Origin of the sequence: Cellulomonas sp. WB94 (assembly GCF_003115775.1) — a bacterium.
In the GTDB taxonomy this organism is placed as follows: domain Bacteria; phylum Actinomycetota; class Actinomycetes; order Actinomycetales; family Cellulomonadaceae; genus Cellulomonas_A.
In genome coordinates, this window is sequence record NZ_QEES01000004.1 from 1 (window position 1) to 57,671 (window position 57,671).

The following is a 57,671-nucleotide window of genomic DNA, read 5'->3' on the forward strand; positions in this document are numbered from 1 at the left end:
CAGCTCGCCGCCCGACGCGCCCTTGCCGAGCGGCCGGGCGGGCGCTCCTGCGTGCGGGACGAGGAGCATCTCGACCCGGTCGAGGCCGTGCGGTCCGGGTGCGTCCGCAGGCGCGACCTCGACCTTGAGCTGCGCGCCTGCCATGGCAAGCCCCGTCAGCTCGGCGGAGACGGTGGCGCCCAGCGCCTCTGCCGCCTCGGCGCGAGCCAGGGAGACACGTGCTCCCGCATCGTCGATCCGCGCCGTCAGCGCATCGCGCTCGTCGGCGAGCGCAGCCAGTCGCTCGTCGCCGCCGTCGAGCTCGAGCAGTCGCCGCCCGGACGCGTCGGCCCACGCCAGGACCTCGGCGACATCGGCGCCGTAGCTGCGCGTGAGCGAGGTCAGCTCGGCTCGCCGCCGTTGTGCCGTCTCGAGTCGCACAGGGTCGGCGGCAAGGTCCTGCAGGTAGCCGGAGAGCTCGATCGCGGCATCGGCCAGGAGGTATCCCGCCTCGGCCACACGCGTCGCGAGCGCCGCCAGCGAGGCATCGTGCGCACCGGCCTGCTCGAGCATCCGGCGAGCCTGCTCGACGGCGGAGCCCGCAGCCAGGGCTTCCGGGACGTCGGAGCCGTCGTCACCGACGAGGGCAGCGTGCGCGCCGCTCGCCGCCGTGCGCAGGTCCTCGGCGTACGAGAGCCGTTCGATCTCCGCGGCCAGGGTGATGTCCTCGCCCGGTTGAGGGTCGACCCGCTCGACCTCGGCGATGCCGAGGCGCAACAGCTCGGCCTCGCGAGCCCGGTCCTGTGCGCGGTCGGTGAGGGTGGCGAGCTCGGCCATGACGGCCTGCCGCCGGGTCCAGACGTCCCGGTACTCGGCCAGGACCAGACCGTGCGCGCTGCCCGCGAAGGCGTCGAGCGCCTCGCGCTGTCGTGAGGGCGACCGCAGCCGGGCCTGGTCGGCCTGGCCATGGACCGTCACGAGGTCGTCGGCGAGCTCGGCCAGCACGCCCTGGGGCACGGACCGGCCGCCCAGGTGTGCGCGTGAGCGCCCGGGGCCGTCCGCCGTAGCCACACCGACGGTCCGCACGATGACCAGGCCGCCGTCGTCGTCGAGCTGTGCACCGGCTTCAGAGGCCCGCGCCAGCACCGGGGAGCCTGCGGGAACCAGGACCCGGCCCTCGACGGCCGCGGCAGCGGCGCCGGTCCGAACCGTGGTGGGGTCGGCCTTCCCACCGAGCAGGAGGTTGAGGCCGGTGAGCACCATGGTCTTGCCCGCGCCCGTCTCGCCCGTCAGCACGGTGAGACCGGGGCCGAGCGTGACGTGCGCACGACCGATCACGCCCAGGTTCTCGATGCGGATCTCTTCGAGCACCTCAGACCTCCCGCACGACGGCACGCCCGTTGGACCGTCCGGACGATGCGCCGCGACCACGCCAGCCGTCCACCGGCAGCTGGAACTTGAGCACCAGGCGATCGGCGAACGGTGCCCGGGTGAGCCGCGCAAGGCGCACCGGCACGTCGCTGCGCCGAACCTCGACGCGCGACCCGATCGGCACGTCCACCCTGCGACGTCCGTCGCAGATGAGCACGCCGTTCGCAGGTGACCGCGCCACGACCTCGAGAGCCAGGACGCTCGACGGCCCGACCACCAGCGGTCGCGCGAACAGGGCATGGGCGGCGACCGGCACGAGGATCATCCCGTCGACATCCGGCCAGACGACGGGTCCACCCGCCGAGAACGCGTGAGCGGTCGAGCCGGTGGACGTGGCCACGACGATGCCGTCGCACCCGAACGTCGACAGCGGCCGGCCGTCCACCTCGAGCGCGACCTCCACCATGCGCGCCGCGTCGCCCTTCTCGAGCGTGACCTCGTTGAGCGCCCAGCCGACCACGGGGGTGTCGGCACCGGGCAGCAGGACCCGGACGTCAAGAGTCCCGCGCTCCTCGACCTCGTAGTCACCGTCCGCGAGGCGCTGCACGGCCTCGCCGATGTCTTCGCGCTCGCTCTCCGCGAGGAATCCGACGTGGCCCAGGTTCACGCCGAGCAGCGGCACGCCGAGACCTCGTGTCAGCTCGGCGGCTCGCAGGATCGTGCCGTCGCCCCCGAGCACGATGGCCAGCTCGAGCTCTCCGACGTTCTCGGCTCGACTGTCGTCCGTGGCGAGGACGGGCGTGAACCCGGCACCGTCGAGCGCCTTGACCGCTTCTGCCGTCGCCGCGACCGCCTCTTCGCGACCGCTGTGGGTCACCACGAGCACACGTCGACTCATGACGAGCCTCCTTCCGTGCTCAGGACGACAGTGTCGATGCGGGACCGCAGCATCTCCTCGGAGTCGGTCGTGACCCCGCGACGCAACCACAGGAAGTACTCGATGTTGCCGCTCGGCCCCGGCAACGGGCTCGCGACGACGCCCGCCACGACCAGTCCGAGACCGATCGCTGCGCGGGCGACGGTCAGGACCGCCTCGGCCCGCAGTCGCGCGTCTCGCACCACCCCGCCCGACCCGAGGCGCGCGCGACCCACCTCGAACTGGGGCTTCACCATGACGACGAGATCCGCCTCGGGAGCCGCGACCGCGACGAGCGCCGGCAGGACGAGCGACAGCGAGATGAACGACAGGTCGGCGACGATGAGCCCCGGGGCGGGGTCCACGTCACCCGCTTGCAGGTAGCGCACGTTGACGCCCTCGCGCACGTCCACGCGCGGGTCAGCCCGGAGCGCCGCGACGAGCTGCCCGTGCCCGACGTCGACCGCGACGACCCGTGCCGCGCCCCGCCGGAGCAGAACGTCAGTGAATCCCCCGGTGCTCGCCCCGGCGTCGAGACACACCCGGCCGATGACGACCGGACCGTCGACCCCCCACGCGTCCAGCGCGCCGGCCAGCTTGTGCCCCGCGCGTGACGCGTAGCCGGGGTCGTCGTCGGTCGTCACGGTGACGCTCTGCTCCGCCGCGAGCGGGGTCGCGCTGCGCTGGGCCGGGGTTCCGTCGACGGCGACCCGCCCCGCGGCGATGAGCTCGCCGGCATGCCGTCGCGAGCGTGCGAGTCCGCGCCGAACGAGCTCGATGTCGAGTCGTGTCGTCACGTGGTCTCAGCCCTCAGTGTCCGCGAGCCGGTCCTGGAGGGCCGCATGCACCGCATCGAAGACGGCCACGTGCTGCGCCAGCGGGGCGCCGTCGAGCGTCGCGAGCCGCGTCAGCGCCTCGTCGACAGCGTCGTCGCCGGTGGCGGAGCGGTCGTGGAGGGGAGTCACTGCGGTCGCGTTGCCGTCCCGCGCGTTCTCGTCCGAACCGTTCACCGGCGTCCTTCCTGCGTCTGGATGTCCACGTGGGAGCCGCCGCGAACACGTCGGTCAACCACGGGCCAGTCTCGAGCGCGCGTCTGCCGCGCGGCTCACGCTCACGCTACCCGGCGGCGCCGACGAAACCGTCGCTGTCCACACCGAGCTCGGGTACGGAGTCGGCGTCGAGGGTCTCGCCCGCGTCGACGGCGGACCAGGCCGCGGCGCACGCCGCCCGGATCACGTCGACACGAGCCTCGACACCGGTGCCATGTGATCGCGACAGCTCGAGGCGCCCGCCGACGACCCGTGCACCCGCGTCACGGCACGTCCACCAGCCCTCGGCAGCGCGGACAGGCTCCGGATGCGCGACGAGCAGCGACCGAAGGTCGGCGCCGATGAAGTGCGGACGCTCGGCCGGGATGGCGAGCACGTCATCGCGAGCCGTGCTCACCCCTGTCAGGACGTGCAGACCCGGATACTCGCCCGCGCGCGCGCCGGCCAGGTCGGTGTCGAGCCGATCACCGATCACGAGCGGAGTACTCCCGCCGACGCGCTCGATCGCCATCCGGTACATGGCAGGCGACGGCTTCCCCGCGCTGTCGGGCACGACGCCCGTCGCCGACTGCACGGCCAGGACCAGCGAACCGTTGCCAGGCGCGAAACCCCGCGCCGTCGGCAGGCTCCGGTCGAGGTTGCTGGCGACGTGCCAGGCGCCACGCTCGATCGCGTAGGCGGCCTCCGCCAGCTGAGCCCAACCGACCTCGGGCGCGAAACCCTGCACGACGGCTTCCGGCTCGTCGTCAGCGGAATCCACGACTGTGAGCCCCACCGCACGCACCGCTGTCCGAAGTCCCGCTCCCCCGACGACGAGCACCTTCGCGCCGCGCGCGAGTCGCGTCGTGAGCACCTGTGCCGCGGCCTGGGCCGCCGTCATGACCTCCGACGGCTCGGCGGGGATCCCGAGCTCCGTCAGCTGACCGGCGACCGACTCGGGCTCGCGCGAAGCGTTGTTCGTGACGAACACGAGCCGCATGCCGCGGGCCCGCGCCTGCGCCAAGCCGTCCGCTGCCCCGTCGATCGGCTTGTGACCGAGATACGTCACCCCGTCGAGGTCGACGAGGGCGACGTCATACCGGTCGGCCAGGGGGATGTCGCTGCCGAGCAGCCCCGCTGTCACGCCTCGTCCTCCCAAGGGCTCTCCGTCGCTGCGGAGCCATCGACGGGCGTGCCGTTCCCGTCGCCGACGGCGGCCTCGCCCAGGTCCTGCGGCTCGTCGGCCGGGACCGCGCGCTCCTGCTCGGCGACGTTGTCCCCGTCCGCCTCGACGTCGTCGGCGTCGTCCCGGACCTGGTCAGCCTGCTGGCCGGACTCGTCCTCGAGATCGAAGGCGACAATGTCGTCCTCGTCGTCCGCGACGTCCCCCGCCGCCTGCGCAAGCTGGTCCGGCGAGAACGCCGCGAGCTCGGCGGCAGCGGCGTCGGGACGCCCGGCAGCCTCGAGGGCCGTGGCGCGAGCCTGGGCGACACGAGCCGCAACGGCACCGGTCGCGGCCCGGACAGCGGGCGAGGCGAGGACAGCCACAGCTGCCTCAGGCTCACCGAGGTCGAGACGGGCCCCGCTGACGACCATGGCCAGCTCGATCTGGACGTCCGCCGGCAGCTCGGCTGCCTCCGGGCTGTCCGCCAGAGCGAGAGCGCGCTCGGGCCTGCCCAGCCCACGCTCGCAGTCGGCCATGACGGCCAGGTGCTCGGATGACCCGTTGAGCCGGCGAACTGTCCGCAGCTCCCGCAAGGCCTCGGCGAAGCGTCCCGTGCGGTACGCGGCGAGACCGGCGGCCTCGCGCACCACGTCGACCCGCCCGGCCCTCTGGACAGCGGCCTGGGCATGCTCGTACGCGAGCTCAGGCTCGGTGTCGAGCAACCGGCCCGCCATCACGAGGTGCAGCCCGACGTTCTCGGCGTTCTCCTTGCTCAGGGTGCGCAACCTCGCGCGAACGTCACGGTCCAGGTCCGAGAACAGCACGTCCTCAGGGATCTCAGGAGCGGGAACTCGATCCGGCTGCGGCGGACGGCTCGCCCGGACGTCGTCGCGCGCTGGGCGATCCTCTCGCGTCTGACGCTCGTCACGCGCAGGAGGTTCGTCACGCGATCCACCGAACGATGCGGCACGCTCGGGGCGCTCACCGGACCTCGCCGGGGGCCGCTCGCTGCTGCGTGGCGCGTACGTGCGCTCGCCGCGGTCGCCTTCCGGGCGTCGAGCTGGTCCGGTTCCGCGATCTGCACGGTCGCCGCTCGCGGGACGGTACGGACGGTCCCCCGACGGCCGACGGTCGCTGGCCGGCGGCCGGCGGTCGTTCGTCGCCGGACGCCCGGAGCGATCCGGACGGTCGTTGTCCGAGCGACGGTCCGTGGTCGCGGGCCGATCGCTCGTCACGGGTCGCTCCGGCCGGTCACCGAACGGACGACGCTCACCAGTCGCCGGACGGAACCGCCGGTCACCCGAGGCGGGGCGCTCGCTGCGGTCACCGAAGGAACGACGCTCACCACTGTCTGGACGACCCGAACGCTCCGGCCGGTCACCGAACGGACGACGCTCACCAGTCGCCGGACGGAACGGCCGGTCACCCGAGGCGGGACGCTCGCTGCGGTCACCGAAGGAACGACGCTCACCACTGTCCGGACGGGCCGGTCGATCCGGCCGGTCACCGAACGGACGACGCTCACCAGTCGCCGGACGGAACGGACGGTCACCGGAGGCGGGACGGAACGGACGGTCACCGGAGGCGGGACGGAACGGACGGTCACCGGAGGCGGGACGGAACGGACGGTCACCGGAGGCGGGACGGAACGGACGGTCACCCGACGCCGGGCGCTCGCCGCGGTCCCCAAAGGAACGACGCTCACCAGCGTCCGGACGACCCGAACGATCCGGCCGGTCACCGAACGGACGACGCTCACCAGTCGCAGGACGGAACGGACGGTCACCCGACGCGGGACGGAACGGACGGTCACCCGACGCCGGGCGCTCGCCGCGGTCCCCAAAGGAACGACGCTCACCAGCGTCCGGACGACCCGAACGATCCGGCCGGTCACCGAACGGGCGACGCTCACCAGTCGCAGGACGGAACGGACGGTCACCCGACGCGGGACGGAACGGACGGTCACCCGACGCCGGGCGCTCGCCGCGGTCCCCGAAGGAACGACGCTCACCACTGTCCGGACGACCCGAACGATCGCCGAAGGTCCGACGCTCGCCACTACCGGCGCGATCGGGTCGATCTCCGAACGACCGGGCGCCATTGGCCGGCCGATCTGACCGGCCCTGGTAGCCGGAAGGAGCAGCCGCTCCACGCGACTGCGAGGCGGGGCGCCGGTTGGCGTCGCCACCGGAACGGCCTGCCGAGCGGTCATCCCAGCGCGAGCTCGACTGCGGCGCGTCGCCGGAACGAGCCGACGAGCGGGGCGCGCCCGATCCGGAAGCGCGAGAATCCTGCGACGGCCGCTCGGTTCGTGGCGCGAACGTGCGCTCGCCTGTCTGGCCCGCAGCGGCGGAGCGACCCGGAGCCGCATCGCGCGACGGCCGAGAGCTGGACCCGGCAACACGGCGCGGACGCACCCCGCCACTGCTCGCACCTGCGCGGTCTCGTCCCACTGGTCCGCGACCCGTACCGAACCGTCCTGCGCCACTGTTGGCCGGGCGCGATCCTTGGCCGTCACTGTTCATCTGAAGAGATCCCCTCATCGTTCTGCAACCTCTATGGTCTCATCCCTGCGCCGCGGTGTGCGCCGGGCTCCACCCAGACCTGACTCGTGCCACGTTCGGTCCTCGAGGGTGGGCGCGGGTCGCTGACCTGCTGTTTCGTTGTGCGCTCGGGTGCGATGTGGTCACTAAGAACCTCGTCGTGCAAGCCTTCGGGGGTGGTCTCGCGGTTCGTGCGCAAGGTCCGCACCGCTTCGGGAGCGGTCGCGGTCCAGATCGTCACGCGCCGGGGCCGGCAGGTCGAACAGGTCGAGCACGTCGGGTCAGCGCATAGCGATGCCGAGCTCGCGTTGCTGCTGGCCGTAGCGCGTGAGCGGCTGTCCCCAGGCCAAGACGCCCTGGACCTCGGGGACCTGTTGGTGGTCCCGGCGCGGATGGACGACGTCGCGGACTGGACCGCCGAACCGGAACTGCTCCTGCAGCCGGCGACGCCGGCGGCCGGTGGGCGTCCTGCGGCCGTCGCCGCAGGTGGGCGGGTCGTGGGGACCTCCGCGGACCTGTTGTGGAAGGTCCTGACCAGCGAATACACCCGGCTGGGGTTCGACGTCCTGGGCGATGACGGGTTCCGGGCGATGGTCCTGGCACGGATCGTGGAGCCGACCTCCAAGGCCGAGGTCGTCCGCGTCCTGGACGAACTCGACGCACCGGCGGTCAGCCTGCGCACGTTGTTCCGGTCGCTGGCCCGGTGCCAGGCCCAGGACTACCGCGACACGTTGGCCAGGGCCGCGTGGGCGCACTCGGTCCGCACCACCGGGACATCGGTCCTGATCTTGTACGACGTGACGACGCTGCACTTCGAGCGGCCGGACGAGGACGAGCTGCGCAGGGTCGGGATGAGCAAGGAGCACCGCGTGGACCCCCAGGTTCAGGTCGGGCTGCTGGTCGACCCGGGCGGGTTCCCGCTCGAGGTGCACCTGTTCGAGGGCAGCAAGGCCGAGACGACCACTCTGATCCCCGTACTGACCGCGTTCGGCAAGCGGCACGACGTCACGGACCTGGTCGTCGTCGCCGACGCCGGGATGCTCTCGGCGGGCAACCTGAACGCCCTGGAGGACGCCGGGTTCTGCTTCATCGTCGGCTCGCGGATCACCCGGGCCCCCTACGACCTGGCCGATCACTTCGAACGGCACGGCAACTACTTCACCGACGGGCAGGTCCTGGAATCGACCCGGGACATGGGCACCGGCAAGGCGGCCCGGGCCCGGCGGGTGGTCTACCAGTGGAAGTTCGCCCGCGAGCAGCACGACAACAAGGCCATCAACGCGATGATCGACCGGGCCGAGAAGATCGCCGACGGCCGCGCCCCGTTGAAGAAGGCCCGGTTCCTCAAGATCACCGGAGCCACCAAGGAACTCGACCAGGCCACCATCGACCGGGCCCGCCAGTTGGCGGGCCTCAAGGGCTACGTCACCAACCTGCCGACCGCCACGATGGACGGCGCGGCGGTCATCGCGGCCTACCACGACCTATGGCACGTCGAGCAGTCGTTCCGCATGACCAAGTCCGACCTACGAGCCCGGCCCGTGTTCCACCACCAACGCGACGCCATCGAAGCCCACCTGACGGTGGTGTTCGCCGCCCTGGCCGTCGCCCGCCATCTGCAAGACCTCACCGGCATGAGCATCAAGAAGATCGTCCAGGCCCTGCGCACCGCACGCTCAGCAACCATCGAGATCAACGGCCAACGCCTCACCCTCGACCCCGACCTCACCGAGACCGCCCGCGCCATCCTCAACCGACTCGAAACCGGTCACTAAGGCAAGTGGCACGAGTCGGGCCAGAACCGGCCCTCGCGGCGTGGCCTCCCCGCATGGATCCACCTGCGGCTGTGCCGAGCCGACGCGGCCGCCCAAACGGTCCTGCCGCACAGACATCTCACCTCGGCAATACCAGGGCCAAGAATCAACACCGCATCGCAATTGGCGCCCCGGATGGGGCGCGATTGACCCAGCGGGGTTGGACAAACAGAAAGAGCCACCCCTTGCGGGGTGGCTCTTTCTGAATGATGTCCGGCGGCGACCTACTCTCCCACACCCTGGCGAGTGCAGTACCATCGGCGCTGAGGGGCTTAGCTTCCGGGTTCGGAATGGGACCGGGCGTTTCCCCCTCGCTATGACCGCCGTAACTCTATGGAGATATGAAATCGGGTGTTCCCGTTCGTATCTCGGGAACCGCACAGTGGACGCGTAGCACACAAGTTGGTGTGATGAAGTTGTCGGCTTATTAGTACCGGTCAGCTTCGTGGGTCTTGAGTCCCCACTTCCACATCCGGCCTATCAACCCAGTGGTCTAGCTGGGAGCCTCTCGGGACAAGTCCCATGGAAACCTCATCTTGAAGCAGGCTTCCCGCTTAGATGCTTTCAGCGGTTATCCCTTCCGAACGTAGCCAACCAGCCGTGCTCCTGGCGGAACAACTGGCACACCAGAGGTTCGTCCGTCCCGGTCCTCTCGTACTAGGGACAGCCCTTCTCAAGTTTCCTGCGCGCGCAGCGGATAGGGACCGAACTGTCTCACGACGTTCTAAACCCAGCTCGCGTACCGCTTTAATGGGCGAACAGCCCAACCCTTGGGACCTACTCCAGCCCCAGGATGCGACGAGCCGACATCGAGGTGCCAAACCATGCCGTCGATATGGACTCTTGGGCAAGATCAGCCTGTTATCCCCGGGGTACCTTTTATCCGTTGAGCGACGGCGCTTCCACAAGCCACCGCCGGATCACTAGTTCCGACTTTCGTCCCTGCTCGACCTGTCAGTCTCACAGTCAAGCTCCCTTGTGCACTTGCACTCGACACCTGATTGCCAACCAGGCTGAGGGAACCTTTGAGCGCCTCCGTTACATTTTAGGAGGCAACCGCCCCAGTTAAACTACCCATCAGGCACTGTCCCTGATCCGGATTACGGACCGAGGTTAGATATCCAGAGCGACCAGAGTGGTATTTCAACGTTGACTCCACCGACACTGGCGTGCCGGCTTCACAGTCTCCCACCTATCCTACACAAGCCGCACCGAACACCAATACCAAACTATAGTAAAGGTCCCGGGGTCTTTCCGTCCTGCTGCGCGTAACGAGCATCTTTACTCGTAGTGCAATTTCGCCGAGTTCACGGTTGAGACAGCGGAGAAGTCGTTACGCCATTCGTGCAGGTCGGAACTTACCCGACAAGGAATTTCGCTACCTTAGGATGGTTATAGTTACCACCGCCGTTTACTGGGGCTTAAATTCTGAGCTTCGCCTTGCGGCTGACCCGTCCTCTTAACCTTCCAGCACCGGGCAGGCGTCAGTCCGTATACATCGTCTTGCGACTTCGCACGGACCTGTGTTTTTAGTAAACAGTCGCTTCTCCCTGGTCTCTGCGACCCTCAATGCTTCCCCCAGCTAGTGGGTTCACACGTCGGGCCCCCCTTCTCCCGAAGTTACGGGGGCATTTTGCCGAGTTCCTTAACCATGATTCTCTCGATCGCCTTGGTATTCTCTACCTGATCACCTGAGTCGGTTTAGGGTACGGGCGGCTTGAACCTCGCGCCGAGGCTTTTCTAGGCAGCATAGGATCACCCAATCATCCCGCGTTCGCGGTCACCATCAGCTCTCAGGCTTCACGAGAGGCGGATTTGCCTACCTCTCACCCTACAACCTTGGACGTGGACTACCATCGCCACGCTGGGCTACCTTCCTGCGTCACCCCTGTTAATACGCTTACCTACTGCCGGTTCGGGTCGCGCGCTCCCCCGTCCGGTGTCCCCGAAGGGACGATGGACGGCTTCGGGCGCTTAGCATCACCGGGTTCGGTATGGGCGGTTCTTCGCCGGTACGGGAATATCAACCCGTTGTCCATCGACTACGCCTGTCGGCCTCGCCTTAGGTCCCGACTTACCCAGGGCGGATTAGCCTGGCCCTGGAACCCTTGATCATTCGGCGGACGGGTTTCTCACCCGTCTTTCGCTACTCATGCCTGCATTCTCACTCGTGTGGCGTCCACCGCTGGGTCACCCCGCGACTTCACTCGCCACACGACGCTCCCCTACCCATCCACACGCCTGAACCCCGAAGGGCTGAGCTATTGTGTGAATGCCACAGCTTCGGCGGTATACTTGAGCCCCGCTACATTGTCGGCGCGGAATCACTTGACCAGTGAGCTATTACGCACTCTTTCAAGGGTGGCTGCTTCTAAGCCAACCTCCTGGTTGTCTGTGCAACTCCACATCCTTTCCCACTTAGCATACGCTTAGGGGCCTTAGCTGGTGGTCTGGGCTGTTTCCCTCTCGACTACGGAGCTTATCCCCCGCAGTCTCACTGCCACGCTCTCACTTACCGGCATTCGGAGTTTGGCTAACGTCAGTAACCTGGTGAGGCCCATCGGCTATCCAGTAGCTCTACCTCCGGTAAGAAACACGTGACGCTGCACCTAAATGCATTTCGGGGAGAACCAGCTATCACGGAGTTTGATTGGCCTTTCACCCCTAACCACAGGTCATCCCCTCGGTTTTCAACCCAAGTGGGTTCGGTCCTCCACGCGGTCTTACCCGCGCTTCAACCTGCCCATGGCTAGATCACTCCGCTTCGGGTCTAGAGCACGCGACTGAATCGCCCTATTCGGACTCGCTTTCGCTACGGCTTCCCCACACGGGTTAACCTCGCCACGTACCACTAACTCGCAGGCTCATTCTTCAAAAGGCACGCTGTCACCCCTGCTAGGGAGGCTCCAACGGATTGTAGGCACACGGTTTCAGGTACTATTTCACTCCCCTCCCGGGGTACTTTTCACCTTTCCCTCACGGTACTTGTCCGCTATCGGTCACTAGGTAGTATTTAGGCTTACACAGTGGTCTGTGCGGATTCACTCCGGGTTTCTCGGGCCCGGAGCTACTTGGGATCCCCTTCGGGAGGCCACGCCATTTCGTCTACGGGGGTTCCACCCTCTGTGCCGGGCCTTTCAATGCCCTTCGACTATAACGCGGCTTTCTGACTCCCTGATCGGACGGCAGTCCGAACGGAAAGGTCCCACAACCCCGCACACGCAACGCCTGCCGGCTTTGACACGTGTACGGTTTGGCCTGATCCGCTTTCGCTCGCCACTACTCACGGAATATCTCTTCCTGCCGGTACTGAGATGTTTCACTTCCCGGCGTTCCCTCCACGCACCCTATATATTCAGGTGCGGGTCACTGGACATGACTCCAGCGGGGTTTCCCCATTCGGAAATCCTCGGATCACGGTTCGTTTGCCAACTCCCCGAGGCTTATCGCAGGCTACTACGTCCTTCATCGGCTCCTAGTGCCAAGGCATCCACCCTGTGCCCTTATAAACTTGATCACAAAAACTATAAAGATGCTCGCGTCCACTGTGCAGTTCTCAAGCTACGAACGATCCCCGTCCTCCCCGGCGCCTACCCCCGCACTCACCCGCGCATCAGCGCAGACCAGCTCAAGGGGCGGTTCATCCGGACCCGACAGGCCCGTGTGCAGCCACCCTCACCCCCGACAACCACCGACCACAGGTCGACGACCACCGAGACGATCTCCGGGTGACCCGAGCGAACCGGCCTCAGCCTGTTCCCTCAGGACCCAACAGCGTGCCCAGCCGACCACCCCTCCAGCCCCACCCGTTCCACCCCCGGGTAAACCCGAGGAGTACTAAGCCAGGACCAGCAGATGAGCCGGCCATAGTCGATGTTCCACCCGTGAGCTCCACCCCAGTCACAGACGGACCGGGCATGGGCCTGGACATCGCCACCGGCCACGAAGGACCGACGCGCCTGCCAGATGCTCCTTAGAAAGGAGGTGATCCAGCCGCACCTTCCGGTACGGCTACCTTGTTACGACTTAGTCCCAATCGCCAGTCCCACCTTCGACGGCTCCCTCCCGTAAGGGTTGGGCCACCGGCTTCGGGTGTTACCGACTTTCGTGACTTGACGGGCGGTGTGTACAAGGCCCGGGAACGTATTCACCGCAGCGTTGCTGATCTGCGATTACTAGCGACTCCGACTTCATGGGGTCGAGTTGCAGACCCCAATCCGAACTGAGACCGGCTTTTTGGGATTCGCTCCACCTCGCGGTATCGCAGCCCTTTGTACCGGCCATTGTAGCATGCGTGAAGCCCAAGACATAAGGGGCATGATGATTTGACGTCATCCCCACCTTCCTCCGAGTTGACCCCGGCAGTCTCCTATGAGTCCCCGGCATGACCCGCTGGCAACATAGGACGAGGGTTGCGCTCGTTGCGGGACTTAACCCAACATCTCACGACACGAGCTGACGACAACCATGCACCACCTGTACACCGACCTTGCGGGGAGCACATCTCTGCACTTTTCCGGTGTATGTCAAGCCTTGGTAAGGTTCTTCGCGTTGCATCGAATTAATCCGCATGCTCCGCCGCTTGTGCGGGCCCCCGTCAATTTCTTTGAGTTTTAGCCTTGCGGCCGTACTCCCCAGGCGGGGCACTTAATGCGTTTGCTGCGGCACGGAACTCGTGGAATGAGCCCCACACCTAGTGCCCAACGTTTACGGCATGGACTACCAGGGTATCTAATCCTGTTCGCTCCCCATGCTTTCGCTCCTCAGCGTCAGTTGCGGCCCAGTGACCTGCCTTCGCCATCGGTGTTCCTCCTGATATCTGCGCATTCCACCGCTACACCAGGAATTCCAGTCACCCCTACCGCACTCTAGTCTGCCCGTACCCACTGCAAGCCCGAGGTTGAGCCTCAGGTTTTCACAGCAGACGCGACAAACCGCCTACGAGCTCTTTACGCCCAATAATTCCGGACAACGCTTGCGCCCTACGTATTACCGCGGCTGCTGGCACGTAGTTAGCCGGCGCTTCTTCTGCAGGTACCGTCACTTTCGCTTCTTCCCTGCTGAAAGAGGTTTACAACCCGAAGGCCTTCATCCCTCACGCGGCGTCGCTGCATCAGGCTTGCGCCCATTGTGCAATATTCCCCACTGCTGCCTCCCGTAGGAGTCTGGGCCGTATCTCAGTCCCAGTGTGGCCGGTCGCCCTCTCAGGCCGGCTACCCGTCGTCGCCTTGGTAGGCCATTACCCCACCAACAAGCTGATAGGCCGCGAGTCCATCCCTGACCGATAAATCTTTCCAGACACACAGATGCCCGTGCGTCTCATATCCGGTATTAGCCGTCGTTTCCCACGGTTATTCCAGAGTCGGGGGCAGGTTACTCACGTGTTACTCACCCGTTCGCCACTGATCAGACAGAGCAAGCCCCGTCGTCACCGTTCGACTTGCATGTGTTAAGCACGCCGCCAGCGTTCGTCCTGAGCCAGAATCAAACTCTCCGTAGATGTCTACATGGCACCCCACCACCAAAGCGGCAGAGCAACCGACACACGAAACGACCCCACCCCCAAAGGGCAGGACCAGTTAATTCGGCTGTAGAGGAACCCTCCCACGGAGGCAGGAGAGATCCCTCAGTCAACCAAGACCCACCACCACGCAACCCCCACCCCGAACGGGACAAGAACCACACGACGATGAACCATCTTGGCATCGACTACTTGGCACACTGTTGAGTTCTCAAGGAACAGACGCGCATCCCGCAAGGCCCTTCGACCCGCCCGGAGGCAACCGTTCAATACTACCCGAGACTTTCACTGCTCGGTTCCGCTCATCGCGGCCGGCCAGTGGACTCTCTCCCGACACGACGTATCAGGCGCCAGAAGCGCCTGGTGTCCTTGCTGGGGTTGGACGCCTTCGGGGACCAGCCACCGCCCGGACCATCACTGGTCCTTCTCGGTGTCCGTTCCTCCCTGCCGGGCGACAACGTGAACACTACGCAGCGCCGGGCCGGACCGTCAAATCGCGCCGGTCCCCGGGCCCGGCAGACGTCCGGTGCAGTCCTGTGGCCTGCGACGACGCTCCTGGTTCCGATGTGGGGACGGCGTCAGGCCCGTGCGTCGGCGACAGCGAGGGTTCGCTTGCCGCGCCGCAGGACGGCCCACCGACCGTGGAGGAGGTCCTCCTGAGCCAGAACCGCGTCCTCGTCGACCACCTTGACGTTGTTGATCGATGCGCCCCCCTCAGCGATCGCACGCCGTGCGGCCGCCTTGCTCGCGACGACACCGCTCGCAGCGAGCACGTCCACCACGAGGTCGCCCGCACGAGCCGGCGCCGATGGCAGCTCCGCGACCGCGGCGCCGAGCGTGGACTCGTCGAGCATGCGGAGGTCGCCCCGTCCGAACAGGGCCTGGCTCGCGGCCACCACCTTGTCGGCCGCCTCGGCGCCGTGGACCAGCGCGGTCACGTCGTAGGCGAGCGTGCGTTGAGCCTCGCGAGCCGCAGGACGCTCGGCAGTCGTCTGAGCGAGGTCATCGAGCTCGTCGCGCGTGCGGAACGTGAACACCTTGAGATGTCCCAGGACGGCGTCGTCCTCCGCGTTGAGCCAGAACTGGTAGAAGGCGTACGGGCTCGTCAGCTCCGGGTCGAGCCACACGGTGCCTGTCTCCGTCTTGCCGAACTTCGTGCCGTCGGCCTTCGTGATGAGCGGGGTCGCGAGCGCGTGCACGCCGACCCCCTCGACCTTCCGGACGAGCTCCACGCCCGACAGCAGGTTGCCCCACTGGTCGTTGCCGCCCGTCTGCAGGCTCACCCCGTACCGACGGTGCAGCTCGAGGAAGTCCATGCCCTGCAGGATCTGGTAGCTGAACTCCGTGAAGCTGATGCCCTGGTCGCTGTTCAGACGCCGCGCGACGGTGTCCTTCGCGAGCATCGTGCCCAGGCGGTAGTGCTTGCCGACGCCGCGCAGGAAGTCGATCGCCGAGAGCGACGCCGTCCAGTCCAGGTTGTTGACCATCGTGGCCCCCGCGGGGCCGTCGAAGTCGAGCAACGGCTCGATCTGCCGCCGGATCCGGTCCACCCACCCCGCGACGACCTCGGGGTCGTTGAGCGTGCGCTCGCCAGTCATCTTCGGGTCTCCGATGAGCCCGGTCGCGCCGCCCACGAGCGCGTAAGGCTTGTGGCCGGCGAGCTGCAGCCGGCGCACGGTGAGGATCTGCACCAGGTTCCCGATGTGCAGGCTCGGCGCGGTCGGGTCGAAGCCGCAGTACAGGCTGACCGGACCGGCGTCGAGCTCAGCCCTCAGGGCGGTGGGCTCGGTGGTCTGGGCGACGAGGCCGCGCCAGGCGAGCTCGTCGACGATGTGCGTCACAGGTGTCTCCTCGAAGGTTGCTCGGGACAGTCTGCCGTGCCCGGGGAGGTTCACTGGCCCGGCGTCCCGCCGGTCGGACCGCTGCGCGGCGACGACGACCGGTAGGCGCGACGGAACGGCGACACCGTGGGCTCGCCGACGAGCCACAGGCGCCACGGGAACCGTGCGCCGTCGGCCCCCTCGCCGCTGACCCCCACGCGCGGACCTGACGCGAGCGCTGGGCGGGTCGCGTTCTCCCGACGGTGCACGACGACGGCTCCCCCGGCCTCCGTCACGTCGGCCCGGTTGGCGCTCAGGTCCAGCCCCAGCGCGACAGCGAGCCGCGCGGGTCCCCGTGCGAGCTGTCGGTCGCTGTCGACCACCCCCGCCCGCGACCGGCGCGCCCACGCGAGCTCAGCACCCTCGACGACCTCCCCGGCGCGCAGGAGGACGGCCGACGGGTGCCCGGTCGGCAGGGTCACGATGTTGACGCAGAAGTGCAGGCCGAGATGCCGGTACACGTAGAGCCGACCGGGCTCGGCGAACATCGCGTCGTTGCGCGCGGAACGACCTCGGAACGCGTGCGAGCCCGGGTCGTCCGCGCCGCCGTACGCCTCGACCTCGGTGATGCGGACCGTGACATCGCCCTCGGGCGACCGCGTCGTGATCCAGGCGCCGAGCAGGTCGACCGCGACCGCGAGGGCGCTCCGGGCGTACCAGACGTGCGCGGGAACCACACCCACGCGCCCGACGTCACCCGGTCCGGTGCTCACGCCGTCATCCTGCCGTACGCGTCCAGCCGGACGTCCGCACGCGCCCGGGTCCGCTCGCGCTCGAAGTGCGCAGCCTCCGTCTCCGACCACGCGACCCACGCGTCGCGCATCGCCTCGCCGTCCCGCTCGAGGCCGCGCGCCAGCCGCAGCTCTGCAGGTGCCTCGACCCACACGGTCAGCACGGCATCGGGCGCAGCAGCCAGCCGTGCGGCGCCGCAGCCCTCCAGCACGAGCACCTCCGGGACGGGAACGTCGACCCAGTCGGCGAACCCGCCGGCGAACCAGTCGTAGCGCTGGAAGCGGCCAGGGCTTGCGGACCGCAGAGGCTCGAGCACCTGGGCTGCGAGCCGTGGCCAGAGCGACCCCTCAAGACCTGACCAGCCCTCGTACAGGTCGTCGAGGTGCACCGTACCGACGCGGACCCCGTCGCCGCCGAGCCGATCGGCCAGCCGAGCCGCGAACGACGTCTTGCCCGAACCCGCAGGGCCGTCGACGCACACGAGCCGGACCTGGCCGAGCCGCGGGGTCCGGGCCAGGACCTGCGAGGCGACCCACGTCGCGGCGTCGTCGCGCTCACTGGCGTCGGGCCCCGCCGGAACGATCACGTGGCCACGACAGTCAGGACGTCCAGCGACGCAGCTCGGCCGCGCGGGCAGTGGCCCGGGTCAGCTGTTCGGCGACCCGCGCGGGGGCGGTGCCGCCGAACGCCGACCGAGACGCCAGAGAGCCGGTCACCGTGAGCACCGCGCGGACCTCGGGAGTCAGGTGGCTGGAGACCGCCGCGAGGTCGTCGTCGGACAGGTCCCACAGCTCGATGCCGCGCGCCTCGCAGGCCTGGACGCACGCCCCGGCGACCTCGTGCGCGACCCGGAACGGCACACCCTCGCGGACGAGCCACTCGGCGACGTCGGTCGCGAGCGAGAAACCCTGAGGGGCGAGCTCGGCGAGCCGGTCCGTGTCGAACGTGAGCGTCGCGACCATGCCGGCGAACGCCGGCAGGAGGACCGCGAGCGTGTCGACCTGGTCGAAGACCGGCTCCTTGTCCTCCTGGAGGTCGCGGTTGTAGGCGAGCGGCAGGCCCTTGAGCGTCGCCAGGAGCCCGGTGAGGTCCCCGATCATCCGTCCGGCCTTCCCGCGAGCCAGCTCGGCGACGTCCGGGTTCTTCTTCTGCGGCATGATGCTCGACCCGGTCGAGTACGCGTCGTCGAGGCGGACGAACCCGAACTCCTTGGTCGCCCACAGGACGACCTCCTCCGCGAACCGGGACAGGTCGATCCCCGTCATCGCGGCGACGAACGCGAACTCGGCGACCGCGTCACGTGACGCGGTCCCGTCGATCGAGTTCTCCACCGGACCGTCGAAGCCCAGCTCCGCGGCCACCGCCGCAGGGTCGAGGCCGAGCGATGAACCCGCGAGCGCCCCCGATCCGTACGGCGAGCGAGCCGCGCGGGAGTCCCAGTCGACCCACCGCTCGACGTCGCGCAGCAGCGGCCACGCGTGCGCGAGCAGGTGGTGCGCGAGGAGGACGGGCTGGGCGTGCTGCATGTGGGTACGGCCCGGCATCGGCGCCTCACCGGCGGCCGCGGCCTGCCCGACGAACGCGTCGACGACGTCCAGGACGAGCCCGCCGAGCGAGCGCGCCTGCTCGCGCAGGTACATCCGCACCAGCGTCGCGATCTGGTCGTTGCGCGAACGGCCCGCGCGCAGCTTGCCGCCGAGGTCGCTGCCGGCGCGCTCGATGAGGCCACGCTCGAGAGCGGTGTGGACGTCCTCGTCGTCGGGCGCCGGGCCGAAAGCCCCGGAGGCGACGTCGGAACGCAGCCGCTCCAGGGCATCGACCATGCCCGCCAGCTCTGCGTCGTCGAGCAGACCGGCGCCGTGGAGCACGTGCGCGTGCGCGATCGAGCCCGCGATGTCGTGGCCGGCGAGACGCCAGTCGAAGTGCGTCGACTTCGACAGCGCCGCGAGCGCGTCGGCCGGCCCGCCCGCGAACCGGCCGCCCCACAGGCTGACGCGACCGGACGCTGCGCCCGCGGCAGGCGCGGGAACCGCCCCGACCGACTCAGGCACCGACGATCCCACCGGCGTGGCCGAGGTCCTCGGCGTTGCCGAAGCGCACGTCGCGCGCTGCCGAGAGCTTCGACGTCAGGCCGTAGATCTCGATGAACCCGCGCGCGGCCGACTGGTCGAACGTGTCGCCGGTGTCGTACGTCGCGAGGTTGAAGTCGTACAGGCTCGAGTCGCTGCGCCGACCCGTCACGGTGGCTCGCCCGCCGTGCAGCACGATCCTGACGTCGCCCGAGACGTAGCGCTGGGTGTCGGCGATGAAGACGTCGAGGGACTTCTTCAGCGGGGAGAACCACTGGCCGTCGTACACCAGCTCGGTCCAGCGCTGGCTCACTGTCCGCTTGAACCGTGCCTGCTCGCGCTCGACCGTGACGTTCTCGAGCTCCTGGTGCGCGGCGATCAGGGCCACGGCACCGGGCGCCTCGTAGACCTCGCGCGACTTGATGCCGACGAGGCGGTCCTCGACCATGTCGATCCGCCCGACGCCCTGCGCACCCGCACGGCGGTTCATCTCCTGGATCGCCTGGAGCGGCGTGACCGGCACACCGTCGAGAGCGACGGGGACACCCTGCTCGAACGTGATGACGACCTCGTCCGCGACGGGCGGGAAGGTCGGGTCGTCGGTGTAGGTGTAGACGTCCTTGGTCGGTGCGTTCCAGATGTCCTCGAGGAAGCCCGTCTCGACGGCGCGGCCCCAGACGTTCTGGTCGATCGAGAAGGGGTTGTGCTTCGTCGTGGCGATCGGCAGGGAGTGGCTCGTCGCGTACTCGATGGCCTTGTCGCGCGTCAGGGCCAGGTCCCGGACCGGCGCGAGGCACTTCAGGTCCGGCGCGAGCGACGTGATGCCCACCTCGAAGCGGACCTGGTCGTTGCCCTTGCCGGTGCAGCCGTGCGCAACCGTCCCGGCGCCGAACTGCCGCGCCGCGCGGACGAGGTGCTTCACGATGACCGGGCGCGAGATCGCCGAGACCAGCGGGTAGCGGTCCAGGTACAGCGCGTTCGCCTGGAGCGTCGGCATGCAGTACTCGGATGCGAACTCGTCGCGCGCGTCGGCGACGTACGCCTCCACGGCACCGCAGTCGAGCGCGCGCTGGCGGATGACCTCGAGGTCCTCCCCGCCCTGGCCGACGTCGACCGCCACGGCGATGACCTCGGCCCCGGTCGCCTCGGCGATCCAACCGATGCCGACAGAGGTGTCCAGACCGCCCGAGTAGGCGAGGACGACGCGTTCAGTCATGACTGTTCTCTTCTCTCAACGAAGGTGCGGTTCAAGTGTGTCAGCGGCGGACGAGGGGCCGTCCGGTCGCGGTGCTGGATCAACCCTCGGCAGCCAGGGCCAGGAATCGGGCCGCGACGGCCGCACCGCCCGACGCCGTCCCGCCGTCCTCGGCCTCGCGCGCTATCACGAGGACGGTGTCGTCGCCCGCGATCGTGCCGAGCACTCCCGTAAGGACCGAGTGGTCGATCGCCGACGCGAGGAACTGTGCGGCTCCCGGCGGTGTGCGGAGGACGACGAGGTTGCCGGAGGCGTCGGCGGTGACGAGCAGCTCGGCGCACAGGCGCGCGAGCCGGGCTGCGAGCACCTCGGCGTCGGCCGCATGCGCGGGCGTCCGGCTGCCACCCTCTGCCGGGACGGCGTACGCGAGCGCTCCCCCCGCGGTCCGGATCTTGACGGCGCGCAGCTCGACGAGGTCCCGCGACAAGGTCGCCTGGGTCACGGACACGCCCTCCTGCGCCAGGGCGTCGGCGAGCTCGGACTGCGAGTGGACGGGTTGGCGGACGAGGACCGAGGTGATGAGCGCATGCCGCGCTGCCTTGGTCGGTGGCACGGTGCTGGGCGTCGACGACGGCCCCTGGCCGGCCACGGCGCTGTCGATGCTCATGCCTTCTCCAAGACCCACGTGAGCAGGGCCTTCTGCGCGTGCAGCCGGTTCTCCGCCTCGTCCCAGACGACCGACTGCCGGCCGTCGATCACGTCGGCGGTGATCTCCTTGCCGCGGTAGGCGGGGAGGCAGTGCAGCACGATCGCGTCCGAGGCAGCCAGGGCGAGCGCTGCGGCGTCGAGCCGGAACGGGACGAACGGCAGCTCGCGCGCCTCGGCCTCGTGCTCCTGGCCCATCGACACCCACGTGTCGGTCGCGACCGCGTCGGCACCCGTCACGGCCTCCGCGAGGTCGTTCGTGACCAGGACGGAGCCGCCGGTGCTCAGCGCGATGCGGGTCGCATCGGCCAGGACTCCGGCGTCGGGCAGGTAGCTCGCGGGCGTGCCGATCCGCACGTGCAGCCCTGCCGTCGCGCCACCCAGCAGGTACGAGTGCGCCATGTTGCTCGCACCGTCACCCACGAACGCGAGAGTCTGCCCGGCGAGGGCACCCACACCGCCACGGTGCTGCGCGATCGTGAGGAGATCGGCCAGCACCTGGCACGGGTGGAACTCGTCGGTCAGCGCGTTCACCACGGGCACGCCGGCCGCGCGGGCCATCTCCTCGAGGCGCTCCTGCGCGTGGGTGCGCCAGACGATGGCCGCGACCTGGCGGCCCAGGACGCGCGCCGTGTCCGTGATCGACTCGCGCACACCGATCTTCGCCAGGTTGCCGTCGACGACCAGCGGGAACCCGCCGAGCTCGGCGATACCCGTCGTGAACGACACCTGCGTGCGCAGCGTCGGCTTGTCGAAGATCACGGCCACCGCACGCGGACCCGCGAGGGGCGTGCGGATGTACCGGTCGTCGCGGAAGGCCAGGGCGAGCTCGAGGACCTCGCGCTGCTCACGCGGAGACAGCTCGTCGTCACGCAGGAAGTGGCGCACCATGTCAGCTCTCCGGTTCGAGGTCGTGCGGCAGCCCCGCGAGGAACGCCGTGAACGTGGCCGCCTGCTCGGCGGTGAGGATGAACGGCGGCGCGAGGCGCAGCACGCTCGGCGTGCACGGGTTGACGATGAAGCCCGCATCGAGCGCGAGCGACGCGACCCGTGCCGCGACCGGCCGGGCCAGCTCGATCGCGATCAGCAGGCCCTCACCGCGGGCCTCGACCACGAGCGGGTGCCCGAGCGCGACGACGGCCGCGCGCAGCCCTGCCCCCACGTCGCGCACGTGTGCGAGCAGGCCGTCGCGTTCGATGACGCCGATCGTCGCGAGGGCCGCGGCCGACGCGACCGGGTTGCCGCCGAACGTCGTGCCGTGCTGGCCGCGGCCCAGGAGGCTCGCCGCGTGCTCCCCATAGGCGATGAGTGCGCCGATGGGGATGCCACCGCCGAGCCCCTTGGCGAGCGTGACGACGTCCGGCACGATGCCGCCGCCCAGGTACGGGTGATGGTGCGCGAACCACGCGCCCGTGCGACCCATGCCCGTCTGCACCTCGTCGACGGCCAGCAGCGCGCCCGACCGCGTCGTGAGCTCACGCGCGAGCGCGAGGTAGCCGGGCGGCAGCGGGCGCACGCCGGCCTCGCCCTGGATCGTCTCGACGACAACGGCGGCCACGTCCCCGCCGCCGTCGGCGAACACGGCCTCGAGCGCCGCGGAGTCGCCGAACGGCACGAACTCGACCCCGGCGGGAAGCGGCTCGAAGGGCTCGCGGTACGCCACCTTCGAGGTCATGGCGAGCGCGCCCATCGTGCGGCCGTGGAACGAGCCCTCGAGCGCGATGATGCGTCGGCGTCCGGTGCGACGGGCCATCTTGAACAGCGCCTCGTTGGCCTCGGTGCCCGAGTTGGCGAAGAAGACCCGCGAGCCGTCGGGTGCGCCGGCCAGGTGCAGCAGCCGCTCGGCGAGCGCGATCTGCACCGGCGAGGCGAAGAAGTTCGAGACATGACCGAGGGTTCCGAGCTGCGCGGACACCGCGGCGGTCAGCGTCGGGTGCGCGTGCCCGAGCGAGTTGACGGCGATGCCGCCGAGCAGGTCGAGGTAGCGCGTGCCGTCGGCGTCCCACACGTAGGGACCCTCACCGCGCACGAGCACGCGCTGCGGCGGTCCGAACGTGTTCATGAGCGCCGCGGAGTACCGCTGGGTCCAGTGCGCGCCCGAGTCCGGCGCGACGAGGGACGACGCCGTCAGGGTCAGCTCGTCGTCGCTCATGCGTGCCCTCCGAGTGCGTGCGCGTCCACGACAGGCAGCTGACCGGTGAAGGGCGACGGGACCGGTTCGTCGTCGGGCAGCACCATGGTGCCGATGCCGTCGGAGGTGAAGACCTCGACGAGGATCGAGTGCGGAAGGCGACCGTCGATGACGTGCGCGCGGCCCACGCCGCCGTCGACCGCGCGCCGGCAGGCCTCCATCTTCGGCCGCATCCCTGCGTCGAGGCCCGGCAGGAGCTCGGCGAGCTCGCTCGAACGGATCCGGCGGACCAGCGACGCGGTGTCCGGCCAGTCGCGGTAGAGGCCTTCGACGTCGGTCAGGACGATGAGCTTGCGCGCACCGAGCGCGATCGCGAGCGCGGCGGCCGCGCTGTCGGCGTTGACATTGAGCACCTGGGTCGGGTCGTCGATGTCGGGGGCGACCGTCGAGACGACGGGGATGCGCCCGGCGTCGAGCAGGTCGAGAACAGCCGACGGGTTGACCTCGACGACGTCGCCCACGAGACCGATGTCCACCTGCTCGCCCTGGATCACAGCGGTGCGCTTGCGCGCCCGGAGCAGCCCGCCGTCCTCGCCGGACAGGCCGACCGCGTGGGGGCCGTGCGCGTTGATCAGACCGACGAGCTCGCGCGAGACCTGACCGGTCAGCACCATGCGGACGACGTCCATCGTCTCGGGTGTCGTGACCCGCAGCCCGCCGCGGAACTCGCTCTGGATGCCGAGCCGGTCGAGCATCGTGCTGATCTGCGGACCGCCGCCGTGGACGACGACGGGGCGCAGGCCGACCTGCCGCAGGAAGACCATGTCCTGCGCGAACGCGCGCTTGAGGTCCTCGTCGATCATCGCGTTGCCGCCGTACTTCACGACGACGAGCGCTCCGGAGAACCGCTGCAGCCAGGGCAGGGCCTCGATGAGGACCTCCGCCTTCTGGTCGGCGCGCAGGTCGGTGCGGGTGTTGAACACGAAGTCCTGGCTCTCGTCGGTCATGTGGAGTACGCGCTGTTCTCGTGGACGTAGTCGTGCGTGAGGTCGTTGGTCCATACCGTCGCCGTCGCGCCGCCCGCGTGCAGGTCGACGAGCACGTGGACCTCCCGGGCGGCCGCAAGGTCGACGAGCGCACGGTCGTCGCCGACGCCGCCGGCCCGGCACACCTGGACGCCGTTGATCGTGACGTCGAGCGCGGCGGCATCGAACGCGGCCACCTCGACCGGGACCGTGCCGACGGCGGCGAGCACACGACCCCAGTTCGGGTCGTTGCCGAAGACCGCGGCCTTGAACAGGTTCGAGCGGGTCACGGCGCGCGCGACGGCGACCGCCGCGGCCTCCGTCTCGGCGTTCGTGACGGTCACGGCGATGTCGTGGCTTGCGCCCTCGGCGTCCCCGACGAGCTTGCGGGCCAGCTGCGCGGCGGCGTGCGTGACGGCGTCGGTCAGCTCGGCATGGGTCGCCGTCACGCCCGATGCGCCCGAGGCCAGGAGCAGCACGGTGTCGTTGGTGGACATGCAGCCGTCGGAGTCGACCCGGTCGAACGTCGTGCGGGTCGCGGCGCGCAGCGCGGCATCGGCCTGCTCAGCCGTCACGACCGCGTCCGTGGTCAGCACGACGAGCATCGTGGCCAGGCCCGGTGCGAGCATCCCGGCGCCCTTGGCCATGCCGCCGACCGACCAGCCGTCGCCCTCGACGAGCACGGTCTTGGCGACCGTGTCCGTCGTCATGATCGCGACAGCAGCGTCAGGGCCGCCCGTGGGGCTCAGGGCTGCCGCTGCGGCGTCGACGCCCGCGAGCAGGGTGTCCATGGGCAGTCGCTCGCCGATCAGGCCGGTCGAGCACACGAGCACGTCGCCCGCTGAGACCCCGAGCACCGTCCCGACATGCTCTGCCGTCCGGTGCGTGTCCGCGAACCCGTCGGGCCCCGTGCACGCGTTCGCCCCGCCGGAGTTCAGCACCACCGCGGAGGCGAGGCCGTCGGAGACGGCCTGGCGCGACCACACGACCGGCGCCGCGACGACACGGTTGGTCGTGAACACGCCCGCCGCGACCTGCAGCGGCCCGTCGTTGACGACGAGGGCAAGGTCGGGCCGACCGGACTGCTTGAGGCCGGCGGTGACCCCCGCGGCGCGGAACCCGCCCGGGCTGGTGACGCTCATGGTGCGACTCCGTTCACCGGAAGACCGGTCGTCTCGGGCAGGCCGAGCGCGAGGTTGAGGGACTGGAGGGCTCCGCCGGCGGTGCCCTTGACCAGGTTGTCGATCGCTGTCACTGTCACGATCCGCCCGGCTCTCTCGTCGACGGCGACCTGCACGAGCGCGGTGTTCGCGCCGAGGGTCGCGGCCGTCGTCGGCCACTGCCCCGCGGGCAGCAGGTGGACGAACGGCTCGTCGGCGTAGGCCGCCTCCCACGCCGCGCGCACCTCACGCGGGTCGGCGCCGTCGGCGAGCCGTGCCGTCGCTGTCGCGAGGATCCCCCGGGACATCGGGACGAGCGTCGGCGTGAACGAGATGCGCACCCGCGCCGCACCGGCAGCCGAGAGGTTCTGCTCGATCTCCGGGATGTGGCGGTGGGTCCCGCCGACGGCGTACGGCTGGGCCGAGCCCAGCGCCTCGCTCGCGAGCAGGTGCGTCGCGAGCGACCTGCCCGCCCCGAGTAGCCGTTCGCGAGGACCGCGACAAGGTCGGTCGCGTCGATCACGCCCGCGGCCACGCCGGGCGCGAGGCCGAGCGTCACGGCTGTCACGTTGCAGCCGGGGACAGCGATCCGACGGGCCCCTGCGAGCACCGCGCGCTGCGCGGCCGCCGTCTGCTCGCCGGCATGGAGCAGCTCGGGCAGGCCGTACGGCCAGGTGCCCGCGTGCGGGCTGCGGTAGAACTGCTCCCACGCCGCCGGGTCGACGAGCCGGTGGTCGGCCCCGAGGTCCAGGACGATCGACGACTCCCCCAGCTCGGCTGCGACGGCGCCCGACGCACCGTGGGGAAGAGCGAGCACGACGACGTCGTGGCCGGCCAGCTCGGCGACCGAGGTGGGCGCGAGCACGCGGCCCGCGAGCGCACGCAGGTGCGGCTGGTGCTCACCGAGGAGGGTCCCGGCGTTCGCGTGGGCCGTGACGGCGCCGATCTCGGCGTCCGGGTGCGCGAGCAGGAGGCGGAGCATCTCGCCGCCCGCATAGCCGCTCGCGCCGGCGACAGCCACGGAGAAGGTCATGCGCATGAATATACACTCGGATGCACGTTCATGTAATCGCTATATCGCGAGCTGCTCGCTGACCTGCCGCTTCGTCCGGGTCAGCATGCCGCTCATCCCCCGCAGCCGCAGCGGGCTGACCGCCTCGGTCAGGCCGAGCGTGAACGGGTAGTCGTCGGGCAGCGCCAGGACCTGCGCGGCGGTCAGACCGGCCAGGCCCTCCGCCAGGATGGCGGCGAACCCGCGGGTCGTCGGCGCCTCCGGCGGTGCAGACGCATAGAAGTGGACGATGCCCGCCTCGTCGACCTCGGTGAACGCGCGCACGGGTGCCTGGCACTCCTCGACACGTTCGAGCAGCTCGGGTGCGCTGGCGAACCGCTCGGGCAGCTCGGGCAGCTCGCGCGAGAAGTCCAGCAGGAGGAGCAGCCGGTCCTCCTGGGAGAGCTCGAGGAACTCGTCGCGGATCCGCGCGAAGGTCTCCGGGACGTCGTCGGAGCGGTCATCGGCCATGCCGGGATCCTCCCACCACCCGTGGCGGGGCGCGTCACCGGTGGTGGTGCGTCGTCAGCCGGGCAGCTCGCCGGGCTCGTCGCCCTTGACGATCGGGACGCGGACGGAGTTGCCCCACTCGGTCCACGAACCGTCGTAGTTGCGGACCCGCTCGATCCCGAGCAGGTGCTTGAGGGCGAACCATGTGTGGCTCGAGCGCTCGCCGATGCGGCAGTACGTGATGACCGAGTCGTCGTCCCGGAGACCGAGGCCGCCCGCCTGGTAGATCGCCGCGAGCTCGTCCCGCGACCGGTACGTGCCGTCCTCGGCGACCGCGGTCGCCCACGGCACGTTGCGTGCGGTCGGGATGTGGCCCGTGCGCAGCGCCCCCTCGTTCGGGTAGTCGGGCATGTGCGCGAGCTCGCCGTTGTACTCGCGCGGCGAACGGATGTCGACGATCGGGTCGCCCAGGTGCGCCAGCACGTCGTCCTTGAACGCGCGGAGCGTCGAGTCGTCGCGCTCGACGACGGGATACTCGACAGCGGTCGGCCGCGCCGCGTCCGTCGTCGTCTCGCGCCCCTCGGCGATCCAGAGGCCACGACCGCCGTCGAGCAGGCGGACGTCCTCGTGGCCGAACAACGAGAGCACCCACAGCGTGTACGCCGCCCACCAGTTGCCCTTGTCGCCGTAGACGACCACCGTCGTGTCCCGCGTGATGCCCTTGGACCCGAGCAGCCGGGCGAAGCGCTCGCCGTCGATGTAGTCGCGGACGTCCGGGTCGTTGAGGTCCGTGTGCCAGTCGATCTTGACGGCACCGGGGATGTGACCCGTCTCGTACAGCAGCACGTCCTCGTCGGACTCGACGACGACGAGTCCCGAGGTCCCCAGATGGTCCGCGAGCCACTGCGTGGTGACGAGCCGCTCCGGGTGCGCGTACCGCGCGTTCTTGTCCGACGTCGTGTCTGCTGCCACGTTCATGCGTGCCGCTCCTCCGCTGGTGGTCCGGCGCGGTGCCGGTCCCTGCCGAGCAGCCACCATCGTGCGACCCCCGCGGCCCCTCGCGGGACCCCGTACGCATCGTGAGACGACGCAGCCTGACCGACGCGCCCGGCACCCCCGTGGGCGGGCCGCCGCGACGGGATGAATGCAGCTCACGGTGGTGTTGGTCCAGACGTGCGCGCCATCCAAGCCACCGCCCCCGGCGGACCAGACGTCCTCGAGCTCGTGGAGCTCCCCGATCCCACCCCGGGACCCGGCGAGGTGACCGTCGGGGTCGCTGCGGCGGGCGTCAACTTCATCGACACCTACAAGCGGGAAGGCATCTACGCGATGCCGTTCCCGCACGTCGTGGGCGGTGAGGGGGCGGGGTCCGTCCTCGCGGTCGGACCGGGCGTGACCGGGCTCGCCGTCGGCGACCGCGTCGCGTGGGCGTCCGGCGCGTCGGGCTCGTACGCGACCATCGCGACCGTCCGCGCCGACACGGCGGTGCCGGTGCCGGACGGGGTCGACCTGAACACCGCTGCCGCACTGCTGCTGCAGGGCATGACTGCCCACTACCTGGTCACCTCGACGTTCCCGGTCAGCGCCGGGCAGGTCCTGCTCGTGCACGCCGGCGCCGGCGGGGTCGGCCTGCTGCTCACACAGCTCGCGGTCGCGCGCGGAGCGTGCGTCATCTCGACCGTCTCGACCGAGGCGAAGGCCGAGCTCTCGCGCGCCGCAGGGGCGACCCATGTCATCCGGTACGACGAGTTCGAGGACCTCACGCGTGACCTGCCGATCGCCGTCCGTGCGCTCACCGACGGCGCCGGGGTCCACACCGTGTTCGACGGCGTCGGGCGCGCGACGTTCGACGCGTCGCTCGCCTCGCTGCGACCGCGCGGCGGTCTCGCCCTGTTCGGCGCCGCCTCCGGGCCCGTCCCACCCTTCGACCCCCAACGGCTCAACGCCGCCGGGTCGGTCTACCTCACCAGGCCCACCATCGGCCGCTACATCGCGACCCGTGACGAGCTGCTGCTCCGCTCGGGCGAGCTGTTCGCTGCGGTCGCCGCCGGCTCGCTCGACGTCCGGATCGGCGCCACGTTCCCCTTGGCGGACGCCGCCGAGGCTCACCGCGCCCTCGAGGGGCGTGCCACCACCGGAAAGGTCCTGCTGCTTCCGTGACCGCCTCGTCGTCAGCCACGCTCCCCACCGCCCCCGTCGTCCCCCGCACCACCGCCACCCCGACCGTGCTCGTCGAGGTCTGGTCCGACATCGCCTGCCCGTGGTGCTACATCGGCAAACGCCGGTTCGCTGCCGCACTGCAGGCCTTCCCCCACCGCGACGAGGTCGAGGTGGTCTGGCGCTCCTACGAGCTGTCGCCCGAGACCCCGGCCGGCCCTGGCGTCCCCGAGATCGCCGCACTCTCGGCGCGCATGCACGCGCCCGAAGCGCGGATCCGGGAGATGTTCGCGCACGTCACCGAGGTCGCCGCGGGTAACGGGCTCGTGTACGACTTCGACCGAGCCCTCGCCGCCAACACGTTCGATGCGCACCGCCTCGTGCACCTCGCGCGCGAGCACGGCGGGGCGGCGCTCGCCGACCGCACGCTCGAGGCCCTGTTCGCGGCGCAGTTCACGCACGGCGGGGACCTCGGGACGGCGTCGGTGCTCGTCGAGATCGCCGCCGACGCCGGGTTCGGCGCTGCGGGGCTCGACGACGACGCGGTGCTCGCGGTGCTTGCCGGCGACCACGCCGCCGACGCCGTCCGCCACGACGAGGCCGAGGCGCGCGAGCTGGGCGTCACCGGAGTGCCGTTCTTCGTCGCGGGCCGCCGCATCGCGGTGTCGGGCGCGCAGCCGGTCGAGGTCTTCGGTCGGCTGCTGGAGGCCGCCTGGCGTGAGGCGAACCCGCTCGTGACCCTGGCCGGCACCGACGAGGCCGCCGGCGCGTGCGTCGACGACTCCTGCGGGATCTGAGCTCGCCACAGGAGCGGTCGGGCAGCCGATCCCCCGCGCCGGACGGACCCTCGCGCCGTGAGCGGCGCGAGGGCGAGAGCGTGGCGTGCTACGCGCGCAGCTCGGCCCCGAAGCGCCGGTGGGCCTCGGCGACCACGGCGTCACGAACGCCCGCGGCCTCCTCGGCGGTGAGCGTCCGGTCGGCAGCCCTGAGCCGCAGCGAGAACGCGAGCGACTTCCGGCCGTCGCCGACCTGCGTGCCCGTGTAGACGTCGAAGAGCCGCAGCTCCTCGAGAACCTCGCCGGCGGGGCTCGCGTTCGCCCCGAACCGCACCGCGGCCTCGAGCTCGGCAGCCGGGACGCCCGCGTCCACGACGAGCGCGATGTCCTCCTTCGCGACAGGGAACGTCGAGACCTCGCGCGCCTGGAGCGGACCGGTCGATGCGGCGTCGAGGAGAACGTCCAGGTCGACCTCGAACGCGACCGCGCGCGCCGGCAGATCGAGCGCTGCGACCACCTTCGGGTGCAGCTCGCCCGCATGCCCGACGAGCACGCCCGCGACGGTCTCGAGACGCGCGCACCGGCCCGGGTGCCAGGGCGCGTGCCCGGGGTCCGATCGGACGACGAGGTCGACGCCCACGGTGCGAGCGACGAGCTGCGCGCTCGCGATGGCGTCCGTGTGGTCGACGTGACGCCCGGCGCCCCACCACCCGCCGCGCTCACGGGCACCGGCGAGGACACCGGCGACGCGTCGGGGCTGCGGCGGCACGGCCGCGTGCAGCGCTTCGAGCTCCGCCTCGGTCGGCCGGACGCCACCGGGCAGCCGCGGCGCGACCGGCGCACCGGCCTCCGGACGGGTGACGAGGCCCACCTCGAAGAGCGCGACGTCCGCCATGCCGCGGCTGACGTTGCGGCGAGCCGTGTCGAGCAGGGTGACGAGCAGGTTGGTGCGCAGCTCCGGCTGGGCGTCCGACAGCGGGTTGGCGAGCCGCAGCGCGCGACGGCGCGGGTCGTCGGCGGGAAGGGCGAGCGCGTCGAGCTGCTCGCTCCCGACGAACGGGTAGCTGAGGACCTCGGTGAGCCCCGAATCCGCCAGGGCGCGCGCGACCGACCGTCGCGTGCGCTGGGCGTCGGTCAGCCCGCGGCCGGCGGGGGCAGTCGGCAGCACCGACGGGATCGCGTCGTAGCCACGCAGCCGCGCGATCTCCTCGACGAGGTCGACGGGGGCCGTGAGATCAGGTCGCCAGGTCGGCGGCAGCACGTCCACAGCGCTGTCAGGCGCCTCGGTGAGGACCGCACCGATCTCGACAAGGGTCTCGCGGACCTCGGACGGGGTGTAGTCGACGCCGACGAGCCGGCCGGGCATCCCGAGCGGCAGACGGATGGGGGCGGGTGCGTTGGTGCTGTCGACGTCCGTGGTCGCGTCGTCGATCGTGCCGCCTCCGTGCTCGACGAGGAGCGCCGCCGCCCGCGCGACCGCGACGCGCGGCAGCTGGGGGTCGACGCCGCGCTCGAACCGTCGCGCGGCCTCGCTGGGCAGCTTGTGCCGGCGTGCCGTCCGGGCGATCGAGATCGGGTCGAAGTGGGCCGCCTCAAGGAGCAGGTCGGTCGTCGCGGAGGTGACCTCGCTGGTGGCCCCACCCATGACGCCCGCGAGGCCGAGGACGCGTCCTGACCTCTCGCCGTCGGGGCTGTCGGTGATGAGCAGGTCCTCGGGGTCGAGCGTGCGCACGACGCCGTCCAGCGTCGTGAGCTTCTCCCCCGGCTGGGCTCGACGCACGACGATCGGCTCAGCAACCTGCGCGAGGTCGTAGGCATGCAGCGGCTGACCCAGGTCGAGCATCACGTAGTTGGTGACGTCGACCGCGAGTGAGATCGGACGCATGCCGGCCTGGCTCAGCCGGCGCTGCATCCACGCGGGCGACGGACCCGACGCTGCCACCCCGCGCACGACCTGTGCGACGAACCGGTCCACGCCGACGACGTCGTGGATCGGTGTCTCGTCGGCCAGCTCGACGGCGAAGCCGCCCGCAGGAGCCTGCTCGGCGGTCGTCGCGAGACCGTGGTCGGTGAAGGTCGCGCCCGTCGAGTGGGCGTACTCGCGGGCGACGCCGCGCATGGAGAAGCAGTAGCCGCGGTCGGGCGTCACGTTGATCTCGAGCACCTCCTCGCCGAGCCCGAGGAGGGCGCGCGCATCGGTGCCCGGCTCAGCATCGAAGTCGAGCGGCGAGAGCACGAGGATCCCGGTGTGGTCGTCGCCGAGGCCCAGCTCGCGCGCGGAGCAGATCATGCCGTCGGACACGTGCCCGTAGGTCTTGCGCGACGCGATCGGGAACGGTCCGGGCAGCACGGCTCCGGGCAGCGCGACGACGACGCGGTCGCCGACGACGAAGTTGTGCGCGCCGCACACGATCCCGCGAGGACGCAGCGACCCGTCCTCGGCGACCTCGTTGAGCGCACCGACGTCGACGCGGCACCAGTTGACGGTCTTGCCGTTCTTCTGCGGCTCGGCCGTCAGCTCGACGACCTCCCCGACGACGAGCGGACCGGAGACGGAGGCCGGGTGGATCGCCTCCTCCTCGAGGCCGACCCGGACGAGGTCGGCCGCGAGCTGCGCGGCGGTGGTGCCCGCGGGGACATCGACATGCTCGGCGAGCCATGTCAGAGGGATGCGCGGCATCAGATCTCCGTCCCGAACTGCTGGGAGAAGCGGACGTCGCCCTCCACCATGTCGTGCATGTCGGCGATCCCGTGCCTCAGCATCAGGGTCCGCTCGATGCCCATCCCGAACGCGAAGCCGGAGTAGACGTCGGGGTCGATCCCCGCGGCCCGCAGCACGAGCGGGTTGACCATGCCGCAGCCCCCCCACTCGATCCAGCCGGCCCCGCCCTTCTTCTGCGGGAACCACAGGTCCATCTCGGCGCTGGGCTCGGTGAACGGGAAGAACGACGGCCGCAAACGGGTGCGCGCCTCGTCGCCGAACATCGCCCGCGCGAAGTGGTCGAGCGTGCCCTTGAGGTGCGCCATCGTCAGGCCCTTGTCGACCGCGAGACCCTCGACCTGGTGGAACACCGGGGTGTGCGTCGCGTCGAGCTCGTCCGTGCGGAACACCTTGCCCGGGCAGACGACGTAGATCGGCACGTCGCGCTCGAGCATCGTCCGGGCCTGCACCGGAGACGTGTGCGTGCGCAAGACCAGCCCGGAGGCCTCGCCGTCCGGTCGCTCGACGAAGAATGTGTCCTGCATCTGCCGCGCCGGATGGTCGACGCCGAAGTTCAGCGCGTCGAAGTTGAACCACTCGGCCTCGACCTCGGGACCGTCGGCGATCTCCCAGCCCATGGCCAGGAAGATGTCCCCGACGCGCTCCTGCACCGTCTCGATCGGGTGCCGCGCACCGCGCGGTGCCCGGTCGACCGGGAGGGTGACGTCGACCGCCTCGTCGACGAGCACGCGCGCGTCCCGCTCGAGCTCGAGCTCGGCCTGCCGCGCGGCCAGGGCCGCACCGAGCCGGCCGCGCGCCGATCCGAGCAGCTTGCCCGCGACGACCTTGTCGGCAGGGGCGAGCTGTCCGATCTCACGGTTCGCAAGCGCGAGGGGGCTCCGCTCGCCGACGTGCTCGAGGCGCGCGGTCTTCAGCTCGTCAAGGTCGGCGGCCGCTGTCAGCGCCGCGAAGGCCTGCGTGAGCGCCGTCTCGATGCCGTCGGCGTCGAGCGGGGACAGAGATGACGTGGGCATGCGGACCTTCCAGGCGGCGGGTGTGCCGGCCGGTCCGACGAGGCACCGGCCAGCACGGGAGTCTACTGGCGCGCGCCGCTGGGGTTCTCGCGTCGACGGTGTGCGGGCCCGTCACATCGCACGAAAGGTGTGTGTGCGCACGGTCGAGTAGAGCGGTCCCCCGCCGCGTCCCGCACCAGGCTGCGACGCCAGCAAGAGCACGTCCTCGACCAGCCAGCTCGGGCCCTCGTACACGGCGAGCGCCCGCACGAGCGCCTCGGCTGGGTCCTCGGCCTGCGCCTGCCCGGTCCACCGCGATCGCGACCGGCGGATCGACGGGTCGACCCGACCGACCGTGAGGTGGGGTCGCGAGCGGACCCTGTCGTCCGACCGCGCCACCAGGTCGGAGCCCGCACGACCGACGGCGTCCGACAGCTGCCGCATCGCCACCACGTCCCCGCCCACGCCGACCCACAACGTGCGGTGCGCGAACACCCCGGCACCCCGCAGGTGCAGCTCGAAGGGATGGGCCTCGGCCACGGCTGCGGCGACCGCGTCGCCCAGCTCGCCGACGAGCGAGTCGGCGACGTCCCCGAAGAACGCCACCGTCAGGTGCCGGTTCTCGACCTCGGTCCACCGCACCGGAGACGACCGATCACCGGTGTCGACCGCCGCTGCCACCGTTCGCAGCGCGAGATCCAGGTGGATCAGGACCGGCTCCGGCGGCCGGACGGCGACGAAGAGACGCATGCGACCAGTCTCCCAGCCGGCACCTCACCGCTGCGCGCGGGCGCTCGCATACAGGCAGACGGTCGCCGCTGTCGCGAGGTTCAGGGACTCGGCCCGGCCGCGAATCGGGACGCGCACGACGGCGTCGGCCAGCGCCCTGTCCTGCTCCGGCAGACCCCAGGCCTCGTTGCCGAACACCCACGCCGTGGGGTGGGACAGGTCCGGCACTCCCGTCGGGCGGTTGTTCCCGGACGGCCCGGCGACGTCCAGCAGGTCGTCGAGGTCATGGTCACCCGCACCGTCCGCCGCGAGGATCGCAAGCCCCGAGGACCGCAGCGCGGTCACCGCGTCGTCGAGCGACAGACCGGTGACGACCGGGAGGTGGAACAGCGACCCGGCGGTCGAGCGAACGACCTTGGGGTTGTGCACGTCGACGCTCGCCTCCGTCAGGAGGACGGCGTCGGCGCCCGCGGCGTCGGCGGCCCGGATGACGGCCCCCGCGTTCCCGGGATCGCGGACGTGCGCAAGCACCGCCACGAGCCGGGGGCGCGAGGCGAGCACGGCCGCCAGCGTCGTCGGCGCAGCGTCGAGGACGGCGAGAACGCCCTGCGCGTCACCCGACATGGCGTCGAGGACCTCCGGGGTGGCGCTGTGCACTCGCACCCGGGCCGCGACCGCGTCGGAGACGATCTCGGCGTACCGCTCGGCGGTCGGGACGCTCACGTACACGTCCCTGACGAGCTCGGGGGCACACCGGAGCGCCTCACGGACCCCCTGCGGCCCTTCGACCAGGTAGCGGCCGCTGCGCGAACGCGCAGAACGCCCGGCCAACGCCCTGACCGACGCAACCCGTTCAGCGCGGGGGTTGGTCAGCTCGGGCATGGGCCGGGCGTCCTTGAGGTGCTGTGCTTCAGACTGCGTGGTGCGGCAGACGAGTCAGGCCGCGGACGGCGCGTTGACGTCGGCCGGCATCGCGTCCTTGGCGAGCTGGACGATCGCGTTGAACGCCGGGGCGTCATTGACGGCCATGTCCGCGAGGACGCGACGGTCGACCTCGACACCCGCGAGCTTGAGGCCCTGGATGAGTCGGTTGTACGTCATGCCCTGCTCGCGCGCCGCCGCGTTGATGCGCTGGATCCAGAGCCGACGGAAGTCGCCCTTGCGCTTCTTGCGGTCGCGGTAGGCGTAGACGAGGGAGTGGGTGACCTGCTCCTTCGCCTTGCGGTACAGCCTCGAGCGCTGGCCGCGGTAACCCGCAGCCCGGTCGAGGGTCGAACGACGCTTCTTGTGGGCATTGACTGCCCGCTTCACGCGTGCCACGTGATGCTCCTTGCCTGTTGGGGCTCACAAGTGAGGCCGGGCGCGGGTGCGCCCACGCCGGTCACTTGCCGAGCAGCTTCTTGATCCGGGGGGTGTCAGCGGCGGAGACGACGAGGTCACCGGCGAGGCGCCGCGTGCGGCGGCTGGACTTGTGCTCGAGGAGGTGACGGCTGCCGGCCTGCTCGCGCATGATCTTGCCGCTGCCGGTCACCCGGAAGCGCTTCTTGGCACCGGAGTGCGTCTTGTTCTTCGGCATGGTTGCCGTTGTCTCCTTCTCGTCGCGTCGCGCAGAATCACGCGGCTCGTTCGTGCGGGGGGCCGAACGCGGCCCCTCGTTCGTCGTGCGGGTCAGGCTTGAGCGTCCTCGGAGGGGACCGAGGCGGCAGTGCGGCCAGGCGACGAAGGCTTCGCCGTCGGCTTGGCAGGGGCCGGCGCCGGACGCGGCACCGGCTTCGCGGCGGGACGTGCTGCCGCGGGCTTGGCGTCCACGACCGGGGTCGCCGTGGTAGCGCTCGCGGGCGTCGTGCTCGCGGGCGTGGCTGCCACCTCGGCGGTGGGAGCGGACGGCGCGGCGGTGGCACGCGGAGCTGCGGGAGCCCGTGTCGCCGTCGCCGGCCTCGAGGCCGACGCAGGTCGGCTGGTGACGGCCGGTCGCGCAGCAGCCGGGCGGGCTGCAGCGGGCCGGGCAGCCGGCGGACGCGGTGCGGCTGCGGGCCGCGGGGCCGCGTTCGCGACGGGAGCCGCGACCGGAGCCTCCTCGGCCGGCGATGCCGGGGCGTCGACGGTCGGGACCTCGACGGCAGGAGCGGGCGCGGCTGCGACGGCCGGCTCGGGCGCTGCGACGGGGACGTCGGCCGAAGCCTCCGCGATCGCCTCGGCGGCCAGCGCGGACAGGTCGGGATCGAAGTCGATCGGCGCCTGCACCTGGGCGGCGCGGCGCTGCTCGCTCTTCTGCTCGGCCTTCTTCTTGACGGGGCCCAGCACCATGATCATGTTGCGGCCGTCCTGCTTCGGCGAGCTCTCGATGAAGCCGAGCTCGGCGACGTCTCCGGCGAGCCGCTGGAGAAGGCGGATGCCCATCTCGGGGCGCGACTGCTCGCGGCCGCGGAACATGATCATGACCTTGACCTTGTCGCCGGCCTTGAGGAACCGCTCGACGTGGCCCTTCTTCGTGCCGTAGTCGTGCGGGTCGATCTTGAGCCGGAAACGGATCTCCTTGAGGACCGTGTTCGTCTGGTTGCGCCGCGCCTCGCGCGCCTTCATGTCGGCTTCGTACTTGAACTTGCCGTAGTCCATGATCTTGCAGACGGGCGGGCGCGCCTCCGGGGCGACCTCGACGAGGTCGAGGTCGGCGTCCTGGGCCAGGCGCAGTGCGTCCTCCACGCGGACGATGCCGACCTGCTCGCCGTTGGGGCCGACCAGGCGGACCTCGGCTACGCGGATCCGATCGTTGATGCGGGGCTCGGTGATGTGGGTGCTCCTTGAACTCGTCGCAGGGACCACCCGGTACGAGGAAGGCCCCCGCCCTGGACACAGGTGGGGGCCTCACGAGTCCGAGGTGTCGCGCGAGTACACGCACGCCACCGGTGCGCACGCGACTTGCACGTGACGCACCTCGGACCGGAACCCGGCCTCTGTTGTCGTGCGGATCGCTTGCGCGACCCGACGAGCGGTCGAAGCTCGGGTGGGATCAGCTCCACTTGTGCACCGGCGACACGCAGAGAACGCGCACACGAGCATGCGCGGGAGCCCGACACCGGTCGGTCAATGAGCAAGGCTAGCACGCAGACGGTACGGGTCCGGCCGCCTGCGTCCGGCCAGCCGCACACGCCCCCTGCCCTCCATGCCTCGAGCCGCTCGTCCCGTCCGCCCGAATACTTGAATGACTCCAGTTAGTGTGGTGGGGTTGTCGCGTGACCGACGCCCAGACGCTCCGCGAGCTCGGTCTGCGCGTGACTGCGCCCCGGCTCGCCGTGCTGGACGCCGTCGGGCACCACGCGCACGCCGATACCGACACGCTGCTGCGGGCAGTGCGCACCACCCTCCCCCGGGTGTCCGTCCAGGCCGTGTACGACGTGCTCCACGCGCTCACCGAAGCCGGGCTGCTCCGGCGGATCGAACCCGCCGGACACCCCGCCCGCTACGAGCGGCGCGTCGGCGACAACCACCATCACGTCGCGTGCCGGCGCTGCGGCGCCATCGAGGACGTGGACTGCGCCGTCGGGCACGCGCCGTGCCTGGTCCCCAGCGCGACGTCCGGCTTCACGATCGAGTCCGCCGAGGTCACGTTCTGGGGCCTGTGTCCTCGCTGCGCCGCCCCTTGAGCCCACCCACGCCCGACGCCACCAGCACTCCCACCGGCTCACCAGCCGGGTGGCACCCACCGAACCGGGCCGATCCGGTCCGCATGAAAGGAACTCCGTGACGAGCACACCCTTCACGACCTCCAGCTCCGGGGCGCCGGTCGCCTCCGACGCCCACTCGCAGTCCGTCGGCGCCGACGGCCCGATCGTCCTGCACGACGCCTACCTCGTGGAGAAGCTCGCGCAGTTCAACCGCGAGAAGGTCCCCGAGCGGATCGTGCATGCCAAGGGCGGCGGCGCGTTCGGCACGTTCACCACGACCGAGGACGTCAGCGCGTACACCCGTGCGGCGCTGTTCCAGCCTGGCGTGGTGACCGAGACGCTGACCCGGTTCTCGACCGTGGCCGGCGAGCAGGGTTCGCCCGACACCTGGCGGGACCCGCGCGGTTTCGCGACGAAGTTCTACACGACCGAGGGCAACTACGACCTCGTCGGCAACAACACCCCGGTGTTCTTCATCCGCGACGGCATCAAGTTCCCCGACTTCATCCACTCGCAGAAGCGCCTGCCGGGCAGCCACCTGCGCGACAACGACATGCAGTGGGACTTCTGGTCGCTGTCCCCTGAGTCGGCGCACCAGGTGACGTGGCTCATGGGTGACCGCGGCATCCCGGCGTCGTGGCGCCACATGGACGGGTTCGGCTCCCACACCTACCAGTGGATCAACGCGGCCGGCGAGCGGTTCTGGGTCAAGTACCACTTCACGACGAACCAGGGGATCGAGAACTTCACCGGCGACGAGGCGGCCCAGCTCGCCGGATCCGACGCGGACGTGCACATCCGCGACCTGCACGACGCGATCGAGCGCGGCGAGTTCCCGTCCTGGACCCTGTCGGTCCAGGTCATGGCCTACGAGGACGCCGAGACGTACCGCTTCAACCCGTTCGACCTGACCAAGGTGTGGCCGCACGCCGACTACCCGCTGATCAAGGTCGGCACGCTCGAGCTCAACCGCAACCCGGAGAACTACTTCGCCCAGATCGAGGAGGCGGCGTTCGCACCGAGCAACTTCGTGCCGGGCATCGCGGCGAGCCCCGACAAGATGCTCCTCGCGCGGATCTTCTCGTACGCCGATGCGCACCGCTACCGCGTCGGGACGAACTACCAGCAGCTGCCCGTGAACGCGCCGCACGCCGCGCCGGTCCACTCGTACTCCAAGGACGGCTCAGCCCGGTACACGTTCGACGCCCCGAGCATCCCCGTGTACGCGCCGAACTCGGTCGGAGGTCCTGCCGCCGACCCGTCGCGGGCCGCCGAGTCGATCGGGTGGGAGTCCGACGGCGCGCTCCAGCGCTCCGCCGCCACCCTGCACCCCGAGGACGACGACTTCGGCCAGGCCGGGACGCTCTACCGGACGGTGTTCGACGACGCCGCGCGGGCGAGTCTCCTTCAGACCATCACGGGCCATGTCGGCGGCGTGACGAGCCCGCGATCCGCGAGCGCGCCATCTGGTACTGGACGAGCGTGGACGCCGGGCTCGGCGCCGCTCTGCGCACCAACCTCGCCGGCTCGGCCCCGATCGAGACCGGTGAGCCGGCGACCTCGAGCGTCCCGATCGCCTGACGAGCATCTGCGTCATTGCGCCGCCCTGACCGGGGGGCGCGCCGCGAGGACCCTGCACCGACCGGTGCAGGGTCCTCGCGGTTCCGGTGAGAGTATCGACGCCATGTCCGAGCAGCCTCAGCACACCTCCAGCAGCACGGTCCCGGGCGCGACCCGGGACATCGCCGACGTCGCCGCAGTCGAGGTGATCACGACGGCCGCGGTCCACCTCATGAGCGCAGCCGCCGTGAAGTGCGGGCTGAGCGAGGACGTCGACGGCGTCCCCGGCTCCGCCTACCTCGACCTCGACGAGGCCCGCAAGCTCATCACGGCCCTCGCCGCGCTCGTGACAGCGTCGGCACCCGACCTCGGCAACCAGCACGCGCGCTCGTTGCGCGACGGGCTCCGGTCGCTGCAGCTCGCGTTCCGGGAGGCCTCGCCCTACCCCGACGCTCTCGGCGACGGACCGGGCGAGAAGCTGACCGGCCCGGTCAGCTGAGCGCGGCGGTCTCCAGGGCGTCGGCCGCGACAGCGCGGTCGCGAGAGGACCGCAGCGCGACGAGGCCGCTCGCCGCCAGCAGACCGCCGACGACGGCCGCGGTGAGGAAGCCTGCACCGGGACCGCGGGCGTCGATCATCCAGCCGCACAACGGCGCGCCGAGCGAGCCGCCGATCGTCATCGCGGTGCCCTGCCACCCCATGGCCTCCCCCCGACGCTCCTCGGGCACGAGACGCGCGAGCGTGGCCGTGATCGACGACAGCGCGGGCGCGCACGGCAGCCCCGCGACGAACACGGCGGCAGCCAGGAGCACCGGCGAGTGGACGAACGCTGCCGGAACCGTCAGCACGGCCAGCGTGAGTGCCAGCACCATCGGGTGCACCGTGCGACGCCCGGCACCGTAGATGAGCCCGCCGAGCACCGAGCCCGCCGACCACAGCGCCATCATCCAGCCGAGCGACGACGCCTGGTCCCAGCTCTTCAACGACGCGACGATCGACACGTCGGTGCCGTTCAGCACGAGCGATGCCGCCACCGAGGTCGCCAGGACGGCGAGCAACGCCGGAGTCAGGACCCGTGCGCCGGCGAGGTCCGCGCGCACCGCCTCGGACGCGGACCGGGCCGAGCCGGCGCCGGCAGCACCAGCGAGCTGATGACTGCGCGTGGGTGGGTCGAACCACATGAGCAGCGTGCCCGACCCGACCGTCGCGACGCCGACCGTCACCAGGGCAGCAGTCGTCGACACCTGCGTGGCGATGAGCACCCCGATCGCGGGCGCGAGCATGAAGGTCAGCTCGGTGCCCACCGAGTCGAGCGCGTACGCGGTGCGCTGCTCGCCGGGCGGCACGAGGACACCCAGCGACTGGCGCACGACCGAGAAGACCGGCACCAGGAAGACCCCGGCGACGAACGCGACCGCGACCAGTGCCTCGTACTCCAGGAACGGGGCGACGACCCACACTGCCGCCTCGACAATCACGGACGGCAGCAGCGCCCTGCGCACACCCAGCGCATCGACCCGGCGTCCCCGCCACGGCGCGCCGATCGCCATGCCGACCGTCATCGAGGCAGCGACGAGTCCCGCCTGGGCGTAGCCCTTGCCGAGCGGGCCGACGACGTGGAGAGTGACCACGACACCGGTCGCGGCGTGCGGGATGCGCGCGACAAGGGCGACGAGGAAGAGCCGGAGCACGCCGGGACGGCGCAGCAGGTCGGCGTAGGGGGCGAGGGACACGACGTTGATCCTCTCGCGGACGCGCCCGCCGACGCTCCACCTTTTCGGCCTGCGGGAGCGCCGCGCGCCCGATACTGCCTATTCTGTCCGGCGTGACTGACGAGCGCGCCGCCGAGCCGGGCGCTGCCCTGCCCCTCGACGAGGCCGACGACGCACGCTTCAGCCTGCTCGCGGCGCCACTAGCCGGGCCGGCTCCCGCACCGCACGTGGGCACGCACGTCGGGGTGGCCGGCCCTGGTCCCGTTGACGAGACCGCACCCGCGGTCCCGGTGAACGAGAGTGCGCCGGCTGCCGCGGGCTCAGGGCTCGAGCCGGACGGGGCACCCGACGGCCCGCTCGGGGCCGACGACGCGGCGGCCGAGCCTGAGGCGCCTGTGCTTCTCGACGCCGTGCAGCCCGATGGCGAGCAGCCCGACGCGGCGCAGCCCGATGGCGAGCAGCCCGACGCGGCGCAGCCCGATGGCGAGCAGCCCGACGCGGCGCAGCCCGATGGCGAGCAGCCCGACGCGGCGCAGCCCGATGGCGAGCAGCCCGACGCGGCGCGAGCAGCCCGACGCGGCGCAGCCCCTCGATCAGGACTCCGTCGTCCCGCAGGCCGCCGTGGCCGAGGCAGGGCCGGCGGTCGACGACGAGGCGGTGCCTGAGCCCGATGCGCACGCCGCCACAGCGGACGACACGCCCGAGCCGGACGAGACGGCCGTCCTCAGCACCGTCGGAGCCACGCTGCCGATGTGGCTCCCCGCGACAGCGCCGACCGCTGCCGACCCGGCCACGGGACCGGTCATCCCCCACGAGTCGCCTGCGCCCTCCGTGGCGCGCCACCGCCGCCAGCCGTGGGCCCTGCTCGTGCTGTCGATCCTGCTGGCGCTGACCCTCGGCCTCGCCACGTACCTGCTGCTGACCACCCGCGCGTACGAGCGCCGCAGCGCCGAGTGGGAGTCGGTGGCTCGCAGCACCGGGGCCGATCTGACGCAGGCGCGCGCCGACCTCGAGGCGACGACCAGCGACCTTGCCGCGACCCGCGACCAGCTGGCGACCGCGCAGGCCCGCATCATCGAGCTCGCCGACGAGAAGGCCCAGCTCGGTGACGACCGCGCGATCCAGCGCCAGCTCGTCGACTACCAGCAGCGGATCTCGGCGGCCGCCGGGAACGTCGCCACGGCGCTGAGCAGCTGCATCGACGGCCAGTACAAGCTCATCGGGTACCTCGAGAACCCGAGCGCGTACGACCAGGCCGACCTGGCCAGGTTCCGCACGGACGTCCAGACCGTCTGCGGGGCCGCCACGGACGCGAACACGGCTCTGCAGCGCGAGCTCAAGAAGTGACCCCGCTCCGGACGGTCGGGCGTGGCCTCGTCGCCGCGGGGACGCTGGCGCTCGTCGTCGGGTGCGGCTCGCTGCCGACGATGCCGGGTCCTATGCCGACCGATGTCGTCCCGTCGTCCGTCGCGGTGCCGAGCCCGGCCACGACAGGAACCGGGAACCTCTCCCCGGACGGCTTCGACGCAGCACGACGGATGACGGTGCGGATCCGCAACGTCGGGTGCTCGTCGCTGTCCACCGGGTCGGGCTTCGCCCTGGACTCCACGACGCTGCTCACCAACCGGCATGTGGTCGCGGACTCGGCGGACCTGCAGATCAGCACCTACGACGGGCGCGACGTCGCCGTGACCGCGGCCACCACCGCAGCGCTCGCCGACCTGGCGATCGTGCGCACCGCGGAGCCGTTGCCCGCGGCTCCCGTGCTCGCCGACGCCGACCCGGTCACCGGGGACGCCGTGACGGTGGTCGGATACCCGCTGGGGGGGCAGCTCACGGTCACGAGCGGGCATGTCATCGGCGAGACCACCGACCCGCTCAACGAGAACTTCGGGGAGGTGCTCGTCACCGACGCCGCAGTCGAGCCGGGCAGCTCCGGGTCGGCCGCGCTCGACTCTGCCGGGCGGGTCGTCGGTGTCGTCTATGCGAAGAACACGACCGGTCAGAGCTTCATCCTGCCGGTGAGCACTCTGCGCACCCTGCTCGCCGACGAGACGGGCTTCACGCCGTCGCCGTCCTGCACCAAGTAGGCGCTGCGCGAACGAACCCGCGCCCGGGAACACCCGGCTCTGCCAGAGTGGACGCGTCCGCCCCCTGCGTGAGGAGCTCCCATGCCAGACGTCCCGTTCGACCCGGCGACCGTCGTCCGGGTCGCGAGCGACATCCTGTCGGTCAAGCGTGTGTACGGCGAACCGTTCGAGCGCGACGGGGTCACGATCATCCCTGTCGCGAAGGTCATGGGCGGCTCAGGCGGTGGCGGTGGGCAGGGCGCGGGGCCGCTCACGCCGCACGACGAGACGGACGACGCGCTCGACGCGAACGAGACCGTGCGTGGCGACACCGAGGTCGGCGCCGCCTGGCAGACTCCCGCGACAGGCTCGGGCGGTGGTAGCGGGTTCGGCGTCCACGTCCGGGCTGTCGGGGTCTACGTCGTCGACTCCCAGGGGGTGCACTGGCGCCCTGCGATCGACGTCAACCGCGTGATCCTCGGCGGTCAGGTCCTGGGCGCTCTGGTCGTCCTCGCCGTCGCGCACGTGCTGCGCCGGCGTCGCTGACCGAGCCGGTCAGGGTCCTGCGAGCAGCCGCAGCTCGAGGGAGTCGACGGCTTCGGCGACCGTCTCGTCCGCCGCGAGGGCCGCATTGACGCGCGCGAGGACGTCGTCGAGCCGCGCGCGGTCCAGCCCCGGGGTGAGCGTCAGCACGACGGCGACCTCGGCGCGTCGACCCGGGACCGCGTCCGCGGCGAGCACCTCGGCCACGGCGCCGACCGCACGACCGATCGCCGACCGGACCCGGGGGTCGACCGCGTCGGTGCCGCCGGTCCTGATGACCGCGGGCTGCCACTCCTGCTGCTGCGCCAGCGCCCAGACGGCGGGCCGCGGGACGAGCACGGTCGTCGGGCCGCCCGGGTCGAGGACGATCAGCTCCCACTGCTCGGTGACGGCGGACAGCGCCGCCCGGGCCACGGCGGACGGGACAGGTCGTGCCTCAGCCCGCCAGGCGGTCATGCTCGCGACCGACGAGAACACGGGCAGCGCCGTCCGGCCGTCGGGGGCTCGGAGCGCGACGATCCCCGCCGACGCCTCCTTGTCGATCGTGTGCCGATGCCCACCCACCTCGACGACGTCGGCCGTCTCCAGCTCGGCCAGGACGGGCACGAGGACGCGGGTGCCCGCGAGCGCCGTCACGACCTGGGCCAGGGTGCCGTCGCCCCGGCCGTACGCCTCGAGGGCGGCGCCGAGCCGCGGGTCGCACGAACCGTCGTCGCCCGCGAACGGCGACGACGCCGGAAGCTCGCGACCCGCCACGCTCACGGCCGCCCGGCGACGTCCAGGGCCTGCGGGAGGGTGAACGCACCCGCGTAGAGGGCCTTGCCGACGATCGCACCCTCGACGCCCAGCGGCACGAGGGTGCGCAGCGCCTCGAGGTCGGCGAGGCTCGAGATGCCTCCCGACGCGACGACCGGCGCCTGCGTCCGGGCGCACACCTCGCGCAGCAGGTCCAGGTTCGGTCCGCGCAGCGTGCCGTCCTTGGTCACGTCGGTGACGACGTAGCGAGCGCAGCCGGCCTCGTCGAGGCGGGCCAGCACCTCCCAGAGGTCCCCGCCCTCCTGCGTCCAGCCGCGCGCGGCGAGCGTCGTCCCCCGCACGTCGAGCCCGACCGCGATCGCGTCGCCGTGGCTCGCGATCACCCTGGCCGTCCACTCCGGGTCCTCGAGCGCGGCGGTCCCCAGGTTGACGCGCGTGGCGCCGGTCGCGAGCGCACGCTCGAGCGACGCGTCGTCGCGGATGCCGCCCGACAGCTCGACCTTGACGCCCTTGCCCGCGAGCTCGGCTGCCACCTCCGCGAGGAGCGGCGCGTTCGAACCGCGACCGAACGCCGCGTCGAGGTCGACGAGGTGGATCCACTCGGCCCCGCCGAGCTGCCAGTCGAGGGCTGCGGCGAGCGGGTCGCCGTACCCGGTCTCCGACCCGGCCTCGCCCTGGACGAGGCGGACGGCCTGCCCACCGGCGACGTCGACGGCGGGCAGCAGCTCGAGGCGGTCGGTCATGGCGTCCTCTCTCCGGGCGACGGGGGGTCGTCGCCGCTGGCGCGAGCCACGAACGGGCCCTGCGCCGATCTGTGGTGGTCGGGTCGTTCTGGATGTGGTCGTGCGGGGTGGCGGACGTGCATCGTGCAGCTGCGACGCAGCGTCGTCAGCGCAACGACGCCACCCAGTTGGTCAGGAGCTGGGCGCCGGCGTCGCCGGACTTCTCGGGGTGGAACTGGGTCGCTGCGAGCGGGCCGTTCTCGACCGCCGCGACGAACGGACCGCCGTGGTCGGCCCACGTCACCAACGGAGCCGCGAAGCGTTCCCGGTCGACCGTCTCGGACAACGGGAACGAGCGGGCCGCGTAGGAGTGCACGAAGTAGAAGCGCTGGTCCTCGACCCCCGCGAAGAGCGCCGAGCCGTCGGCCGCGGCCACGGTCGCCCAGCCCATGTGCGGCACGACGGGCGCCTCGAGCCGGTCGACGAGACCGGGCCACTCCCCCAGGCCCTCGGTGTGCACTCCGTGCTCGTCACCGGCGGCGAACATCACCTGCATGCCGACGCAGATGCCGAGGACGGGCCGGCCGCCGGCGAGCCGACGGTCGATGATCTGGTCCCCGCGCACGGCGCGCAGCCCGGACATCACCGCGGCGAACGCACCGACGCCCGGCACGACGAGACCGTCGGCCTCGGCCGCGGCCTGTGCGTCGGCCGTCAGCTCGACGGCCGCGCCGACCCGCTCGAGGGCTCTGACCGCCGACCGGACGTTGCCGAAGCCGTAGTCGAGGACGACGACGCGGGGCTGGCTGGGCACGGGTCCAGGCTACCGGCGCCCGCGGGTCGACGACGCGAGCATCCGCATCGCCTTCCAGCGGGACAGGCCGACGCTGGTGACGACACCGTCGAGGTCGCCGACGCTCACGCCGCCGAGCAGCAGGTCCTCGAGGACCGCGGGCGCGTCTGACAGCACGAGACCGGCGGGAAGCTCGTCCCCCTGCTCTCCGGCCGTCCACCGGGTCGCGGTGATCTGGCTCGCTCGCCGCTCCAGCAGCACGACCGGGACGGCCTTGAGCAGCTTCGAGATCGCCGCTGCGCCGGCGGCGGCCGTGCGCGGGTCGCGCAGGAGGGCGAGGGCGCCCACCGGTGACGGCACGACGTCGACGTCGACGGTTGCCAGCGAGCACGCTGCAGCCAGCGGACCCGCCGCGGCGACCTGCGTGACGACGAGCGCCACCGTCACCGGGTCGTCGGCCGACTCGGTGAGCGAGGACAGGTCGTCCGGGATCGTCAGGTCGACCGGGAGGCCGTCGGCCGCCCGAGCCGGGTCGTCCGGGCGCGCGTCGTCCGGCAGCGAACCGTCCTGGCCCCCGCTCACAGCGTGCCCTTGGTGCTCGGGATCCCCTGGACGCGAGGGTCGAGCTCGACCGCGCTCCGCAGGGCGCGCGCCAGCGCCTTGAACTGCGCCTCGACGATGTGGTGCGGGTCGCGGCCCGCGAGCACGCGCACGTGGAGGCAGATGCCGGCGTGGTACGCGATGGACTCGAAGACGTGACGGGTCAGCGACCCGGTGAAGTGCCCACCGATGAGGTGGTGCTCCTGACCCGCGGGCTCGCCCGAGTGGACGAGGTACGGCCGGCCCGACACGTCGACGACGGCCTGGGCGAGCGCCTCGTCGAGCGGCACGAGCGCGTCGCCGAACCGCGAGATGCCCTTCTTGTCGCCGAGCGCCTGGCGCAGCGCCTCACCGATCGCGATGGCGACGTCCTCGACCGTGTGGTGCACGTCGATGTGCGTGTCGCCGGTCGCCCGGACCGTGAGGTCGATGAGGGAGTGCTTGCCGAACGCCGTCAGCATGTGGTCGTAGAAGCCGACGGTCGTGGAGATGTCGGTGATCCCGGTCCCGTCGAGGTCGAGCTCGACGAGGACGCTCGACTCGCTCGTCGTCCGCTCGATGCGCGCGGTCCGCGTGCCTGTGGTCACAGCCCTGCCACCTCCACCAGGGCGTCCTTGAACGCCGCCGTCTCCTGCGGCGTGCCGACCGACACGCGCAGCCATCCGTCCGGGCCGGTCTCTCGGATGAGGACCCCCCGGTCGAGCAGACCCTGCCAGATCCCGTGCCGGTCGTCGAACATCCCGAAGAGCACGAAGTTCGCGTCGGAGTCGGCGACCCGCAGGCCGCGCTCCCGGAGCCATCCCACGAGTGCGTCCCGCTCGGCCCGCAGCGAGCCGATCTGGGCCATCAGCGCGGGGGCGTGGCGCAGCGCGGCACGGGCGACGGCCTGCGTGACGGCCGACAGGTGGTACGGCAGCCGGACGACTCGCAGCGCGTCGACGAGCGCGGGCGCAGCGGCGAGGTAGCCGACCCGGGCCCCGGCGAGGCCGAAGGCCTTGGACATCGTGCGGCTCACCGCGAGGTGCGGGTGGTCCGCGAGCAGCTCGAGGGCCGAGGGGGTGCCGGCGCGGCGGAACTCCCCGTACGCCTCGTCGACGACCACGACGCACCCGCCGGGGACGGCCGCCGCGGCGTCGAGCACGACGTTCACCGTGGCGAGCGGCAGCGCGGTGCCGGTCGGGTTGTTCGGGCTCGCGAGCAGCACGACCGTCGGCGCCAGCTCGGCGATCGTCGCGCGCGCGACGTCCGGGTCGAGGCCGAAGTTCTCGTCGCGGCGCCCGGCGACCCACCCGGTGAAGGTGTCGCGTGCGTACTCGGGGTACATCGAGTACGTCGGGGCGAAGGACAGCGCGGTCCGCCCGGGGCCGCCGAACGCCTGCAGCAGGTGCAGCATGACCTCGTTCGAGCCGTTCGCCGCCCACAGCTGCCCGGGCTCCAGCTCGACGCCCGACTCGACCCGCAGGTAGGCCGCCAGGTCCTGGCGCAGCGCGAGGAAGTCCCGGTCGGGGTAGCGGTTGAGTCCGGCGGCCGCCGCCGCGACGTCACGGGCGATGTCCGCGACGACCTCGGGGCTCGGCGCGTACGGGTTCTCGTTGACGTTGAGCACGTACGGCGCGTCGAGCTGGGGTGCGCCGTAGGGCTCGATGCCGACGAGCTCGTCGCGCAGGGGCAGCGCTGTGCGGGCAGGGGGAACGTTCACGCCCCGATCGTAGTCAACGGCGCCGCGCCTACGATCGACAGATGACACCTCCCCCGCTCGACGCCGTCGCGCCCGCAGACCAGGAGGTCGACCGGACTGCCCTGCGCGCGCGGGCCGAGGTCGCTCTGCGCGCGCTCGTCGGCCGCGACGACGCGGAGCTGCGCGAGGACCAGTGGCTCGCGGTCGAGGCGCTCGTCGCCGACCGCCGACGCGCGCTCGTCGTGCAGCGGACGGGGTGGGGCAAGTCGGCGGTGTACTTCGTCGCGACCGCGCTGCTGCGTGCGGGCGCTGCCGGCCGACGGCCGTCGGGCCCGACCGTGATCATCTCGCCGCTCCTCGCGCTCATGCGCAACCAGGTGGCGGCCGCCGCGCGCGCGGGCATCCGCGCCGAGACGATCAACTCGGCGAACGTCACGGACTGGGACGGTGTGCACGCCCGCGTCGCCGCCGGTGAGGTCGACGTGCTGCTCGTGTCCCCGGAACGGCTCAACAACCCCGGCTTCCGCGACGAGGTGCTGCCGCGGCTCGCGGCCGACGCCGGCCTCGTCGTGGTCGACGAGGCGCACTGCATCTCGGACTGGGGGCACGACTTCCGTCCGGACTACCGGCGCATCCGCACGCTCCTCGCGGACCTGCCCGACGGGATCCCGGTGCTGGCCACCACGGCCACCGCCAACGCGCGCGTGACGGCCGACGTGGCCGAGCAGCTCGCCGTCACGGGGCACCGAGCCGACGGCACTCCCGGATCGGGGCTCGAGGACGTCCTCGTGCTGCGCGGCACCCTCGACCGCGAGAGCCTGCACCTCTCGGTCGCGCTGCTGCCCGACACGTCGGCCCAGCTCGCCTGGCTCGCGCACAACCTGCCCCGCATCGACGGGTCGGGCATCGTGTACTGCCTCACGGTGGCCGCGGCGCAGCAGGTCACCGAGCACCTGCGGGGCGTCGGGCTCGACGTCCGCGCGTACACCGGGCAGACGGACCCTGCGGAGCGCGAGGTCGCCGAGGCGGACCTGCTCGCGAACCGCGTCAAGGCCCTCGTCGCGACCTCGGCGCTCGGGATGGGCTTCGACAAGGGCGACCTCGCGTTCGTCGTGCACCTCGGCGCGCCGCCGTCGCCCATCGCCTACTACCAGCAGGTCGGGCGGGCCGGTCGCGCGACCGCGCGCGCCGAGGTCGTCCTGCTCCCCGGCCGCGAGGACCACGCGATCTGGGACTACTTCGCGTCGATGGCCTTCCCGCCGCAGGCCGAGGTCCGTGCCGCGATCGCCGCGCTCGACACCCATGGCACGCTGTCGACGGCCGCGCTCGAGACGCACGTCAGCCTGCGCCGCAACCGCCTCGAGCTCATGCTCAAGGTGCTCGACGTGGACGGCGCGGTCCACCGCGTCAAGGGCGGCTGGCAGTCGACCGGCGAGGCGTGGCAGTACGACACCGATCGCTACGAGCGCGTCGCCGCCGCCCGTCAAGCCGAGCAGCAGGCGATGGTCGACTACGTGCGCGGCGACGGGTGCCGGATGGCGTTCCTGCGGCACGCGCTCGACGACCCCGAGCTCGAGGGCCCCGGCGGGGACACCTGGCTGTGCGGGCGGTGCGACCGCTGCGGCGGTGCGTCCGCTGGCGCGGTGCCCGACGCGAGCGAGGTCACGGCCGCCCGAGAGCGCCTCGCGGTGCCGGGCCTCGAGGTCACGACGCGATCGATGTGGCCGTCGGGGATGGCGACGCTCGGCGTGGACCTCCGTGGCCGCATCGCCGCCGACGAGTCCGCCTCGACCGGACGCGCCGTCGCACGGCTCGACGGGATCGGGTGGGGTGGGCTGCTGCGCGACCTCTTCACGCCGACCACGGCCCACGTCGCCCCGGTCGACGAGCTGCCTGTCGCCCTGCGCCAGCCCGTGCTCGACGTGCTCGCCGCCTGGAACCCGATGCCCGCGCCGGCCGGCGTGGTCATGGTGGAGTCCGCGACGCGACCTGGTCTGGTGCGCCACCTGGCCGAGGGGGTCGCGCGCCAGCTCGGGGTGCCCGTCGTCGGCTCGGTACGACCCGCGGCCGGGTCCGCGCCGGGGCGGCACGACGTGAACTCCGCGCAACGGCTCGCGGGCGTCACGCAGCGGCTCGAGCTGGACCTGTCCCCCGCGGCCGCGGCCGGCCTCCCCGGCCGATCCGTCGTGCTCGTCGACGACCGCACCGACTCCGGGTGGACCCTGACGGTCGCCGCCAGGCTGCTGCGCGGTGCCGGGGCGTCTGCCGTGCACCCGTTCGTCCTGGGGGTCGGCTGACGCCCGTCACGGCCCGACCCCCGGTTCGCGGGCGGGCGGGCGTCGGAACCTCGGTCGTCAGAACCGGGCGAGGACTGCCTCGCCGTGAGCGGGAAGACCCTCGGCGTCGGCGAACGCGACGATCCGGTCCGTGACCTCCTTGAGGGCGGACGCGTCGTACTCGATGACCTGGACAGCCCGCACGAACGAGTGCACGCCGAGTCCGCTCGCGAAGTGCGCGCACCCGCCCGTCGGCAGCACGTGGTTCGACCCGGCCATGTAGTCCCCGAGCGAGACGGGCGAGTACGGCCCGACGAAGATCGCGCCCGCGCTCGTCACACGGTCCGCGAGGACGGCGGCATCAGCGGTCTGGATCTCGAGGTGCTCGGCGCCGTACGCGTTGACGACCTCGAGGCCGGCCTCCAGGTCGTCGACCAGCACGATCGCCGACTGCGTGCCGGACAGTGCCGTCTGCACCCGGGCGGAGTGGTGCGTCGCCGCGGCGCGTTCGCCGAGCTTCGCCTCGACCGCCTCCGCGAGCGCGACGGACGGCGTCACGAGGACTGCCGCCGCGAGCGGGTCGTGCTCGGCCTGCGAGATGAGGTCGGCGGCGACGTGGACCGGGTCGGCGCCGGCGTCGGCCAGGATCGCGATCTCCGTCGGCCCGGCCTCGGCGTCGATGCCCACGACGCCGCGCACGAGCCGCTTGGCGGCCGCCACCCAGACGTTCCCCGGACCGGTGATGACGTCGACCGGCTCGCACAGCGTCTCGCCGTCGGCCTCGTCGGTGCCTGCGGCGCCGTAGGCGAACATCGCGACCGCCTGCGCGCCACCCGCCGCGTACACCTCGTCGATCCCGAGCAGCGCGCATGTCGCGAGCACGACCGCGTCGGGCAGCCCGCCCGCGGACTTCTGCGGGGGCGACGCGACGGCGAGCGACCCGACGCCGGCCTCCTGGGCGGCGACGACGTTCATCACGACCGACGACGGGTAGACCGCGAGACCGCCGGGCACGTACAGCCCCACGCGGCGGACCGGGATCCAGCGCTGCCGGACCTGCGCACCGGGCGCGAGGTCGACTGTGAACGGTACGGGGCGCTGTGCCGCGTGGACGGTGCGGACCCGCAGGATCGTCTCCTCGAGGGCCTCGCGCACGTGCGGGTCGAGCGAGTCGACAGCTGCCGTGATCGCCTCAGCGGGGACGCGCAGGTGCTCCGGACGGACACCGTCGAACCGCTCGGCGAGGTCCCGGAGCGCCGCGGCGCCGCGTGCGCGCACGTCGGCGAGGATCGGCGCGACCGTCGCGGTGGCCGCCTCGACGTCCACCTCGGCACGCGGGAGGGCCGCGAGCAGCTCGCGGCGGGACAGGGTGCGACCGCGCAGGTCGATCCGAGAGATCACGCCTCCCAGTCTACCGACCGCCCCTCGCTCCGGGCGGGCCGTGGACGCCGCGACGTGACCGACGCCCACACGGTGACCCGCCGTCCGGGACACTGTGCACATGAGCACACCTCCTCCCACGCCCGACGACGTCACGCCGATCTCCGACGAGTCGATCCGGCTCGGCCAGTTCCTCAAGCTCGCGGGCCTCGCCGAGTCGGGGGCGCAGGCGCGTGAGCTGCTGGACGACGGCGTCGTGAGCGTCAACGGCGAGGCGGAGTTCCGGCGTGGGCGCCAGCTGCGGCGCGGGGACCTCGTGGTCGTGGACCAGCCGAACGGGCCTGTCCGCGCGGTCGTCGGCTGACGCCTAGCGGACCGTGCCCATCACCCGGTCGACCACGAGGTGCAGCACGATCCGCTCGGCCTTGAACTCGAGCCGCCGGTAGCGCACCGCGTAGGCCTCGACCGCCTCGGCGACGTCCGCAGGATCACGCGACAGCGTGACGCTCCCCTCGAGGGTGAGCCAACGCTGGCCGTCGAACTGGCAGAGGGCGGCCCGCGCGATCGCACCTCCGGTCGCGGCACGTTCGACGTTCCGGGCCTTGACCGAGGTGATCCTCGTGGTGACCCGCGCTCGGCCAGCCACCGCGTCCCACGTGAAGGCGACGGGGACCACATGGGGCGAACCGTCGGCGCGCAGCGTCGTCAACGTCGCCAGGTGCCGCGCAGCGACGAAGTCCAGCTGGTTCGCGGTCAGGGCCAGCACGAGGGAACCTCGGCCTGCACGGCCCGGCCGACCACGTCAGCCCGCCTGGAGACAGCTCGCGCCCAGGAGCGCCTTGAGGTCCCCGAACAGCGCGGGTGAGCGCTCGACGCGCAGACCCTCGTCGAGCCGCATGATCGTCGCGCGGCCCGGGCTCGTGAGGCGGAGATGGACCTCGGTCACCCCTGGGTGCGTCGACAGCACCTCACGGAGCCGCTCGACGACCGGCGGGGTGCACCGCGACACGGGCATCGACACGGTGATCGGCGCGTCGGCGACCGCGGTGATGTCCGGGAGCGACACCTCCATCGCCTGCAGCTGCATCGTCTCGTCACGCCGTCGGACCCGACCCCGGACCACGACCACCGCGTCCTCGGCGAGCACCGTCGAGTACGCGAGGTACGTCTCGCCGAAGAACATGATCTCGACCGAGCCCTCCATGTCCTCGATCGTGACCGCGGCCCACGGGTTGCCCTGCTTGGACATCTTGCGCTGCAGGGACGTGATGAGACCGGCCACCACGACAGTGGACCCGTCCGGTCGTGCCTCGTCGGCGTTCAGGGTCGCGATCGAGACGTCGGCTGCGGCCGACAGCACGTGCTCGAGGCCGGAGAGCGGGTGGTCCGAGACGTAGAGCCCGAGCATCTCGCGCTCGAACGCGAGCCGCTGCTTCTTGTCCCAGTCGGGCAGGTCCGGGATCGTCACCGAGAAGCCCCCGGACGCGTCGTCGTCGCCCAGGAGGTCCGCGAACAGGTCGAACTGGCCCTCGGCCTCCTTGCGCTTGACGCCGATGACGGAGTCGACCGCCTGCTCGTGCACGAGGAGCAGTGCGCGCCGTCCGTGCCCGAGAGAGTCGAAGGCCCCGGCCTTGATGAGGGACTCGATCGTGCGCTTGTTGCAGACGACGGCGGGGACCTTGTCGAGGAAGTCGGTGAACGACGTGAACTCGCCCTTGGCCTCGCGGGTCCGCACGATCGCGTCGACCACGTTCGCGCCGACGTTGCGCACAGCGGTGAGGCCGAAGCGGATGTCGTGACCGACGGCCCTGAAGTTCGCGGACGACGAGTTGACGTCGGGCGGGAGCACCGTGATGCCCATGTGCCGGCACTCGCCGAGGTACAGCGCCGACTTGTCCTTGTCGTCGCGCACGGACGTGAGCAGCCCGGCCATGTACTCGGTCGGGTAGTTGGCCTTGAGGAACGCCGTCCAGTACGAGACGACGCCGTACGCCGCGGAGTGCGCCTTGTTGAACGCGTAGCCCGCGAACGGGACCAGCACGTCCCAGACCGCCTGGATCGCCCCGTCGGAGTAGCCACGCTCGCGGCAGCCCGCCTGGAACGGCACGAACTCCTTGTCGAGGATCGACTGCTTCTTCTTGCCCATCGCGCGGCGCAGGAGGTCGGCCTGGCCGAGGGTGTACCCCGCCAGCTTCTGCGCGGCGCGCTGCACCTGCTCCTGGTAGACGATCAGGCCGTGCGTGATGCCGACGACGTCCTCGAGCGCCGCCTCGAGCTCGGGGTGGATCGGCTCGACCTTCTGCAGGCCGTTCTTGCGCAGCGCGTAGTTGATGTGGGAGTTCATGCCCATCGGGCCCGGGCGGTAGAGCGCGATGACGGCGGAGATGTCCTCGAAGCTGTCGGGGCGCATCTGGCGCAGCAGCGACCGCATCGGCCCGCCGTCGAGCTGGAAGACGCCGAGGGTGTCGCCGCGGCTCAGCAGCTCGTAGGTGGCGGGGTCGTCGAGCGCGACGTCCTCGATGCGGATGGCCCGCTTGCCGTTCATCTCGATGTTCTCGAGCGCGTCATCCAGGATCGTGAGGTTGCGCAGGCCGAGGAAGTCCATCTTGATCAGCCCGAGAGCCTCGGCACCCGGCTGGTCGAACTGCGTGATGATCGCGCCGTCCTGCGGCCGCCGCATGATCGGCAGGATGTCGATGAGCGGCTCGCTCGACATGATGACGCCCGCCGCGTGCACGCCCCACTGCCGCTTGAGGTTCTCGAGGCCGCGCGCTGTCTCGAGGACGCGCTGCGCCTCGGGATCTGCCTGCACGACCTGCCGGAACGTCTCCGCCTCGGCGTAGCGGGAGTCGTCCGGGTTGTAGATCCCGGCGAGGGTGATGTCCTTGCCCATGACGGGCGGCGGCATCGCCTTCGTGAGCTTCTCCCCCATGGCGAACGGGAAGCCCAGGACGCGCGACGCGTCCTTGAGCGCCTGCTTGGCCTTGATCGTGCCGTACGTGACGATCTGTGCGACGCGGTCCTCGCCGTACTTGTCCGTGACGTACCGGATGACCTCACCGCGCCGACGCTCGTCGAAGTCGACGTCGACGTCGGGCCAGGAGATGCGCTCGGGGTTGAGGAACCGCTCGAAGATCAGGCCGTGCTCGAGCGGGTCGAGCTCGGTGATGCCCATCGCGTAGGACGCCATCGACCCGGCGGCGGACCCGCGCCCCGGACCGACGCGGATGCCCTGCGCCTTGGCCCAGTTGATGAAGTCCGCGACGACGAGGAAGTACCCCGAGAACCCGAGCTGGGTGATGACCCCGGCCTCGTAGTCCGCCTGCACCCGCACGGGCTCCGGGATGCCCGTCGTGTAGCGGCGGCGCAGGCCCGTCTCGACCTCCTTGACGAACCAGGAGTCCTCGTTCTCCCCGGCCGGGACCGGGAACCGGGGCATGTAGTTGGCGTTCGTGTTGAACTCGACGTCGCACTGCTCGGCGATCAGCACGGTGTTGTCGCACGCCTCGGGGACCTCGGCCCACGTGCGCCGCATCTCCTCGGAGGTCTTCAGGTAGAACTGGTCGGTGTCGAACTTGAACCGGTCCGGGTCGGCGAGGGTCGAGCCCGACTGCACGCACAGCAGCACCTCATGGGCCTTCGAGTCCTCGTGGCGCGTGTAGTGCAGGTCGTTCGTCGCGACGAGGGGTGCGCCGATGACCTCGGCGACACGGCGCAGGTCCTTGATGACGCGCTTCTCGATGTCCAGGCCGTGGTCCATGAGCTCGACGTAGAAGAACTCCTTGCCGAAGATGTCCTGGAGCTCGCCGGCAGCGCGCACGGCCTCGTCGAACTGGCCGAGCCGCAGGCGCACCTGCACCTCGCCCGACGGGCAGCCCGTCGTCGCCAGCAGCCCCGCGGAGTAACGGCTCAGCAGCTCGCGGTCCATGCGCGGCCACTTGCCCATCTGCCCCTCGAGCGACGCCAGCGACGACATCCGGAACAGGTTGTGCATGCCCTCGGTCGTCCGCGACAGCAGCGTCATGTGCGTGTACGCACCGCGCGCCGAGACGTCGTCGGACGACTGGTGCGCCTCGCCCCACTTGACGCGCGTCTGGTCGAACCGGCTCGTGCCCGGCGTGACGTACGCCTCGATGCCGATGATCGGCTTGATGCCGTGCGCGCGGGCACGCGACCAGAAGTCGAACGCGCCGAACAGGTAGCCGTGGTCGGTGATCGCGAGCGACTTCTGACCGATCCGCTCGGCCTCGGTCAGCAGGTCCTCGACGCGGGCGGCACCGTCGAGCATCGAGTACTCGGTATGCGTGTGGAGGTGAACGAAGTCGGATCCCCCAGCCGGTGCCATGCGGGCCAGTCTAGGTCGCCCTGCCGACATGTCCGGCGTCGGCACGGGCCTAGCGGTACCCGTCGCGCAACGTCTCGAGGGCCGAGGCGAGATCATCCGGATACTGGCTGGTGAACTCGACCCAGGCCCCGGTCGACGGGTGCGTGAACCCGAGCCGCATCGCGTGCAACCACTGCCGGGACAGGCCGACGCGGGCGGCGAGGACGGGGTCCGCGCCGTACATCAGGTCGCCGACGCACGGGTGGCGCAGCGCCGCGAAGTGCACCCGGATCTGGTGCGTGCGACCGGTCTCGAGGTGGACCTCGACCAGAGAGGCCGCCGGGAGCATCTCCAGCACCTCGTAGTGGGTCACCGACGGCTTGCCGTCCGCGACGACCGCGAACTTCCAGTCCGAGCTCGGGTGCCGCCCGATCGGCGCGTCGATCGTGCCTGTCGTGGGCTCCGGGTGGCCCTGGACGAGCGCGTGGTAGACCTTCTCGACCGTGCGCTCCTTGAAGGCCCGCTTCAGCACCGTGTACGCGTGCTCGCTCTTCGCGACGGCCATGAGCCCCGACGTGCCCGCGTCGAGCCGGTGCACGATGCCCTGCCGCTCGGCCGACCCCGACGTCGAGATCCGGTAGCCGGCTGCGGCGAGCGCGCCGACGACCGTCGGGCCGGTCCAGCCCGGCGACGGGTGCGCGGCGACGCCGACGGGCTTGTCGACCACGACCACGTCCTCGTCGTCGTGCACGATGCGCATCCCGGGCACAGGTTCCGGCACGACGGCCGGCGCAGGGTCCGCCGGGTCGGGCAGGTCGACCTCGAGCCACGCACCGGCCACGAGCCGGTCGGACTTGCCCATGTCGCGCCCGTCGACCCGGACGGCGCCGGCGGCGGCCAGGTCGGCTGCTGCCGTTCTCGACAGGCCGAGCAGGCGCGCCAGGCCGGCATCGACACGCTCCCCCGCGAGGCCGTCCGGCACGGGCAGCGATCGCGTGTCAGGCATCGGCGCCAGGCGCCTCGGTCTTCGGCTCGGCGTGCTCGCGGGTCCCGTCGAGCCGCACGCCGCGCAGCGCCTGGATGACGACCAGCCCCGCGGCCGTGACGATGGCGATGTCCGCGACGTTGCCCACGAAGACGTTGGCATAGGCGATGAAGTCGATGACGTGGCCGCGGGCGATGCCCGGCTCCCGGATCATGCGGTCGACGAGGTTGCCGAGGGCGCCACCGAGCAGCAGCCCGAGGGCGATCGCCCACCCGGTCGAGCCCAGACGCCGCGACACGCGCACGACGACGACGACGACCGCGCAGGCGATCAGCGTGAGGACCCAGGTCATCCCCGTCGCGATCGACAGCGCCGCGCCCGGGTTGAAGACGAGTCGCAGCCCGAGCAGGTCACCGACGAGCGGTCGGCGAACCGTGTCGAGCAGGTGGGTCAGCGCCCACGCCTTCGTCGCCTGGTCGACCAGGAGCACGACGACG

At 71.2% G+C, this 57,671-nt stretch carries 47 protein-coding genes, 3 rRNA genes and 3 pseudogenes (1 of these 53 running past the window's edge); 12 read left to right on the forward strand and 41 right to left on the reverse strand.

The features are described 5' to 3' along the window. The 6 genes from DDP54_RS14640 to DDP54_RS14665 form a co-directional block, all read right to left on the reverse strand. A partial coding sequence (locus tag DDP54_RS14640; protein ID WP_109132754.1) for an AAA family ATPase occupies positions 1-1,350 on the reverse strand: 1,350 nt, incomplete at its 3' end. Between the two features lies 1 nt (position 1,351). Continuing rightward, positions 1,352-2,248, reverse strand: coding sequence for an NAD kinase (locus tag DDP54_RS14645; protein WP_109132755.1), 897 nt, complete (start codon positions 2,246-2,248; stop codon positions 1,352-1,354). Further along, a complete protein-coding gene (locus DDP54_RS14650; RefSeq protein WP_109132756.1) occupies positions 2,245-3,063 on the reverse strand; it encodes a TlyA family RNA methyltransferase in 819 nt (272 codons plus the stop codon). Before DDP54_RS14650 ends, DDP54_RS14645 begins: the two co-directional genes overlap by 4 nt. A gap of 6 nt (positions 3,064-3,069) precedes the next feature. Then, positions 3,070-3,276: a hypothetical protein gene (locus DDP54_RS14655; protein WP_109132757.1), complete on the reverse strand. Its 207-nt coding sequence runs from the start codon at positions 3,274-3,276 to the stop codon at positions 3,070-3,072. A 106-nt stretch (positions 3,277-3,382) separates the two neighbouring features. Further along, positions 3,383-4,438 (reverse strand): HAD-IIA family hydrolase, encoded by a 1,056-nt coding sequence (locus tag DDP54_RS14660; protein WP_109132758.1) that lies wholly within the window; start codon positions 4,436-4,438, stop codon positions 3,383-3,385. Further along, positions 4,435-5,283 (reverse strand): hypothetical protein, encoded by an 849-nt coding sequence (locus DDP54_RS14665; RefSeq protein ID WP_242448499.1) that lies wholly within the window; start codon positions 5,281-5,283, stop codon positions 4,435-4,437. The genes DDP54_RS14660 and DDP54_RS14665 overlap by 4 nt, the downstream gene beginning before the upstream one ends. Positions 5,284-7,178: 1,895 nt before the next feature. Here DDP54_RS14665 and DDP54_RS14675 point away from each other — a divergent pair. Continuing rightward, positions 7,179-8,777 (forward strand): IS1634 family transposase, encoded by a 1,599-nt coding sequence (locus DDP54_RS14675; RefSeq protein ID WP_242448206.1) that lies wholly within the window; start codon positions 7,179-7,181, stop codon positions 8,775-8,777. A 250-nt stretch (positions 8,778-9,027) separates the two neighbouring features. Here the strand turns inward: DDP54_RS14675 and rrf are convergent. The 16 genes and pseudogenes from rrf to DDP54_RS14755 form a co-directional block, all read right to left on the reverse strand. Then, positions 9,028-9,144 (reverse strand): 5S ribosomal RNA (rrf, locus tag DDP54_RS14680). Between the two features lie 79 nt (positions 9,145-9,223). Beyond that, positions 9,224-12,333, reverse strand: a 23S ribosomal RNA gene (locus DDP54_RS14685). A gap of 460 nt (positions 12,334-12,793) precedes the next feature. Continuing rightward, positions 12,794-14,316: ribosomal RNA gene (locus tag DDP54_RS14690) — 16S ribosomal RNA — on the reverse strand. The 16S, 23S and 5S rRNA genes sit together here, the layout of an rRNA operon. 599 nt (positions 14,317-14,915) lie before the next feature. Beyond that, a complete protein-coding gene (tyrS, locus tag DDP54_RS14695) occupies positions 14,916-16,178 on the reverse strand; it encodes a tyrosine--tRNA ligase (protein ID WP_109132760.1) in 1,263 nt (420 codons plus the stop codon). Between the two features lie 50 nt (positions 16,179-16,228). Continuing rightward, entirely contained in the window at positions 16,229-16,930 is a 702-nt protein-coding gene (locus DDP54_RS14700; protein WP_109132761.1) for a DNA-3-methyladenine glycosylase, read from the reverse strand. Next, positions 16,927-17,535: a uridine kinase gene (locus DDP54_RS14705; protein ID WP_242448500.1), complete on the reverse strand. Its 609-nt coding sequence runs from the start codon at positions 17,533-17,535 to the stop codon at positions 16,927-16,929. Before DDP54_RS14705 ends, DDP54_RS14700 begins: the two co-directional genes overlap by 4 nt. A 13-nt stretch (positions 17,536-17,548) precedes the next feature. Then, positions 17,549-19,000: an argininosuccinate lyase gene (gene argH / locus DDP54_RS14710; protein ID WP_109132869.1), complete on the reverse strand. Its 1,452-nt coding sequence runs from the start codon at positions 18,998-19,000 to the stop codon at positions 17,549-17,551. Then, a complete protein-coding gene (locus tag DDP54_RS14715; protein WP_109132762.1) occupies positions 18,993-20,234 on the reverse strand; it encodes an argininosuccinate synthase in 1,242 nt (413 codons plus the stop codon). Before DDP54_RS14715 ends, argH begins: the two co-directional genes overlap by 8 nt. A 79-nt stretch (positions 20,235-20,313) precedes the next feature. Continuing rightward, entirely contained in the window at positions 20,314-20,880 is a 567-nt protein-coding gene (locus DDP54_RS14720) for an arginine repressor (protein ID WP_109132763.1), read from the reverse strand. Continuing rightward, positions 20,877-21,809, reverse strand: a complete 933-nt coding sequence (argF, locus tag DDP54_RS14725) for an ornithine carbamoyltransferase (protein WP_109132764.1) — start codon at positions 21,807-21,809, stop codon at positions 20,877-20,879. Before argF ends, DDP54_RS14720 begins: the two co-directional genes overlap by 4 nt. A 1-nt stretch (position 21,810) precedes the next feature. Further along, complete coding sequence (locus DDP54_RS14730; RefSeq protein ID WP_109132765.1) at positions 21,811-23,070, reverse strand: acetylornithine transaminase; 1,260 nt, start codon at positions 23,068-23,070, stop codon at positions 21,811-21,813. Continuing rightward, positions 23,067-24,056, reverse strand: coding sequence for an acetylglutamate kinase (gene argB, locus DDP54_RS14735; protein ID WP_109132766.1), 990 nt, complete (start codon positions 24,054-24,056; stop codon positions 23,067-23,069). Before argB ends, DDP54_RS14730 begins: the two co-directional genes overlap by 4 nt. Next, entirely contained in the window at positions 24,053-25,216 is a 1,164-nt protein-coding gene (gene argJ / locus DDP54_RS14740) for a bifunctional glutamate N-acetyltransferase/amino-acid acetyltransferase ArgJ (protein ID WP_109132767.1), read from the reverse strand. Before argJ ends, argB begins: the two co-directional genes overlap by 4 nt. Continuing rightward, a pseudogene (gene argC, locus DDP54_RS14745) lies at positions 25,213-26,267 on the reverse strand (N-acetyl-gamma-glutamyl-phosphate reductase). Before argC ends, argJ begins: the two are co-directional and overlap by 4 nt. A gap of 39 nt (positions 26,268-26,306) precedes the next feature. Continuing rightward, positions 26,307-26,756, reverse strand: coding sequence for a SufE family protein (locus tag DDP54_RS14750; protein ID WP_109132768.1), 450 nt, complete (start codon positions 26,754-26,756; stop codon positions 26,307-26,309). A 54-nt stretch (positions 26,757-26,810) separates the two neighbouring features. Further along, positions 26,811-27,713: a sulfurtransferase gene (locus tag DDP54_RS14755; RefSeq protein ID WP_109132769.1), complete on the reverse strand. Its 903-nt coding sequence runs from the start codon at positions 27,711-27,713 to the stop codon at positions 26,811-26,813. A gap of 195 nt (positions 27,714-27,908) precedes the next feature. Here DDP54_RS14755 and DDP54_RS14760 point away from each other — a divergent pair, with 195 nt between their 5' ends. Together DDP54_RS14760 and DDP54_RS14765 are read left to right on the forward strand one after the other, a co-directional pair. Beyond that, entirely contained in the window at positions 27,909-28,895 is a 987-nt protein-coding gene (locus DDP54_RS14760) for a quinone oxidoreductase (protein ID WP_109132770.1), read from the forward strand. Then, positions 28,892-29,689, forward strand: a complete 798-nt coding sequence (locus DDP54_RS14765) for a DsbA family oxidoreductase (RefSeq protein ID WP_242448501.1) — start codon at positions 28,892-28,894, stop codon at positions 29,687-29,689. Before DDP54_RS14760 ends, DDP54_RS14765 begins: the two co-directional genes overlap by 4 nt. 88 nt (positions 29,690-29,777) lie before the next feature. Here DDP54_RS14765 and pheT read toward each other — a convergent pair whose 3' ends face one another. The 7 genes and pseudogenes from pheT to infC all read right to left on the reverse strand — a co-directional run. Next, positions 29,778-32,348 carry a phenylalanine--tRNA ligase subunit beta gene (gene pheT, locus DDP54_RS14770; RefSeq protein ID WP_109132771.1) on the reverse strand — a complete coding sequence of 857 codons (2,571 nt, stop codon included), beginning with the start codon at positions 32,346-32,348 and terminating at the stop codon, positions 29,778-29,780. Continuing rightward, the gene (gene pheS, locus DDP54_RS14775) at positions 32,348-33,403 is read right to left on the reverse strand and encodes a phenylalanine--tRNA ligase subunit alpha (protein WP_109132772.1); all 1,056 of its coding nucleotides are present in this window, start codon (positions 33,401-33,403) and stop codon (positions 32,348-32,350) included. Before pheS ends, pheT begins: the two co-directional genes overlap by 1 nt. Positions 33,404-33,514: 111 nt before the next feature. After that, positions 33,515-34,132: an RNA 2',3'-cyclic phosphodiesterase gene (gene thpR, locus DDP54_RS14780; RefSeq protein WP_109132773.1), complete on the reverse strand. Its 618-nt coding sequence runs from the start codon at positions 34,130-34,132 to the stop codon at positions 33,515-33,517. Between the two features lie 24 nt (positions 34,133-34,156). Then, positions 34,157-34,993 (reverse strand): RNA methyltransferase, encoded by an 837-nt coding sequence (locus DDP54_RS14785; protein ID WP_109132774.1) that lies wholly within the window; start codon positions 34,991-34,993, stop codon positions 34,157-34,159. Between the two features lie 54 nt (positions 34,994-35,047). Then, positions 35,048-35,431 carry a 50S ribosomal protein L20 gene (rplT, locus tag DDP54_RS14790; RefSeq protein WP_109132775.1) on the reverse strand — a complete coding sequence of 128 codons (384 nt, stop codon included), beginning with the start codon at positions 35,429-35,431 and terminating at the stop codon, positions 35,048-35,050. Between the two features lie 61 nt (positions 35,432-35,492). Continuing rightward, complete coding sequence (rpmI, locus tag DDP54_RS14795; protein WP_109132776.1) at positions 35,493-35,687, reverse strand: 50S ribosomal protein L35; 195 nt, start codon at positions 35,685-35,687, stop codon at positions 35,493-35,495. 677 nt (positions 35,688-36,364) lie between these two features. Beyond that, a pseudogene (gene infC / locus DDP54_RS18715) lies at positions 36,365-36,901 on the reverse strand (translation initiation factor IF-3); the annotation flags it as partial. A gap of 443 nt (positions 36,902-37,344) precedes the next feature. On the opposite strand from infC, the gene DDP54_RS14805 reads away from it, so the two are divergent. From DDP54_RS14805 to DDP54_RS14815, 3 genes and pseudogenes are all read left to right on the forward strand, one after another. Continuing rightward, positions 37,345-37,755, forward strand: a complete 411-nt coding sequence (locus DDP54_RS14805) for a Fur family transcriptional regulator (RefSeq protein ID WP_109132777.1) — start codon at positions 37,345-37,347, stop codon at positions 37,753-37,755. Between the two features lie 97 nt (positions 37,756-37,852). Beyond that, positions 37,853-39,357 (forward strand): annotated as a pseudogene (locus tag DDP54_RS14810) (catalase). Between the two features lie 103 nt (positions 39,358-39,460). After that, positions 39,461-39,835, forward strand: a complete 375-nt coding sequence (locus tag DDP54_RS14815) for a DUF1844 domain-containing protein (RefSeq protein ID WP_109132778.1) — start codon at positions 39,461-39,463, stop codon at positions 39,833-39,835. Here DDP54_RS14815 and DDP54_RS14820 read toward each other — a convergent pair. Further along, complete coding sequence (locus tag DDP54_RS14820; RefSeq protein WP_242448502.1) at positions 39,828-41,069, reverse strand: MFS transporter; 1,242 nt, start codon at positions 41,067-41,069, stop codon at positions 39,828-39,830. The genes DDP54_RS14815 and DDP54_RS14820 overlap by 8 nt on opposite strands. Before the next feature lie 92 nt (positions 41,070-41,161). Between DDP54_RS14820 and DDP54_RS14825 the strand changes: the two genes are divergently transcribed. The 4 genes from DDP54_RS14825 (at position 41,162) to DDP54_RS14840 (ending at position 43,663) form a co-directional block, all read left to right on the forward strand. Continuing rightward, positions 41,162-41,713: a hypothetical protein gene (locus DDP54_RS14825; RefSeq protein WP_109132780.1), complete on the forward strand. Its 552-nt coding sequence runs from the start codon at positions 41,162-41,164 to the stop codon at positions 41,711-41,713. After that, a complete protein-coding gene (locus tag DDP54_RS14830) occupies positions 41,706-42,395 on the forward strand; it encodes a hypothetical protein (protein WP_242448503.1) in 690 nt (229 codons plus the stop codon). The genes DDP54_RS14825 and DDP54_RS14830 overlap by 8 nt, the downstream gene beginning before the upstream one ends. After that, positions 42,392-43,138 carry a serine protease gene (locus DDP54_RS14835; RefSeq protein WP_242448504.1) on the forward strand — a complete coding sequence of 249 codons (747 nt, stop codon included), beginning with the start codon at positions 42,392-42,394 and terminating at the stop codon, positions 43,136-43,138. The genes DDP54_RS14830 and DDP54_RS14835 overlap by 4 nt, the downstream gene beginning before the upstream one ends. Positions 43,139-43,219: 81 nt before the next feature. Next, positions 43,220-43,663, forward strand: coding sequence for a spore germination protein GerW family protein (locus DDP54_RS14840; protein ID WP_109132781.1), 444 nt, complete (start codon positions 43,220-43,222; stop codon positions 43,661-43,663). A gap of 9 nt (positions 43,664-43,672) precedes the next feature. On the opposite strand, the gene DDP54_RS14845 is transcribed toward DDP54_RS14840, so the two are convergent. From DDP54_RS14845 to DDP54_RS14870, 6 genes are all read right to left on the reverse strand, one after another. Next, positions 43,673-44,416 carry an SseB family protein gene (locus tag DDP54_RS14845; protein ID WP_109132782.1) on the reverse strand — a complete coding sequence of 248 codons (744 nt, stop codon included), beginning with the start codon at positions 44,414-44,416 and terminating at the stop codon, positions 43,673-43,675. Between the two features lie 2 nt (positions 44,417-44,418). Beyond that, positions 44,419-45,159: a bifunctional 1-(5-phosphoribosyl)-5-((5-phosphoribosylamino)methylideneamino)imidazole-4-carboxamide isomerase/phosphoribosylanthranilate isomerase PriA gene (gene priA / locus DDP54_RS14850; protein WP_109132783.1), complete on the reverse strand. Its 741-nt coding sequence runs from the start codon at positions 45,157-45,159 to the stop codon at positions 44,419-44,421. A 145-nt stretch (positions 45,160-45,304) separates the two neighbouring features. Continuing rightward, positions 45,305-45,952: an imidazole glycerol phosphate synthase subunit HisH gene (gene hisH, locus DDP54_RS14855; protein ID WP_109132784.1), complete on the reverse strand. Its 648-nt coding sequence runs from the start codon at positions 45,950-45,952 to the stop codon at positions 45,305-45,307. A gap of 9 nt (positions 45,953-45,961) precedes the next feature. Beyond that, entirely contained in the window at positions 45,962-46,513 is a 552-nt protein-coding gene (locus DDP54_RS14860) for a hypothetical protein (protein ID WP_242448505.1), read from the reverse strand. After that, positions 46,510-47,118 carry an imidazoleglycerol-phosphate dehydratase HisB gene (gene hisB, locus DDP54_RS14865; protein ID WP_242448506.1) on the reverse strand — a complete coding sequence of 203 codons (609 nt, stop codon included), beginning with the start codon at positions 47,116-47,118 and terminating at the stop codon, positions 46,510-46,512. The genes DDP54_RS14860 and hisB overlap by 4 nt, the downstream gene beginning before the upstream one ends. After that, positions 47,115-48,230: a histidinol-phosphate transaminase gene (locus DDP54_RS14870; RefSeq protein WP_109132786.1), complete on the reverse strand. Its 1,116-nt coding sequence runs from the start codon at positions 48,228-48,230 to the stop codon at positions 47,115-47,117. Before DDP54_RS14870 ends, hisB begins: the two co-directional genes overlap by 4 nt. A gap of 41 nt (positions 48,231-48,271) precedes the next feature. Between DDP54_RS14870 and DDP54_RS14875 the strand changes: the two genes are divergently transcribed. Further along, entirely contained in the window at positions 48,272-50,506 is a 2,235-nt protein-coding gene (locus tag DDP54_RS14875; RefSeq protein ID WP_109132787.1) for a DEAD/DEAH box helicase, read from the forward strand. Positions 50,507-50,563: 57 nt separating this feature from the next. Here the strand turns inward: DDP54_RS14875 and hisD are convergent, their stop codons facing one another. After that, complete coding sequence (gene hisD / locus DDP54_RS14880; protein WP_109132788.1) at positions 50,564-51,886, reverse strand: histidinol dehydrogenase; 1,323 nt, start codon at positions 51,884-51,886, stop codon at positions 50,564-50,566. 100 nt (positions 51,887-51,986) lie between these two features. Between hisD and DDP54_RS14885 the strand changes: the two genes are divergently transcribed. Further along, positions 51,987-52,229, forward strand: a complete 243-nt coding sequence (locus DDP54_RS14885) for an RNA-binding S4 domain-containing protein (protein ID WP_109132789.1) — start codon at positions 51,987-51,989, stop codon at positions 52,227-52,229. Positions 52,230-52,232: 3 nt separating this feature from the next. Here the strand turns inward: DDP54_RS14885 and DDP54_RS14890 are convergent, their stop codons facing one another. The 4 genes in view from DDP54_RS14890 to DDP54_RS14905 are tightly spaced (at most 49 nt apart) and all read right to left on the reverse strand, a layout consistent with a single transcriptional unit that may run on beyond the window. Then, positions 52,233-52,631, reverse strand: coding sequence for a TIGR03618 family F420-dependent PPOX class oxidoreductase (locus tag DDP54_RS14890; protein WP_109132790.1), 399 nt, complete (start codon positions 52,629-52,631; stop codon positions 52,233-52,235). 36 nt (positions 52,632-52,667) lie between these two features. Continuing rightward, the gene (dnaE, locus tag DDP54_RS14895; protein WP_109132791.1) at positions 52,668-56,210 is read right to left on the reverse strand and encodes a DNA polymerase III subunit alpha; all 3,543 of its coding nucleotides are present in this window, start codon (positions 56,208-56,210) and stop codon (positions 52,668-52,670) included. 49 nt (positions 56,211-56,259) lie between these two features. Further along, complete coding sequence (locus DDP54_RS14900; protein ID WP_109132792.1) at positions 56,260-57,195, reverse strand: RluA family pseudouridine synthase; 936 nt, start codon at positions 57,193-57,195, stop codon at positions 56,260-56,262. Further along, positions 57,188-57,671, reverse strand: the 3' portion of a protein-coding gene (locus tag DDP54_RS14905; RefSeq protein WP_109132793.1) for a signal peptidase II. Its footprint extends 80 nt past the window's final position; only the last 484 of its 564 coding nucleotides appear in the window; its start codon lies beyond the right edge, outside the window — the gene reads right to left on this strand; it ends in the stop codon at positions 57,188-57,190. The genes DDP54_RS14900 and DDP54_RS14905 overlap by 8 nt, the downstream gene beginning before the upstream one ends.

Excerpts from the sequence above, each read along its gene's own strand:
- DDP54_RS14645 (WP_109132755.1), bottom strand. The coding sequence starts at position 2,248 with ATGAGTCGACGTGTGCTCGTGGTGACCCACAGCGGTCGCGAAGAGGCG.
- DDP54_RS14715 (WP_109132762.1), bottom strand. The coding sequence starts at position 20,234 with ATGACTGAACGCGTCGTCCTCGCCTACTCGGGCGGTCTGGACACCTCT.
- DDP54_RS14720 (WP_109132763.1), bottom strand. The coding sequence starts at position 20,880 with ATGAGCATCGACAGCGCCGTGGCCGGCCAGGGGCCGTCGTCGACGCCC.
- argF (WP_109132764.1), bottom strand. The coding sequence starts at position 21,809 with ATGGTGCGCCACTTCCTGCGTGACGACGAGCTGTCTCCGCGTGAGCAG.
- DDP54_RS14730 (WP_109132765.1), bottom strand. The coding sequence starts at position 23,070 with ATGAGCGACGACGAGCTGACCCTGACGGCGTCGTCCCTCGTCGCGCCG.
- argB (WP_109132766.1), bottom strand. The coding sequence starts at position 24,056 with ATGACCGACGAGAGCCAGGACTTCGTGTTCAACACCCGCACCGACCTG.
- argJ (WP_109132767.1), bottom strand. The coding sequence starts at position 25,216 with ATGAGCGTCACCAGCCCGGGCGGGTTCCGCGCCGCGGGGGTCACCGCC.
- DDP54_RS14750 (WP_109132768.1), bottom strand. The coding sequence starts at position 26,756 with ATGGCCGATGACCGCTCCGACGACGTCCCGGAGACCTTCGCGCGGATC.
- DDP54_RS14755 (WP_109132769.1), bottom strand. The coding sequence starts at position 27,713 with ATGAACGTGGCAGCAGACACGACGTCGGACAAGAACGCGCGGTACGCG.
- pheT (WP_109132771.1), bottom strand. The coding sequence starts at position 32,348 with ATGCCGCGCATCCCTCTGACATGGCTCGCCGAGCATGTCGATGTCCCC.
- pheS (WP_109132772.1), bottom strand. The coding sequence starts at position 33,403 with ATGCCCACGTCATCTCTGTCCCCGCTCGACGCCGACGGCATCGAGACG.
- thpR (WP_109132773.1), bottom strand. The coding sequence starts at position 34,132 with ATGCGTCTCTTCGTCGCCGTCCGGCCGCCGGAGCCGGTCCTGATCCAC.
- DDP54_RS14785 (WP_109132774.1), bottom strand. The coding sequence starts at position 34,993 with ATGCCCGAGCTGACCAACCCCCGCGCTGAACGGGTTGCGTCGGTCAGG.
- rpmI (WP_109132776.1), bottom strand. The coding sequence starts at position 35,687 with ATGCCGAAGAACAAGACGCACTCCGGTGCCAAGAAGCGCTTCCGGGTG.
- DDP54_RS14815 (WP_109132778.1), top strand. The coding sequence starts at position 39,461 with ATGTCCGAGCAGCCTCAGCACACCTCCAGCAGCACGGTCCCGGGCGCG.
- DDP54_RS14840 (WP_109132781.1), top strand. The coding sequence starts at position 43,220 with ATGCCAGACGTCCCGTTCGACCCGGCGACCGTCGTCCGGGTCGCGAGC.
- priA (WP_109132783.1), bottom strand. The coding sequence starts at position 45,159 with ATGACCGACCGCCTCGAGCTGCTGCCCGCCGTCGACGTCGCCGGTGGG.
- DDP54_RS14875 (WP_109132787.1), top strand. The coding sequence starts at position 48,272 with ATGACACCTCCCCCGCTCGACGCCGTCGCGCCCGCAGACCAGGAGGTC.
- DDP54_RS14885 (WP_109132789.1), top strand. The coding sequence starts at position 51,987 with ATGAGCACACCTCCTCCCACGCCCGACGACGTCACGCCGATCTCCGAC.
- dnaE (WP_109132791.1), bottom strand. The coding sequence starts at position 56,210 with ATGGCACCGGCTGGGGGATCCGACTTCGTTCACCTCCACACGCATACC.
- DDP54_RS14900 (WP_109132792.1), bottom strand. The coding sequence starts at position 57,195 with ATGCCTGACACGCGATCGCTGCCCGTGCCGGACGGCCTCGCGGGGGAG.